The organism is Brevibacillus sp. NSP2.1, assembly GCF_000470975.2.
In the GTDB taxonomy this organism is placed as follows: domain Bacteria; phylum Bacillota; class Bacilli; order Brevibacillales; family Brevibacillaceae; genus Brevibacillus; species Brevibacillus agri.
Map to the genome: position 1 here is coordinate 2,598,668 of NZ_CP048274.1, position 57,365 is coordinate 2,656,032.

Consider the following 57,365-nt stretch of genomic DNA (forward strand, 5'->3'; position numbering starts at 1 on the left):
TCGGCGAAGGCTCCAACCATCCCCGCCTGTATTCGAGTAGCTTGCTGGCGACAGACGTAAGCTGGGTGAGCGCGAACAAGCCGACCGAATCGTTTGCGTGCACCGCGAAATTCCGCTATCGCCAGCCGGACCAGCAAGTGACGGTGCACATCCGCGAGGGCAACACCGTAGAAGTCGTTTTCGCCGAGCCGCAAAAAGCGGTTACTCCTGGCCAAGCCGTCGTCTTTTACGATGGGGAAGTGTGCCTGGGCGGAGGTACGATTGACAAGGTGCGTTTGATCGACAAAGAGAATTGAATAACGGGGGAAGCGCTTGGTGGATGCTACGAAAAAGTCAAAAGTGATTATTGTTTCGTTTTTGGCGGGAGCGCTTTTGCTGGGAATACTCGCTTACGTGGGGATGTCGGCCACGAGCAACGAGCACATGACCGTGATCGAGAGCGTCATCAAGGAAAAGGGTGGCGTGATTGAAGCGGGTGGTGTGACAGTGGTTCCTCCCGAGGAGAGTCCCTTCCCGAAAAGCGGAAAGGGCAACACCATCTATCGCATCGTGTACACGAAAGATGGGCAAAGCCTGACAGCCTGGTATCGCTCCGATAACCATTCCTCGATTATCAAGGAACCGGAAGAGTGGATTCTTCCGCATTAAGGATTAACCTGACTGGGAGAGTGAGGGGATTACATGACCCAATATGCTGGACTTCGTGAATTGGCCCAATTGATTCGCAGACTGGAGCCGCAGCTCACAGGGGCGTCCCTGAGCATTTTGGCCCATGAAAATAAAGAAGAGATCGCTTCGCTTCTGGTGGATGGACTTGGCAGCGGCGTTTCGGTTCAAAACAGCTCCGGCGAGTACGCCAACCATCTGGCGAATTTGCGCGTGGGAGCGAACAAATACACGTTTGCCCAGGACTGGCGCGAAGTGTACATCAGCGAGATCAACTACTGCGCCTGTCGGATCCCTCCGGGCGCTCACGGTCTGTTGGTGCACCATACCGACTATCCGGGCGTCATTTACGACGTGTCCCGCAAGCTGGCTGACCACGAGATCAATATTTCCAAGATGAATGTGTCGCGTGAGCAAAAGGGGAAAAACGCCCTGTTGATTTGCGTCACCGACGAAGAGATTACGCCAACTGTCGTAGCTGCCATCGAGGAGCTGCCGCAGATCAACAAGGTGTTGTCTCTGCAATAGGCGAAAAGAGCAGTAGTGCATGCATGGCCGCTCATCGTTTTCGTATGGGCGGTTTTTTGCGTGTGCCGACTGCCTTGTTTGCTTGCTTGTGTGCATGGAGCGAGGCAAAGAAAAAACTGCCCTGACTAGCGGGCAGTTGGCTTGGAAGCAAAGCGAATGGCGTGACTGATGAGGACGTGCAGGACAGACGTGTGGTTTTCGTCCGGAAATTGGCGGAACGACGCTTCGATCTGCCCGTTGCCCATGGCGGACAACCGTTCAGCCATCGCCTGCGCCTTGACGTTGACGTGGAAGCGGCCGTCGTTTTCCAGCTCCCCGATGGCGAGCAGCGCTCTGACCCGCAAGTCGTCTGTGAGCAGGGACGGCAGGCGGCGCTCCTCTTCCAGCAGGACGCTTTCGTTCCAGTGGATCGACGGGCTGCCGGCGATGTAGCATTGGTACGCGTGTGGCCGGGTCAGCAAGGCATGCAGCACGAGCAAGCCGCCGAGCGAATGTCCGAAAATCGTTTGCCGCGTGCGGTCGACGGGCAAGTCCTTTTCGATCGCGGGCTTCACCGTGTCTTCGATGAAGCTGAGGAAGCCTTCTGCCCCGCCCATTTCCGGCCATTCGCCGCCGCGCGGATGAGCGGGCAGCTCGGATGCGGGAACGACATGGGTGAAGTCGTAGTAGCGCGATGGGTGGAACGGCGCTTCTGTCGGGTAGCCGATGCCGACGACGATGGCCGGATCGACGCCCGTTCTTTCCGGAACCCGGCATTGCAGGCGAATCGCTTCGGTCATGGTGCCAAACACCGAGTTGGCATCCAGCAAGTAAATGACCGGGAAGCCGGACGGCGGCAAAGCCACGTCGGGGATGCTGACGAAGATGTGGAACGTGCGGTCGTTGTATGTCATTTTTCTCGTTTGCGAACGCGGAATGGCTACTGCTTCATAAACCGTGCTTTCCATCAGGGGTCACTCTCCAATCGGCCGGTGGCGTTACCTTTTTTGTGCATGAAACCTATTATATGGACGCAAACCAGAGATTGGCAATAGAGAAATGAGAGAGATTATCAGTCGCCAAAATAGAGCATGCCGAGCTTGACTCCTACGATATATTGAGGTAAAGTAAGTTTTACCAACTACATATTGATGCGGACAGGTGTTTGCCACGCTATATTTGGTAGACTTAATAGGGAAGTCGGTGAAATTCCGACGCGGTCCCGCCACTGTGATGAGAGAGTTCCATTTGGTTTTTGCGCCACTGATTCAGCCAATCGGGAAGGCACGAATGGAGCGATGACCCCGAGCCAGGAGACCTGCCTGACCGTCAGCACTGTGTAACCTACGGGAGATAGGGAAGTGTTCGAGCGCTCCATTCGTTTTTCGGCGGATGGATACGATGGGGATCATCATGCGCATTCGACATTTTGGCGTCGGATGCGCTTTTACTTTGGCTAAAAAAGTATAGAACAGCAGTAAAGGATGAGGGACATGTTAATCGCTTTTGATTCGAAAACAGGAAACGTGAGACGATTCGTCAGCAAGCTCGATCTGCCGCACGTGGAGATTGATCCGGAGATGGTGATCGACGAGCCGTTCATTCTGGTCACGTACACGACAGGCTTTGGCCAGGTGCCGGAGAAGGTGGACCGTTTTCTGAAGCGGAATCATGTCTATTTGCGCGGCGTGTCAGCCAGCGGCAACCGCAACTGGGGAGCCAGCTTTGCCAAAAGCGCAGACACGATCGCCAGCCAATATGGCGTTCCGGTCATTTCCAAATTCGAACTGTCCGGTACCGGCCGTGACGTGGAACAATTTACGAGTGGGGTGGCAGCAATTGCGACACATTGAATTGAACAACCAACTGATGCAGCGAGGAAGCGACGGATTTTACCAACTGGAAAAGGACAGAGAGGCAGTCGCGGTCTTCATGGAAGAAGTACAGGCGAAGACGATGACCTTCAACAGCGTGAAAGAGCGCATGGACTATTTGATCGAAAATGACTTTTATGAAAATGTGTATGAAAGCTACACGGTTGAACAGGTCGATGAAGTGTTCCGCCTGGCGCATGACGCTGGTTTTCAATTCGCTTCGTACATGGCTATCTCCAAGTTTTACAAAGACTACGCCCTGAAAACAGACGACAAATCGATGTATCTGGAGCAGTACCCGGATCGGGTGGCGATTGTGGCGCTCTCGCTCGGGCGCGGAGACTTCGAACTGGCGAAGCGGCTGACCGTGTCGATGATGGACCAGCGACTCCAGCCGGCGACGCCGACGTTCCTCAATGCGGGGAAAAGCCGCCGCGGCGAAATGGTCTCCTGCTTCCTGCTGGAAATGGACGACTCCTTGAACTCGATCAACTACGTTCTCGGCACTTGCATGCAGCTTTCGAAAATCGGCGGCGGCGTGGCCGTCAACCTGTCCAAGCTGCGCGGGCGCGGAGAGCCGATCAAAGGCGTCGAGGGCGCAGCCAAGGGCGTCATGCCTGTACTCAAGCTGCTGGAGGACGCGTTTTCCTACGCCGATCAGATGGGGCAGCGCAAAGGCTCCGGGGCAGCCTACTACAACATCTTCGGCTGGGATATCAACGAGTTTCTCGATTGCAAAAAGATCAATGCCGATGAAAAGTCGCGGATCAAGACGCTGTCGATCGGCCTGATCGTGCCGAATGTGTTTTACAAGCTGGCAGAGGAAAACAAGCCGTTGACAGTGTTCGCTCCTTACTCCGTCTACAAGGAGTACGGCGCCCATCTGGATGATCTGGATCTCGACGAGATGTACGACGAGCTGGTGGCAAACGAGCGCGTCAAGAAAAAGGTAGTCATGAGCGCCCGCGAAATGCTCACCAAGATCGCGATGATCCAGATGGAGTCGGGCTACCCGTACATCATGAACAAGACGAACGCGAACAAAAATCACGCGCTGAAGGACATCGGCTCCGTGAAAATGTCCAACCTGTGCACGGAAATTTTCCAGCTCCAGGAGACGTCCACGATTACCAACTACGGCGAGCCGGACATCATTCGCCGCGACATTAGCTGCAATCTCGCTTCCTTGAACATCGTCAACGTGATGGAGCACAAAAAAGTGCGCGAATCCGTGCGCGAGGGCATCGAGGCGATCACCGCCGTGAGCGATGTGACCCGCGTGGAAAATGCGCCAGGCGTGCAGAAGGCCAACCGCGAGCTGCATTCCGTCGGGCTGGGTGCGATGAACCTGAACGGCTACCTGGCGAAAAACAAGATCGCCTACGAGAGCGAGGAAGCAAAAGACTTCGCCCGCACGTTCTTCATGATGATGAACTTCTACTCGCTGGAAATGAGTATGGAGATCGCCATGGCCAAAGGGGAAACCTTCATGGGCTTCGAGCAGTCGGAGTACGCCAAAGGCACGTATTTTGACAAATACCTCGCAAACGACTACCGTCCGCGCACGGAAAAAGGCAAGCAACTGTTCGCAGGCATGCACATTCCGACGCCGGAGGATTGGGCCGCGCTCAAGCAAAAGGTGCAGAAGAACGGACTGTATCACGCGTACCGTCTGGCGATTGCGCCGACGCAGAGCATTTCCTACATTCAGAATGCGACGTCGAGCGTGATGCCGGTTGTCGAGCACATCGAAACGAGAACGTACGCGAACTCGACGACCTACTACCCGATGCCGTATTTGTCGCAGGAAAACTATTTTTACTACAAATCTGCCTATGTGATCGACCAGTTCAAAGTGATCGATCTGGTCGCCGAAATCCAGGAGCATGTGGACCAAGGCATTTCCACCGTGCTGCACGTCAACAGCAACATCTCGACCAGAGAGCTGGCGCGCTACTATATTTACGCCGCGAAAAAAGGCTTGAAGTCGCTCTACTACACGCGCACCAAGCATTTGACGGTAGAAGAGTGCATTAGCTGTGCCGTTTAAGCCGTTTACTGTGAGGAACCATCCGGCATGGAACAAAGTTTTTTCAGAGAAGAGGAACGCCCTAATGAAAGCTGTCAATTGGAACAGGCCAGACGACGATTTTACGATGACGTTTTGGAACCAGAACATCATGCAGTTCTGGACCGATGACGAGATTCCGCTCTCGGATGACAAAATGTCCTGGATGGAGCTCAGCGCTTCGGAACGGGACACGTACAAAAAAGTGCTCGGCGGACTGACGTTGCTCGACACCGTGCAAGGCGGCGTCGGGATGCCGAAAATCATGGAGCATGTGGACGGGCTGCAGCGCAAAGCCGTCCTGGCTTTCATGGGCATGATGGAGCAAATCCACGCCAAATCGTACAGCAGCATTTTCACGACGCTCGCGGCCACGGAGGAAATTGACGAAATTTTTGCCTGGGTGGAGCAGAGTCCGCATCTGCAAAAGAAAGCGGCGCTGATCGCAAAGCGCTACCAGGAGATCGAGACGCCAAAAGATTTGTACATGGCGATGGTCGCCTCCGTTTTTTTGGAAAGCTACCTGTTTTACAGCGGCTTTTTCTACCCGCTCTTTTTGGCCGGGCAGGGCAAGATGACGAGCAGCGGCGAAATCATCGACCTGATCGTCCGGGACGAGAGCATTCACGGCCTGTACGTCGGCGTGCTCGCGCAGGAAGTGTACCAGCGGCTCAGCGTCGTGGAGCAGGCGACGGTCAAAGAGGAGCTGTACGCGCTATTGCACGAGCTGCACCAAAACGAAGAGGAGTACACTGTCTCCTTGTACACAGAGATTGGCCTGGCGGACGAGGTGTTGGCCTACGTGCGATACAACGCGAACAAAGCGTTGATGAATCTGGGGCTGGAGCCGTTTTTCCCCGAGGAGGAAGTCAACCCGATCGTCCTGAACGGGATTCGCACGCACACGAAGCAGCATGATTTCTTCTCGAAAAAAGGCAATGGCTACGTCCGCACGCTCAACGTCGAGCCGCTGACGGATGACGATTTTCGCTTTGAGTAAAAAAGTTAAACGATCGTTTAAAAGGGTTGCTGTCTACAGACGGCAGCCTTTTTGTCGTGCCCGTTACGCGAAAAGGGGCGAGCGGCGCGCATGCACAGGCGCGCGCGAAGTAGCGGATGAGTTGCCCACATTCCTTCCTGTGAGATTTTCTCAATCAAGAATCTTTTATAGAAAGGAATAAAAGAATTCTTCATTTTAAAATACCTTTTCATTCATATTTATGTTATAAATAAATGATGTGTCGGCTCTTTTGATTGCCACCCGGTCGAGCCGAGTTGGGCTTAGGCTGGAACAGCAATGCGGCAGTGACGAGAGTCGCAGAATCATCGAGTCATGCGTCTGGAGGACTGATTTATCTGACAATGAATCCAGTGTTATCCAGTTTGGCTGGAGGCTGGACGAGCCGCTAGACTTCGTGAATTTTTTCACTAATCTGAGGGTTCCTTACAAGGCCCTTCGTTCTTACTCACAGGAGGTTTTTGTCATGCTTCAAAAAGTTTCATATTCGTTTATCGTCATCATCGGATTTATGCTGTTTGCGCTGTTTTTCGGAGCAGGCAACCTGATTTTTCCACCGATGCTGGGACAGATGGCGGGAACGAACGTCTGGGAAGCCAACGCCGGTTTTCTCGTGACAGGGGTTGGCTTGCCACTTTTGGCAATTACAGCGTTGGTGTATTCAGGTAAAGACGATTTGCGTTCGCTCGCAAGCCGTGTGCACCCGCTGTTCGGTCTTGTTTTCACGATTTTGCTCTATTTGGCGATCGGGCCGTTTTTTGCGATTCCGCGCTCCGGGAATGTTTCGTTTGAGATCGGGATCAAGCCGTTCTTGTCCGAGCAGGCCGGGCCTTTTCCGTTGATTGTGTTTACCGTCTTGTTCTTCACGCTCGCTTGCCTGTTGTCGCTCAATCCTGGAAAAATTATCAATGTAGTCGGAAAAGTCTTGACACCGATGAAGCTGACGTTTATCGGCATCATCGTCCTGACGGCGATTGTGTATCCGATCGGCGAGCTGCAAGCGCCAGTGGGCGATTACCAGTCCAAGGCGTTTTTCAAAGGATTCCAGGACGGCTATTTGACGCTGGACGCGCTCGGGGCGTTTGTATTCGGCATCATCATCGTCAATGCGATCAAGGAAAAAGGGGTTACGTCGAAAAAGCAAATTTTGCTGACGTGCGCCAAAGCAACGCTGATTGCGGGTGCGCTCCTGGCGTTTTTCTACTCGGTGCTTGCCTACATGGGCGCTTCCAGCGTGGAAAAGCTCGGCCATTTGGAAAACGGGGCGCAAATTTTGGCCAAAGTGTCGAATTATTACTTCGGTTCTTACGGCGGCCTGCTGCTCGGCCTGATGATTACTGCGGCGTGCCTGACGACCAGCGTCGGATTGATTACGGCGTGCTCGTCGTATTTCCACGCGATGTTTCCGCGCATTTCATATAAAAAGTTTGCCGTCATTTTGGCTGTGTTCAGCACGCTCGTCGCCAATATCGGGTTGACTGCGCTCATCAAGGTGTCTGTTCCGATTTTGACGACGATGTACCCAATCGCCATCTCGCTGATCTTTTTGACGTTTTTGCATCAAGGGTTTGGCGGTCGGCCAGAGGTGTATCAAGGCAGCTTGTTCGGTACGTTTCTCGTCAGCCTGTTTGACGGGCTGAATGCTGCCGGGGTCGAGCTTGCGGCGATCAACGACGTCTTTTCCCGCTACTTGCCGATGTACACGATCGGCCTGGGCTGGCTGCTGCCTGCATTGATCGGGGGCGTTGGCGGCTACCTCGTTTATTTGATGCGCAAACCATCGCTGCGCGCGCGTGAGCTTCGCCTGACCAAGCAATAGGACAGGCATTATGAGGAAGCAGCCTGAACGTTGACATCAGTTTGCAAAGTGGAAATAGTTTAGCATGACAAAAACTGGTTTACGTGTTACTGTATGAAGAAAGGTGTGTCCCGCCCATTTTTGGGGCACATGCACTCATACCGACAATTTCATATGAGTGGAAACAGGTTCCTTGGCGATGAATATCGGCGCAAGGATGAAAAGGGAAGTCGGTGAGAATCCGACACGGTCCCGCCACTGTATGAGGGGAGTTTGCACAACTTTTGGCCACTGGTCGAGCTGACTGGGAAGGCGTTGTGCAGATCATGATCCTCAAGTCAGGAGACCTGCCTGTTTCGACAACACTGCTTAACCTACGGGAGATAGGGAGGTGTTAGGATGCTGTGATCTCAGTGTTTATTTGGCATTTCTAACGTTCTTTCTGATCGTTGGAGATGCCTTTTTTATTGGGCGAAATCGAAAAAATGATCGCAAAGGATGGAGAGGAAGCAAATGAAAAGCAGCAACTTGGGATATCCGCGGATCGGCAAAGATCGCGAGTGGAAAAAGGCACTGGAAGCTTTTTGGGCGGGGAAACTCGACGAGACGACATTCCTTGCGCAAATGGAGCAAATTCGCAAGCAGCACCTGGTCAAACAACAAAAAAAGGGGATCGACTGGATTCCGGTCAACGACTTTACGTTCTACGACCACATGCTCGACATGGCGGTTATGTTCGGCCTGATTCCGAAGCGGTTCGCGTATGCGGGCGGTCCGGTGCCGCTGGCTACGTATTTTGCGATGGCGCGCGGCAGCAAAGACGCGGTCGCCAGCGAAATGACCAAGTGGTTCAACACGAACTACCACTATATCGTCCCCGAGTTCGGCGAGCGCGCGCCTGTCTTGACGGAAAACAGGCCGCTGCAAGCGTACCTGGAGGCGAGAGATCAGCTAGGGATCGCCGGCAAGCCTGTCATCGTCGGGCCGTACACGTTTGTCAAGCTGTCCAAAGGGTATGCCAAAGACGAATTTGAACGCGTCGTCGATCAGATCGTGCCGCTGTACGTGGACGTCCTTCGCGAGCTGGAACTGCACGGCGTCGAGTGGGTGCAGATCGACGAGCCTGCGTTTGTCCTCGATCTTACCGGGCAAGACAAAGCGCTCATTCGTCGCGTGTACGAGCAGTTCAGCCAGGCGCTGCCGCACCTGAAGCTGATGGTGCAGACGTACTTTGAAGCGGTGCACTGGTACGAGGAGCTGATTGAACTGCCTGTCCACGGCTTGGGTCTTGATTTTGTTCACGGGAAAACAGCGAACCTGGCGAACCTGACGACGCACGGTTTCCCGCAAGACAAAGTGCTCGGCGCCGGGGTCATCGACGGACGCAACATTTGGCGCTCGGCCCTGGAGGAAAAGTGGGAGTTGGTCAAAACGTTGTGCACCGTAGTAGCCCCAGAGCGGGTATGGGTTCAGCCGTCGAGCAGCCTGCTGCACGTTCCGGTTACCGTCGAAGACGAAACCGATTTGCCGGAAGAAGTGCGCGTCGCATTGGCGTTTGCCGATGAGAAATTGGCTGAAGTGCGCTTATTAGTCCAAGGTTTCCAATATGGAAAGTATGTTATCTCGAAGGAAATCGCCCAGAACGAGAAAGACTTGCAGCGCTTGGCCCAATCTCCGGCACGGAACCGCCAGGAAGTGCAGGAGGCGAGAAAAGCGCTGGCGTCGACAGCGGCGAAGCGGGCAGTGCCGTTCCACGAGCGTCGCGAGATTCAGCAGGCGACGTGGAAGCTTCCGCTGCTGCCAACGACGACGATCGGCAGCTTCCCGCAGACGACAGAAGTTCGCCAGGCCAGACAGCAGTTCAAAAAAGGAAACTGGACCGTCGAACAGTACGATGCGTTCATTCAGGAGCAAATCCGCGAGTGGATCGCCATTCAGGAACAGATCGGCCTGGATGTGCTGGTGCACGGCGAGTTCGAGCGGACAGACATGGTGGAATATTTCGGCGAGAAGCTCGACGGCTTCGTTTTCACGAAAAACGGCTGGGTGCAGTCGTACGGCTCCCGTTGCGTCAAACCGCCGGTCATTTACGGCGACGTGCAGTTCGTCTCCCCGATGACGGTCAAGGAGAGCGTATATGCCAAGTCGTTGACGGATAAACCAGTGAAAGGGATGCTGACAGGTCCTGCCACGATTTTGAACTGGTCGTTCGTGCGCGACGACGTCTCCCGTCAGGAAGTGTGCGAGCAGATCGCGCTGGCGCTGCGCAAAGAGGTGGAGGCGCTGGAAGCGGCGGGCATTCGCATGATTCAGGTGGATGAGCCGGCATTGCGGGAAGGCTTGCCGCTCAAGCAGGCAGACAGAGCCGCTTATCTGGACTGGGCGGTCAAGTCGTTCCGGGTCGCTACCTCGACAGTCGAGCCTGGCACGCAAATTCATACGCACATGTGCTATTGCGAATTCCACGATTTCATCGACGCCATCAGCGAGCTGGATGCCGATGTGATCTCGATCGAAACTTCCCGCAGCCACGGCGAGCTCGTCTCGGTGTTCGAGACGTGCACGTACGACAAAGGGATCGGCCTCGGTGTCTACGACATCCACAGCCCGCGCGTTCCGGCTGTGGCCGAGATCGAGGAAATGGTGTCCCGCGGCGTGCAAGTCCTGCCGCCAGGGCAATTCTGGATCAACCCGGATTGCGGGCTGAAGACGCGGGGCAGAGAGGAAACAATCGCGTCTCTGAAAAACATGGTAGCGGCGACACACGCAGTACGAAACCGCCTGGCACAAAAAGCATAAGCATGAGCGAGAGGAGCAGCACAGATGGCAACAGAAGCCCAGATCGCAACAGAAGCACGGCCTGTCGGGCAGTCGAGAACTTTTTTGACAGACCTCGTCTTCCCGCCGGATACGAACCATCACAATACGATCTTCGGCGGCAAAGTAATGGCGTACGTCGACAAGATCGCCTGCATCGCGGCGATGCGCCATTGCCGCAAGCCGGTAGTCACCGCGTCCAGCGATTCGTTCGATTTCCTCGCGCCGATCAAGACAGGGGAAGCGATCAACCTGGAAGCGTACGTCACCTGGACGCACAACACGTCGATGGAAGTGTTCGTGAAGGTGGAGTCGGAAAATCTGTTGACAGGCGAAAAACGCATGACCGCGAGAGCGTACTTGACGATGATCGCCCTCGACGAGCAAGGCAAGCCGACGCTGGTGCCCGCCGTCATCCCGGAAACCGAGGAGGAGCGCCTCCAGCACGAAAAGGCGAAGCATCGCTACGCGCTGAGGAAGCAGCGGAAGGCGGAGTTGTAGTCACCGTTGCAAGAAACAGCATACAGCAACAAAAGCAATGCCAAAAGCCCTCACCGACAGGTTGAGGGCTTTTGCTGTGAGCGGCACGCAGGCACTAAGGGATCAAGGGCAAACACACAATGCGGCACGGGGAAAGCCGCAACGTCAAAACAACTGTTGCCGCACCAACGGCCGCAGCTCCTCTGTAAACTGCTCGACCAGCTCGGGCCGTCCGTGAAACTGTGCAGGCGTATTTTGAAACAGTACGGCTTCCCACTGCTCGCCCTGCTTTTTCGCTACGAGCGTCTGGTGCGCATGGAGCGCTGGATCAAGCTCGTCTTTTCCGGGAGGGATCATGCCGACCATGGCGCGAACCATCCCCACTTCCTCGCTGAGCAGGCATGCGGACTTGATTTTGTACACAAAGGGGGGAGTCAGATGGTGGGAAAAAACGTCGTGCAGGTGCGTAAAAATGGCGGCTCGTCCGATCAGATGGCTGCCGTCAAAGCCGATAAGCTCGCCGTCTGCCGCGAACGGAGCGGACATGCCGGATGCACTGTGTTCGTTCCAGCCGCGAATGACTTGCCGGTAGAGGGTGCGAATCGCATCTTCGTGTGTGGCTGTGCCCATCCTGGCGTACCTCCTTGGGTGGCTGTTTGAACCATAGTGTATCATACGAACCCGAAACGATGTCAAAGGTTTGACAGCACGGACCGAACGCCACTTTTCCGGATCGCGCCGCGAGTGTGCATGGTCTGTGGCTGCGTGCGCTTCGCCGCGACTGTGTGCCCATCCGGCTGGAGTCCGGGCGTACAGCGATGACAGGCAGCAAACTGAAGGATGAACTACATTTTCCAAGGTGTATTGAAGTGAATTAATACAAAAGATATACTATTCTAAAAACTTACACCAAACGAAACGCAAAGGAGTCTTTTCGGTATGGATCAGGATCAGCACCAGCACGTAAAAGAACGCATTCGCAAGCAATACGGCCATTTGACCGCCAGCCAAAAGATCATTTCCAAAATCGCCCTCGAAAAGCCGAGCCTGCTAGCTATCCATACGGCCAAAAAAATCGCGGAGCTGACGAATACGAGTGAGGCGACCGTCATTCGTTTTTGCTACGCGCTGGGCTATTCCGGCTACACAGAGTTGCAGGAGGAGATCAAAAAGTCGCTGTTGATCGGCGACCAGAGAAAGGGGCCGATCCAGAAATACCGCGACACCGAAGCTGCGCTCACCCGAGACAATTACGCGCACCAGGTCATCGAAACCGACATCGCCTACCTCCAGCAAAGCTTGCAGCAGATCGACTACGGCTTGCTGCATCAGGCTGTGCAAAGCATTATGGCGGCGCACCGGATCGTCGTCGTAGGGTTTCGCTGGTGCCACATCCCGGCCAAGTGGCTGTTTTCCGCCTTGAACGCGATCAAGGGCAACACCCACCTGTACACGGGCGCGGTCGACAACGCCGACTACTTTTTGACCGAACGCGAGCAGGAGTGGCTCGTCATTGCGCTTTCTTTTCCGCGCCATCCGAGCGAGACGGTCGCCATGGTGCATTCCGCCAAGGCATTGGGGGCAAAAGTGCTCGCGATTACCGAGGGCGAGCTGTCGCCGATCAGCCAGGCTGCCGATCTGCTGCTGAAAATCACGACGCCGCAGCCTGTTGCGACCAGCGGCATGCCTACGCTGTTTTCGGTGCTGAATGTCCTCGTCAAAGGGGTGATGGTCCACGATGCTGCGCGTGTGCAACAACGGCTGCAGCACTACGATGAGATCAGCTCGAAGCTCTACTCCTTCGTCGGAGAAGAGGAAGAAGACTTTTCGATCTATTAAAATCCAACGCTTATCAAAAAAGTAAGGGAGGATGCAGCCATGTCTTTGCCCGTTTGGTTCGCCGCTACAGGCGACAGCTTTCTCACACGCGACTTGCCTTATCGCGATCACGCTTTTCAGGAAGTAGCCCGTTTGCTGCATCGTGCCGATGTGCGCATCGCCAATCTGGAGTCGACCGTGCACGACAACGAAGGCTATCCGAGCGCGCAAAGCGGCGGCACCTGGGCGATGTCGCCGCCAGCTTCGTTGCAGGTATTGAAGGACTATGGCTTTAACATGATCGGCTGGGCGAACAATCACACGCTCGACTATTTGTACGGCGGGCTGGAAGCGACGGAGCGCCACCTGAATGAATACGGCTTCGTCCATGCCGGCGCTGGCAAAAATCTCGCGGAGGCGTCCGCTCCCCGCTATCTCGAATGCGAGTCGGCGAGAGTGGCCTTGATCGCGGCGACATCGACGTTCCATCCGTGGTGGGCGGCGGGCGAACAGCGTCCAGACAGCATCGGCCGCCCCGGAATCAATCCGCTGCGCTACGTCATGACGCATTATTTGCAGCCGGAAAAGCTCGCCAGGCTGCAAGAGATTGCCGCTGTGACAGACATCAACGCCTTCAACAAGCTATTGATCGAGGAAGGCTTCATGAACGATCCGGGCAAAGACGTTTTTTTGTTCGGAAACGCCCGCTTTATGGCGGGAGAAGAGGAGGGGACGACGACTCAGCCGCATCCGCGCGATCTGGCCCGGATCGTGCAGCGGATCGGGGAGGCGAAGCGGCGCGCCGACTACGTCGTGGTCAGCATTCACGCGCATGAGATGAAAGGCGATGCCAAAGAGGTGCCCGCAGACTTTTTGCCTGTTTTCGCCAAAGCGTGTATCGACGCCGGGGCGCATGCCGTGGTTGGGCACGGTCCGCATCTGCTGCGCGGCATCGAAATTTACAAAAACAGGCCGATCTTTTACAGCCTGGGCGATTTCGTCTTCCAGACCGAGTTGGTGACGACGCAGCCGGCCGATTTTTACGAACATTACGGGCTGGACCATACGCACAACGTCGCAGACGCGCTGGAGGCGATGAGCGCGAACTACACGCGCGGCTTGTGCGTGCACAAAGAGGTGTGGCAGTCGGTCATTCCGCTGTGGAGCATGCAAAATGGCGAGCTGGTCGAGCTGGAGCTGCACCCGATTGAACTTGGCTTCGAGCAGCCTGTCTATCGGATGGGCTGGCCGAGACTGAGCGCGAACCCGGAGATTTTGCTCGGACTGCGGGCGCTTTGCGAACCGTACGGCACGGTTATCGAAATGGACAACGGCATCGGGCGGGTGCGGCTGCAAAAAGGCTGAGCTGGCTGCGCCGAATCTGCTTTCCATCCCATACTTGAATGGAGTGATTCACATGATGGCGAGAATCACCATGGTCATGCTGTTCGTGCTGTACATGATTAACTATGCGGACAAAACGATTGCGGGCTATTCTGCGGTACCGATTATGGCAGAGTTTTCCCTGTCGCAAAAAGAGTGGGGGCTGGTCGGAAGCAGCTTCTTCTGGTTTTTCTCGATCGCCGGAATCCTGGGGGCGGCGCTCTCGGACCGGATCGGGACGAAAAAGATGCTCGCCATCATGGCTTTGTCCTGGACGGTCATCCAGTTTGGCGCTTATGCGATCGCCGGATTGCCGATGCTCGTGGTCGCGAGGGTGCTGCTTGGCATCGGCGAAGGCCCGTTTTGGGCGACGGTGGTCAGCCACCTGAACAAATGGTTTCCCGAAGAAAAGCGCGGGCTCGTCTATTCGACCGTCAACTTCGGCGCTTTTGTGGGCGCTGTGGCCTCGGCTCCGCTGCTGGTTTCGCTCATTGACAGCAACGGCTGGCGGTTTGCCTGGGCGTTCATGGGCGCTCTCAGCCTGATTTGGCTTTTGATCTGGCTGTGGGTCGGCAAGGACAGACTGCCGATCAGCGTCGAGGCGGCAAAGCCTGCGGCAGCTTTGCCCAAAGCCAGGTGGACAGACATCTCCGGCGTCCTGCTCTCGGCGACGTTTTTGCTCTGCTTTCTCATTTATTTCGCGCAAATTTGGGGCACGACGTTTGCCTCTGTATGGGAGCCTGTCTACCTGGTGCAAGTCATCCATTTAACGAATCAGCAAATGGCCTACTCGATTGCCGGGATGGGGCTTTTGGCAGGGCTGATGACCATCCTGATTTCCTGGACAGGGGATCGCCTCTATAAAAAGCATCGCAGCTACCGAAAATCGTACGTGCTGGTAGGGGGAGTCTCGATCATTTTGGGTGGCGTGTGCTTTTATGCGGTCACCTTCGTCCAGTCGACGCCGCTTGTGCTAATCGCGCTCTGCCTGGGAAAAGGGTTTGCTTTTTCCGTGGGCACGGCCGCCTCTGTCATCGTCAGCAGCATGCTGCCAGAACGCACGGGCTTGCTTGTAGGCGTGCTGTCCAGTCTCGTCACGCTGGCCGGGATAATTTCTCCGCTCGTCACGGGCTCGATTGTGCAGGCAGCAGGGAATGTCGGCGTCGGCTTCAGCCATGCGATGATCGTGAATGCGCTCTTGTTTGTCGGCTGCGGCGTCCTCTTTCTGCTCTTTGCCAAACGGGAAGAAAAAAAGACGCCGTTGCTCGCAGAAATCCCTACGGTTTCCTAAAAGAAATGCTTTATCCGGCTCGTTTCAGGTGTTAAAATTTTCTGAAAAGGGGGTAGATGTGATGTATCATTTGAATGAAAACTTGCGGCAAAGCGCACAAAATTTCCCGGACCATCCCGCCTACATATTTTCGGGGGAGACGACCACGTACCGAGAATTGAACCAGCAGGTGGATGAGCTGGCCTCCGGCTTGGCCAAGCTCGGGATCGGAAAAGGAGACGCTGTTGCGCTCATCATGGACAATCGGCCACAGTTTGTAAGCGCTTACTACGCGATTTTGCGGACAGGTGCTGCCGTCGTCCCGATGAATCCGATCTACACGCCGCGGGAGATCAGCTTTATCCTCGCCAACAGCCAGGCTAAAGCCGTGATCGCCCTCGCCGCGCTCGAACCTGTCCTTACCCCCTTGAAGGAACAACTGGAGCATGTGACACATCTCATCTACACGGAGGCGACAGGCGACGAGCTGACGCTGGAGCAGGTCGCACAAGCGGGGGACGGCAGCTTTGTCGAGCTAGAGCGACACGAAGACGATCTCGCTGTGATTTTGTACACGTCCGGCACGACCGGGCAGCCGAAGGGCGCGATGCTCTCTCACCGCAACATGGCTTCCAATGCAGAAGCGATGGGGATTTTGTTCGAGCTGCTCCCCGAAGATCGGGTGGTAGCGGTGCTGCCGATGTTCCACGTCTTTTGCATGACGGTTTGCCTCAACGGTCCGATTCGCTACGGCGCATCCATTATCATCATTCCACGCTTCCATCCGGTAGAAGTGGTCAATACGATCCGCGAGCAAAAAGCGACCTGCTTTGCGGGCGTTCCGACGATGTACAACTACATGCTCCAACTGCCGAATGCGACGAAGGAAGATTTCGCTTCCGTCCGTCTCTGCTGCTCGGGCGGCGCATCCATGCCAGTCGAGCTCTTGCACAAGTTCGAAGCCAAGTACGAGGTAATGATCCTGGAAGGCTACGGGCTGTCCGAGGCGGCTCCGGCCACTGCCTTCAACCCGTTGCGCGGGACGAGAAAGCCTGGCTCGGTCGGAGTGAACATCCCCCATGTCGTGAACAAGGTCGTCGATCCGGAGGGCAACGAGTTGCCGCGCGGCGAAGTCGGCGAGCTGGTGGTGCAAGGCCCGAATGTCATGCTCGGCTATTTGGGACTGCCGGAAGATACGGCCGCTACGCTTCGAAACGGCTGGCTGTACACGGGCGATATGGCGCGGATGGACGAGGAAGGGTATGTGTACATCGTAGACCGCAAAAAAGACATGATTCTCGTCGACGGCTACAACGTCTACCCGCGCGAGGTGGAGGAAGTGCTCTACCAGCACCCGGCGATTATCGAGGCGGCGGTGATCGGCGTGCCGGACGAAGTGCACGGCGAAGCAGTCAAAGCTTTTGTCGCGCTCAAAGAAGTAGCGGTGTCCCAGGAAGACATCGTCGCGTTTTGCCAGGACAAATTGGCGAAGTACAAAGTGCCGCGCCTGGTCGAAATCGTACCGGAGCTGCCGAAAAACAGCACGGGCAAAATTTTGCGCCGCAGCTTGCGCAAGTAATCTGCGCTTGGACGTGTGCGACATAGTTAGCTGATTGTGATTGACAGAAGGAGAAGAGCCAGACCCGCGCGGGATCTGGCTCTTTTTTGCCCAGAGCGGATTCTTATACGGAATAACGGGAGGGCACCTTTCATCAAGGGTATTTCGTTTACGTGATCGTCGTAAGCTGGACTGACTGGCTTTGGGCAAACAGTCGAGGCGCGCGGCGGCAAAATTCAGGCGGAAATGGGCGGCGCAACACCGGCGTCGATCCGTACATGCTGGCATCGGTCATTCAAAAATTTTGTACGGTACTTACCAAAACGCGACCTTTTGCGCCGACCACATGCCCAAAAGACTTGCAGCTCTATGCAGCAGCAGCCCACGAACAGCACGTGCCCGTACTCGTCGGAGGCACGGTATCGCAGATGTACGAAGTAGCAAAGGCACAGGACAAAGGAAGCTGGAATTCGTCCGCGGTCTGCACGACGACAGAGAAGCAGGTTGGGTGAGTATTGGGCGGTAGGGTTTTCTACATTTGCAAAAAGTCGATGCTTCCTGTAGAGGAGCATCGGCATTTTTTGTCGCTTGCTTGCAGATAGCTGTATTTTTTTGTGAATGCGGGAAAAAGAGGATTGCTTACTCCACCGCATCATCGGTCGATAACGGATAGCTGCTCTCATAAGAAAAGGGCTTCTGCTTCACTTGGTGACCGTTAGCATGGCAAACACCGCGTTACAGTTTGAATTCTTAGTAAATAGTTTGAACGAAATTGGGGAAGATAGATTGAAGATCGTGTTAATGTATTGGATCGTATTACACAATGTCTAATTACAAGGTTATTCCTGATGCACATTAAAAATGGTCGGAATCGACAAAACATTATAGACGATTCTGAGTGCAAATGTTGATACGAAATGGTATAATGTGTAATAAAATACATAAGGAGGTAATTTGGTGTTTAAGAAACTAATCTCATTATTTTTTTGCATTATCGCTCATCTTAGTACAAGCAACATTTGTCGCACAAGCAAAGAGCAACGAAGTGACAGAAGAAGTTGTAGATCAAGTAGCAAAAGAATATTTGAAGAGATTGAAGACTACTGTAGAGTTTGAAGACAAAACCAATGTGATTCCATTTTATGACCTTGATGATAACGAGTTAGGTTACTATTATCAGTTTGAGAATGGGGAAGAGAGCTTCTTTATGTTACTATCATCCAATACTGACTACTCACCGCTTTTCTCAGCCGGAAGTGGCGAACCTGATATTAAGATCATAGACGATGATGGTAAATATTATTACGCTGGTAATGTGACTCTCTATAAAGCTGAAAGTGATACAAATGTTGTAGATAGAATTAATGATGCATTGAAAAAAGCTCTTTGATGCAGAAAAGCGTAAGCAAAAGTAATCAGTTAGATAAAAGAGAATTGCGCATTAAGAAAAACTCAAAATCAATAGATAAATGGGAGTTGTTTATCTCTGATAGTAAAACCACATCTCGTAAAGATACATCAGCTGTTTCAACCGCAGCAGTAAAAGAGGATTATATCAAAGGTGTTGAAATAATGAATCAATGGGGGAGCGGTGTGGACTATCCAGCTAGTTCTTGTGGGCCGACTACCCTCGCAACAATAGCTGAATACTGGAGATCTGAAGAAAGCAAAAGTAAAATACGCGGACTTGATTATTACTCGGAAGCGGATATGATTAACCACATGTGGGATACACATGGAGGGACAGTTTTAGGGATGACTACTGGCAAACTAAGAGATGCTATAAAAATTCACACTAATGAACATGGAGGTAAGTATTCTGTTAAAACAAATAGTTTCAATAATTTCACTACCTATAAATCGGAAATTAGAGCAGATAGACCTCTAGCAATTAAATTCGATGATTGGTTTGTGTTTGACGATAGTTGGGGGGATGAATATGTTTATGATTACCATTGGACAACAGGAGTAGGATATATTGAAGGTGATGGCGATGAAATAATGTATATCCATGATAGTGTAGGCGGTGTTGCTTATATCGATTATGTAACTCATGAGGATATTGTTACTATGGTATCAATAGATATTAATTAGTTAATAGTACGTCTAGGGTAAGTAAGAGACTTACTCTAGACGTAAGGAGATATAGAATATGCTGAAACGAATTATAAAAATCGTTGGGGTTCTTTTGATCCTAGCAGTTCTTGTTAGTGGATGCTCTGAATTCTTCGGAACGATCAATGGTAGAATAGCAGCAAACAAACATGCTATTGAGTACATAAGCAAGAAATACAATGTTCCTATCGAACAACTTGGAGCAGATATACCTTCTTATAGATATGGACAGCGATTGTATGTTACAGGTATCAATGATAAACAAGAACAAAAAAAGTATACTGTATATGTCAGAATGTGGGGAGAGGGTGAAGTTATGAATATTTATGAGGAATGATAAATGGACCTCTGTCAATAGATTAAATACACTAAACCGAGAGAATTACGTAAGTGAATCAGAGTTTATGTTCGTATTGGTTTGGAGAGATACCCGATTAATGAGTGGAGAAGCATGTGATGTATCGACTTTCCCAAATTTACTTGACACGAAGGTAAGACCAATATTGGACTTTCATCAATCCTCTTTACACGGAGTTAAGACGAAGGATAACTTTGTGTAAAGAGGTTATTTTTCTATGCGTAAAAGTATGACAACGCCTTAAAGATAACTGCCGTGTTGCAAATCATGCATGAAGGAATGAAAGTCTCCCCTGTTGCGAAAGCTTCAGGCCTTCCTCCTACGACGCGTAGCCGATGGGAGTATGAATATCAAACACACGGTGATGAAGCCTTTGCAGGTAACGGGAAACGTATCAATTGAGATAGTTGGCTGTGCGTTCATTTCCGTTCTTTTCCTTTTCCCTCCGCCCATTGACAAGGCATTCCCGACATGCCTAGCATAAAGAATCAAGAAAAAGGAAGGGAAGGCGCCAGATGCAAGAAATCGACACCACCACGCTCAACCGCCTTTGCCAACAAAACAAGCCCTTCGCCTTGTTCATCTACACTCCCATGTGCGGCACCTGCAAGCTGGCGGAGCGGATGCTGCACGTCACCAGGGAAGCGCTCCCGGGGCCGCTTCCGTTGTACCAGCTCAACATCAACACGGCCGCAGCCCTTGCAGAGCGGCTGCAAATCACGAGCGTCCCGGCCCTGTTCCTGTTTCGCGGGGAACAGGTCACAGGCAGGCATTATGCGCTGCGCTCCGTCGGTTATTTGTACGACGTGCTGAAAACACTCGTCTAGACAAACACCTATCTCCTTCGTCCTGAATAAAAGAAAGAGAGACATATTGCGAAGGGGGAGGCGCATGCAAATCCATGTCGTGGAAGAAGGACAGACGCTGTCCGGAATAGCAGCAGCGTATGGGACGACGGCTGAGGAGATCGCGGAGGCAAACGAGCTACCCGATCCGGGCAGGCTCGTCGCGGGACAGGCGATGGTGATTCCGATTGTCGGGAGCTACTACTGGGTCAGGCAGGGAGACACCTTGTACACGATCGGGCAGCGCTACCAGATCAGCGCAGCCGAGCTGGCCCGCGTCAATAACATATCGCAGTACCGCCCGTTGCAAATCGGGCAACGCTTGTACATCCCGCCCCGTCCACGTCGGGCGGCGGATTTCAACGCGTATGCGGAGCCGCGCAGGACGGTGTCGGCAGCACTGGAAGCGGACGTGCGCACGGCGGCACCGCATTTGACGTACCTGGCGCCGTTCAGCTTTCGGATCAGGCGGGACGGGACGCTGGCCCGGCCGCCATTGAACGATTTTCCTGCCATTGCAAAAGAAAACCAGGTCGTGCTGATGCTCGTCGTCACCAACCTGGAAAGCGACCAGTTCAGCACCGAGCTGGGCGGGCTTATCCTGAACGACCAGGAGCTGCAAAACAAGGTGCTCGACAACATTTTTCAAACGGCGAGAGAGCTTGGGATGGGGGACATCCATTTCGATATGGAGGCGCTCCCGGCTGCGGATCGCGAGGCGTACATCCGCTTTTTGCGCAGGGCTCGCGACCGGGCGCACGCTCAGGGGATGATGATTTCCGTCGCTTTGGCACCGAAGACGAGCGCCGAGCAGCAAGGCAGATGGTACAGCGCCCACGATTACCGGGCGATTGGCGAAATTGCCGACTTTGTCGTCATCATGACGTATGAGTGGGGCTACAGCGGGGGGCCGCCGATGGCCGTGTCACCGATCGGGCCTGTGCGTCGCGTCCTCCAATACGCGCTGACCGAAATGCCGGCCGAAAAAATTTTGATGGGCCAAAACTTGTACGGCTACGACTGGACGCTGCCTTATGAGCAGGGGACGACGGCGAGAGCGTTGAGTCCGCAAGCGGCGATTGCCTTGGCGGCGCGGGAAAACGCCGTGATTCGCTACGATTACCGGGCGCAGGCGCCGTTTTTCCACTATACGGCAGACGACGGCAGGCGGCATGAAGTATGGTTTGAGGACGCCCGCTCGATTCAAGCCAAGTTCGATCTGGTGAAGCAACTGGGCATACGCGGAGTCAGCTACTGGAAGCTCGGTTTGCCGTTTCCGCAAAACTGGCTGTTGATCGAAAGCAACTTCCGCGTCCGCAAACGGGCGTAGCGAGAAGGCGTGCAATCCACTTTCGGCTTGTACGCCTTTTTCGTTTTCCGGCTGGTACTTTTTTCGCCGTGTGCCTGTCAGCCAGTCAGGAGGGCGCACGCTCCTTTTGTCTGCTGGCTGGCGCAGTTCCCGGCAATGGACGACGACTCGTTGCAGAACAGATAGCGGTTCGTCGCCAGAGGCGGGTACAAAACAGCCAGGCTGTCCGACAAAACGAGCCTCTCGCTGTTTCGCGCGTGCTTTTTCAGCAACGCCGGGCCGCTGCAAGTGTTGGCCCGGTCACGTTTTCGATTGGCAGCAATCGTGGTATGATGGAAAAAGAATACGTAGAAAAGGAGAGAAAGTATGGGAGAATGCAAGCTGGATCACAGCAAAGAGGATGTGCAAAAGAAGTTGGCCGAGCAAGCGCCGTTTTTGTCCGAAGAGCGGGTAGGACAGTTCCAGCGCATGCTGGAAGGAGAGCTTAGCCAGGAGCGTTTGAACGAGCTGTTTCACCTGTTGAAAAAATACGATCTGGCAAGCCCGGAAGAGCGCCTCGTGCGCGAACAGCAGATGGATCGGCTGTTTGGCTAAAAAAGCCGTCACCGGATCGGCTTGCGGCCCATGAAGCCCTCGCGCAACCCGTGGTAGTGGGTGATGGATTCCTCGCCCTCGCGCCAGCACAGGAGCACTTCTTCGCCGTCGATGATCGCGGGAAAGTCGAACAGGCCGATGTCGATGTCCTTCACCTGGATGCCTTTGCCGATCAGTTGGGTGACGTGCATCTTCGCTTCCAGTTCGAGAAACTCAAGCTGGCATTCCACCGAAAAGAGCGCCTCTTCGTCAACGGGCTGCTGCTTTTTGATTTGCTCGCGCTTTTGATACATTTCGTAGAAAGAGCGCTTCGATTTTTGCAAAAACGAGAGTTCTTCACGTACATAGGGCAACAAGTCGTTCGCTTCCTGAAGCGTAAAGATTTTTTTGTTCACGGATCATCCCTCCACGATCTCTATTTTATTAGTATAATATCACCCTTGGCGGGAGAAAATGGCCGGAATGGAAAAAGCGCAAATGGCTTTCCGCTCCGGCGGCAAGGAGCAAAGATGGAAGACAGAATCTATTATCAAGATGCGTATGCGACAACGTTTTCGGCGCGCGTACTGCGGCAGGGCACGGAAGAGGATGGAACGCCGTACGCTGTGCTGAGCCAGACGGCGTTTTACCCGACGGGAGGCGGACAGCCCGGGGATGTGGGCACGCTCAGAGAATGTCGGGTCATCGACGTGGAAGAAGTAGCGGGCGAGGTGCGTCATCGGCTGGAAGCTCCGCTGCCGGAGGACTGCGCGGAAGTGGTCGGGCAGATCGATTGGGACCGCCGCTTCGATCACATGCAGCAGCATGCCGGACAGCACATTTTGTCCGCCGCGTTTCTGGAAGTCGCGCGGGCGGAGACGGTCGCGTTTCATTTGGGAAAAGAACGCGTGACGATCGACGTGCGCCTGGATGAGCTGACAGCGGATTTGTGGGAAGCAGTCGAGCAGCGGGCCAACCAGGTCGTGCTGGAAAACCATCCGATCATCGCCCGGTTTGTCGACGACGAGGAGCTGGCTACGTTGCCGCTGAAAAAACAGCCGACGGTCACGGAAAATGTCCGCGTCGTCATCATCCCCGAGTACGACTACAATCCGTGCGGCGGCACACATCCTGCGCGCACGGGCGAAGTGGGCATGATTAAAATTCTCGGCTGGGAGCGCCATCGCGGAAACATCCGGCTGGAGTTCATCTGCGGCTTGCGGGCTTTGCGGGATTACACGCGCAAGCAGGCGGCTGTGCGCGAGCTGGCGAAGCGGTTTGCGACCAGCGAGGCGGAGCTGATCGCGCAGGCAGAGCGCGTACTGGCCGAACGGGACAGCTTGAAAGCAAGGCTCGCCGACGCCGAAAAGCAACTGCTGGAAGGCGAAGTCCGAAAGCAGCTTGGCGTGGCAGAGCAAGTGGGAACTGTGCGTGTCATCGCGCAAGTTTTCCCGGACAAAACGATCCAGCAACTGCAGCAGTTCGCCCAGCTCGCAGTCGCGGAGGCGCCGGACGTCGTATGCTTGCTGGCCGCAGCGACTGACGAGAAGACCCAGCTTGTGTTTGCGCGGGGGCAGGACGTGAACGTCGCCGTCAACCAGCTTATCAAGGAGACGCTGCCGTTGATTGCCGGAAAAGGCGGCGGCAATCCGGCGATGGCGCAGGGCGGCGGTCAACCAGCGCCTGCTGCGGACGAAGTGTTGGCGCACGCCCGCAAGCTGCTTGCCCAGTCGCTGGCCTGACGGACTAGCTGTGGGCAAGGCCGTTCACGCCTGGCCCCTACCATGATGGATGATGCGAGGAGGAAACGACGATGTTTTGGAACCCCGGCGATAAAGTTCGCGTGACGCAGCGGACAGGAGAATATATCGCGGAAGTGCTGGAAATTCACGATACGAAGCTGTTGGTCAAGGTGCTGGCGGTGACGAAATACCCGCAGCAGGGCGACCTGCATACGTCCTACGAGGTGGATGTGCCGCTGTTCCACCAGCGCCCAGCGCTCTCCTACCAGGAAAAATTCATGACCCCGGCCGCATCCGTCATCCGCTACAACGGCGAAGTGCCGGACTACAAGGAGTCCGTGCGCAAAGCGATGGAGCGGGAAATGGAGAAGCTGAAAAAAATGGCGGCCTGGTCCGAGCGCTGCCTGGTTGAACTGGAAGCGATGTACAAGGAAACCTTTACAAACACGAAATAGAATGGTACTGTAATACTCGAACGTACGACAATTTCATAGGTTTACTACCAAACGGGGGCCGAGCATCGTCGGCTGAGATTGTAACGAGCGTGTTACTGACCGTTGAACCTGACCTGGGTCATGCCAGCGGAGGAAGAGGTATATGAATCGATTTCACGGTGCGGCAGTTGCGGCGTATTTGCCGGAATGCTGCTACCAGATGATGAGATCAACTCAACCATCCCACGGCGGATGGTTTTTTTCTTCCATCTGTCCGATGGGATACATATACGGCTTCCACCGTTTGACTGGGGTGACTTCCGGCAAGCGAGGGAGGCCGTTTTTTCGTCCCTCGACAGGTGCCATCAAGAAGGAGGAATACAATGGTTGTTGTGCTGAACGGAAAAACAGCAGAGCTGTCGGCTGAGATCAACACAGTCCGCGCCTTGCTCGCTTCGTATTCCCTGCAAGAGAAGATTGTCGTCGTGGAGCGCAACGGAAAGATCATCGACCGCTCCCAGTATGAACAAACGCCGATTGCAGACGGAGACCGCATCGAAATCGTTCATTTTGTCGGAGGAGGATGACCAGCATGGATACATGGAAAATTGGCCCTTACGAGTTTCGCTCCCGCCTCTTGCTCGGGACCGGAAAATTCGCAGATTTGGAAACGCAAGGAAAAGCAGTCGAGGTGTCGGAAGCAGAAATTTTGACGTTTGCGATTCGCCGGCTCAATTTGGAAAATCCGCAAGAGCCGAACTTTTTGGAACAGCTCGACCTGAAAAAATTCACCCTGCTGCCGAACACAGCGGGAGCCTATACGGCAGAGGAAGCGGTGCGTATCGCCCGTCTGGCGAAAGCATCCGGCTTGTGCGATATGATTAAGGTGGAGGTCATCGGCGACCCGAAAACGCTGCTGCCTGACCCGATCGGCACGCTGGAAGCGTCGAAAATACTGGTCGAAGAAGGCTTCATCGTGCTGACCTACACCAACGACGATCCGATTCTCGCCAAGCGTTTGCAGGAAGTGGGCGTGCATGCCGTCATGCCGGGCGCGTCCCCGATTGGCTCCGGACAAGGCATCGTGAACGAAAACAACCTCCGCTTCATCATCGAGGACGCCAAAGTGCCGATTATCGTGGACGCGGGCATCGGTTCGCCAGCCGATTGCGCGAAAGCGATGGAGCTGGGCGCTGACGGCGTGCTGCTGAATACGGCAGTCGCGCTCGCGGACAATCCGGTGCTGATGGCCGAAGCGATGAAGCTCGGCGTGGAAGCGGGGCGCAAAGGCTTCCTCGCAGGACGGATCGCGAAAAAGCGCTACGCGTCGGCGAGCAGCCCGACAGAAGGGATGATTGAGTAGCGTGGACCGACTGACAGAAGCGGTAGAATCGATTTCCAGGCGCAAAGAAGAGTTGTTTGCCCTCCTGGCAGAGCTCGTTTCCCATCCGACTGTAAGTCCGCCAGCGCGAAACAGCGACGCGGCGCAAACGGTACTCGCCCATCGGCTCGCGGCCATCGGCTTTGAGGTCGACCGCTGGACTGTCTACCCCGGCGATGACAACGTCGTCGGCCGACTGCCGGGCAGCGCTTCCGCCCAGGCGAACAGCCTGATTATCAACGGGCACATCGACGTCGCGGAAGTCGGCGACGATGCGAGTTGGACGTATCCGCCGTTTTCCTTGACGTGCGGCGCAGACGGGCGGCTGTACGGACGCGGTGTAGCAGACATGAAAGGTGGACTGGCTGCGAGCCTGTTCGCCATCCAGATGCTGCGCGAGCACGGCGTCGAGCTGGCAGGCGATTTGCTGTTCCAATCGGTAATCGGCGAGGAAGCGGGCGAAGCCGGGACGCTGGTGGCGCTCGAACGCGGCTACCAGGCGGACTACGCCGTCGTCGTCGACACGAGCAACCTGCACATGCAAGGGCAGGGCGGCGTGATTACCGGCTGGATCACGATTGAGAGTCCGACGACCTTGCACGACGGGATGCGGGCGAAAACGATCCATGCCGGAGGCGGCGTGCGCGGCGCGTCTGCGATTGAAAAAATGGCGAAAATCATTACGGCGCTGCAGGAGCTGGAACGCGACTGGGCTGTGATGAAGGCGTACCCCGGCTTTGCGGCTGGCAGCAATACGATCAACCCTGCCGTGATCGAGGGAGGACGCCATGCTGCGTTTATTGCGGATCGCTGCGCGCTCTGGATTACGGTTCACTTTTATCCGAACGAATCATACGAACAGATCATTCGCGAGATCGAGGACCATGTCGGACGCGCAGCGGCGGCCGATTTGTGGCTGCGCGACCATCCCCCTGTGTTTCGCTGGGGCGGTCGCTCCATGATTGAGGAGCGCGGAGAAATTTTCCCGTCCCTGGAGCTGGACACGGAGCATCCGGCTTTGGCGCAGTTGCAAGCCGCCTATGAGAGCGAGCTGGGCGAGGCCCCTGTGGTGAACATGTCTCCTACCGTCACAGATGCGGGCTGGTTCGCGCACGCAGGCATTCCCGCCGTACTGTTCGGCCCGGGCGAGCTGAAGCACGCCCATGCCGTCGATGAGTCGATTGATCCTGACCAGCTTGTCCGGTTTGCCCAGATTATGGCCCGTTTTATCGCGAACTGGTGCAACACGCCAAAGGAAGCGAAGGAGTGAAAAAAAGCATGGCAACCTTTACAGACCGTTTGTTACGCAGCGTCGCCCCGATCTGGGAGCGCGTTCACCAGCATCCATTTGTAACCGGCCTTGGTGACGGCACGTTGCCTGTAGAGTCGTTCAAATTTTACATGAAGCAAGACTACATCTATCTGATCGATTACGCCAAAATGTTCGCGCTCGCCAGCGTGAAGGCCTACGATCTGGAGACGAGCGCCCGGTTCGCCGCCCTGCAGGAATCGACGCTCAACATGGAGATGGAGCTGCACCGCCAGTATGCGGCGCGCTTCGGCATTTCCCGCGAGGAGCTGGAAGCGACCGAGCCGTCCTTTGTCATGCTGGGCTACACCAGCTACATGCTGCGAGTCGCGCACCAAGGCTCGCTGGCAGAGCTGGTCAGCGCGCTTTTACCGTGCACGTGGAGCTACTGGGAGATCGGCAAGCGGCTGGCGCAGGTAGAAGGGGCGCTGGACCACGAGCTGTACGGCGAGTGGGTGCGGATGTACAGCTCGGACGAGTTCGGACAGCTTGCGATCTGGCTGATCGACATCATGAACGAGCTGGCAGACGGGAAAAACGAGCAGGAGCTGGCGAGACTGGAAGAGTATTTCGTCAACACCTCCAAAATGGAGTACATGTTCTGGGATATGGCCTATAGAGAGGAAATGTGGCCGTGCGCGATCAACTAGCTTTCTCCAACGTCCGCTTTTCCTACACAGGCACGCCGATTCTCGAAGACTTTGATCTGCGAGTGAAAAAAGGCGAGTTCGTCAGCATGATCGGGCCAAGCGGGATCGGAAAAAGCACGTTGTTTCAGCTTATCGCGGGACTTTTGCAGCCCGAACAGGGAGAAATCCGGCTGGGCGAGGAACGGATGGAACAGCGGCTGGGGCAGGTAGGCTACATGCCCCAGCGCGATCTGCTCATGCCGTGGCGCACGATTGTGGAAAATGCCGCCTTGCCGCTGGAGATCAAAGGCGTGCCGAAAAAGGAAGCGCATGCGCGCGTCCGGCAAGAGCTGCCCCGGTACGGACTGCACGAGTGGGCAGACGCCTATCCTGCCCAGCTTTCCGGCGGCATGCGGCAGCGCGTCTCTTTTTTGCGGGCGCTCTTGTCCGGGACAGACCTGATGCTGCTCGACGAGCCGTTCAGCGCGCTCGATGGCATTACGCGGCTCGACATGCAGGAATGGCTGATGGAAAAATGGCAAGAGACAGGCAGTACGATGCTGATGATTACGCACGACATCGACGAGGCGATCTTGCTTGCTGACCGCGTGATCGTCCTGCTGGGCAAGCCGATTCGCCAGCCTGTGGAGCTGCACGTGTCGATTCCGCGGCCGCGAGCAGTGGGCAGCCGGAATCAGCCCGGCTTTCTGGCCTTGCGCGAACAAATCTGGGCCTTGCTGCGCACAGAGCAGTCCAGGTTGCAATCGCTGGGGAGGGAAGCGTGATGGGCAGAGGGATCTGGTTCGGCATTTCCATCGCGCTGTTTTTCGTCGCCTGGGAGGCTGTTTGCCGCCTGCTGGCTGTGCCGCCGTTCATCTTGCCGCCGCCGAGCGCAGTCGTGCTGGCGCTGTGGGAGCTGCGTGGCTCGCTTCTCGGGCTGCATTTGTGGGCGACCTTGAAGGAAGTGCTGCTCGGCCTGTCTGTCTCGATCGTGTTTGGCGTTTTGCTCGCTTTTGCGATGAATATGAGCCGAGTCGTCGAGCGACTGGTCTATCCGTATATCGTCATATCCCAAACGATTCCAATTATAGCATTATCCCCTGTTTTTATTTTGTGGTTCGGATACGATTTGTCCGGAAAAATCGCGGTGACGATCCTGTTTACCTTTTTCCCGATTGTCGTCAATACGTATGACGGACTGCGCTCTACCGACAAAGAAATGCTGCAGCTATTGAAAACGATGGGCGCTACCCGCTGGCAAATGTTCGCGAAGCTGCAACTGCCGTCGAGCTTGCCGCATTTTTTCAGCGGCTTGAAGGTGGCTGCGACATACAGTGTCGCGGGTGCAACGATCGGGGAATGGCTCGGCGCGAGCGAGGGACTTGGCTACTTCGGCAGACGGGCATCGGGCAATTTTCAGGCGCCTGCGCTGTTTGCCTCGGTCCTGCTGCTCTCCGTCCTCGGCATGCTGCTTTTCTGGCTCGTCGGGCGGATCGAGCGCCATCTGTCCCCGCACACAAAAGCGAAACACCCAACATCCAAGTAAGAAAAGTAGGGAGATCAAACTATGAAACCGATGAGTAATAAATGGACAAAAGCCATCCTGGCCCTGACGCTGGCTACCGGACTTGCTGCGTGCGGCAATCAGTCTGGCGCTGGCACGACCGCGCCGCAGACACCAGCTCCGGCTGAAAAAGCGGCGGAGCCTGCCGAGCTGACGATCGCGCTCGACTGGTATCCGAATGCGGTGCACTCTTTCCTGTACGCCGCAGAGGAGCAAGGCTTTTTCAAGGAAGAAAACCTCAAGGTCAACCTGCAAATGCCATCGGACAGCAACGATCCGCTGAAAATGGCGGCGGCAGGCAAAGTCGACCTGGCTATCAGCTACCAGCCGCAGCTCGTCCAGGCGCGCGCCGAAGGGATTCCGGTCGTGGCTGTCGCGGCACTCGTGCGCCATCCGCTCAACGTCATCATGACGCGCAAAGACGGCGACATCGACAGCCCGCAAAAGCTGGCAGGCAAAAATATCGGCTACCCGTCCATTCCGCTCGACGAATCGATCGTTCGCCAGGTGGTGAAGCATGCGGGCGCAGACGACTCCGGCCTGTCCTTTACCGACATCGGCTTTGACATCGTTCCGGCCTTGACTGCGAAAAAAGTAGACGCGGTAGTAGGCGGCTATATCAACCACGAACAGCTCATTCTGGAGAAAAACGGCATCCCGGTTCACGTCATCAAGCCGTCTGATTCTGGCGTGCCGGATTACTACGAGCTTGTGCTCGCGACCAGCGACGAGACGCTTGGCAAAAAGCATCAGGCGGTCGAAGGCTTCCTGCGCGCGATTGCCAAAGGCCAAGACTACGTGAAAAACAACAAGGAAAAGGCGCTCGACTTGCTGCTCGCCAAGCAAGCCGCTGAGTTCCCGCTGGAAAAAGACATCGAAACAAAAAGTCTGGACATCCTGATTCCGTTGATGGATGCGGGCGACAAGCCGTTTGGCTCCATGACAGCCGAGTCGTGGCAAACGTTGATCGACTGGATGAAACAAGAGAAGCTGATTACGACCGATGTGAAAGTGGAAGACATCATGCGCGATCTGGTGAAATAAGCACAAGCGCAGAAGCAAATAGCAACCCCCGTTAGCCAAACAGCCCGGAACGATTTCTCGTTTCCGCAGGGCGAGGCTATCGGGGGGTTTTGCATAAGGGCAATAGGTGAGTTGACTGGAAGGTTTTTACATGGTATCTTTGAGTTAGTTATTTTGATAAATTTCTAAATATCTAATAAAGATATTCTGAAAGTAGGATCGATCACTATGTCCATGAATCATGCCTTTAAGGCGCTGTCTGATCCCACAAGGCGAAAAATTCTTGATCTGCTGCGGGAAAAAGACAGGACGGCCGGGGAAATTGCCGAGCATTTTCAAATGACAAAACCGAGCATCTCGCATCACCTCAATCTGTTAAAGCAGGCGGAAATGGTTTTCGATGAGCGAAAAGGGCAAAACATTTACTACTCGTTAAATACGACCGTTTTTCAGGACCTGTTGAAATGGTTTATTCAATTCCATTCGAAAGAGGAGTCATGAAATGAAAATATCCCGCTTGACTATTTTGTGTTTCCTTGCCAGCGTCGTGATGGCGGTGATTTGTTATCCCTCCATGCCTGACACCATGGCCGTTCACTGGGGAATAAACGGCGAGCCGGACGGTTTTGCGCCCAAGCTCGTGGGCGTAGCTTTTGTTCCGATCATGATGGTGGTACTATTTCTGGCTTCCCGCTATCGCGAGCAGAGCTACCAAAAGTTTGCGAGCAGCAAGGACGCGATCATGCATACGCTGATGGTTGCGCTCCTCGTCATCCACGGCCTTATCATCGGATATGGTTACGGATATATGGTGAACATGGCGACCGCAGCGACGCTCATTCTCGGGGTTTTGTTCATCACGATGGGCAATTTTATGCCGCGTTTTCGCCATAACTATATGATCGGGATTCGCACGCCGTGGACGCTGGCTAGCGAAGAGGTCTGGAAAAAGACCCACCAACTGGGGTCCCGTGTATTTTTTATCGGCGGGCTGCTCATCGTCCTCACCTCATTTTTGCCAGCACCGCTTCACTTTATCGTGCTGTTGTTTCTGATCGTGGCAACGATTCTTGTCACGATGGGGAGCAGTTACTACTATGCCAAAAGGAGGGAATAAAATGAAGAACTTGAAAATAGCGTTATTTTTGTCGGGGCTGAGTGCGATCGGGTTTGTCGCGGCCACGCCTTACTTGCTAACCATGATAGGGGATGCGGTAGCTATGGTGCCGCTTCCGTTGCCTGCTGTGATCGCCTTGTTCGTCTTGCAGGGCAGCATCACGGCGTTTCTGCTTTCGTGGGCGGGCTTGACTTTGGCGGGCAAGGTCGGGCTGGATGCTCCGATCTTGCGGAAATGGTTGTATAAAACGGGCGGTGCATCGTTTAACCGACAAGGAATCGTGCAGGCGGTCATCTTCGGGCTGCTCGGAACGCTGATGATCTATTTGCTGGAACGGCTGATTTTTCAACCGCTCATGCCGATACTCGCGGAAAAGGCGCAAGAGTTGAATGCGCCGGTCTGGGCAGGCGTCCTGACCGCCATTCAGGGCGGAGTGTACGAGGAAGTCATGGTACGGCTGTTCATGATGACACTCGTGGTCTGGATTTTGAGCAAGCTGTTCGGGCGTCAGTCCTCTCCAAAGCCGTGGATGTACTGGATCGGAATTTTCGGCGCAGCCTTTTTGTTCGGGCTCGGCCATCTTCCGGCAGCGTCCGTCTATTTTGGAGAGATTACTCCGCTCTTGTTTGTCCGGACCATCGCCTTGAACGGGGTGGCAGGCATTTTGTTTGGCTACCTCTACTGGAAGCGCGGGCTGGAGTACGCGATGATTGCCCACGCGATCGGCGATATCCTGCTTCACGGCTTTTTGAGCTAAGGGAAGCAGGTTTGTTTTTGCAACTTACTGGGAAATAACGGAATGTCTCCCGTAAACTTACAAGGTTGTGGTGAGCTAAACTTTAAAAAAATTAGAAAAAATTGGAAGTATCGCTCGATGCCGGATATGCAGCTTCTCGCCCCGCTTATTGCCATTCAATTGCTTCTGATGATTATCGCCTTGATCGACCTCGTTCGCCGCGACCCAGCTAGAGTCGCAGGCGGGAAAAAATGGCCGTGGGCGCTCGGTATCGTCTTTATTAACACCCTGGGTCCCATCGTTATTTCTTCGTAGGCAGAAAAGACTAGCCCAAGACACGAAGAAAGGGTTGACATGGTTTGCGCGTAATCGAATGCGAAAGTCTCACAAAGGAATACAAAGACCATAAAGCGCTGAAGGATGTATCTTTTACCATCGACAGCATCGGCTGCGTCGGTTTTTTCGGCGGAAACGGTGCCGGGAAAACGACGACGATCCGCATCCTCACAGGCTTGGCTGCCCCGACAGCGGGCAAGGTGAAAGTGGTCGGCTACGATGTCGTAACCGAGCGCAACAAGGTCACCAGCGAAGTCGGCTATTGCCCGCAAATTCCCGCCTTTTACAACTACATGACAGCGACTGAGTGGATGCACTGGGTAGGCAAACTGTACGGGCTGGACAAGCGTACGGTGAAAGAGCGAACCAATGAACTGTTGGAGCTGTGCGGAATCAGCGAGGCGCGGAACCGCCCGATCACCGGCTACAGCGGAGGGATGAAACAGCGTCTGGGAATTGCCCAGGCGCTCATCCACAACCCGAAGCTGCTCGTTTTGGACGAGCCAGTCTCCGCCCTCGACCCGATGGGCAGACACGACGTTTTGCTGTTGATCGAAAAGCTGAAGCGGCACATGACCGTCTTCATGTCGACCCACATTCTCGATGACATCGAGAGAATCGCCGACCACATCATCATCATCAAAGACGGCACCGTGCTTTTGTCGTCCAGCCTGGAAGAGTTGCGGGCCAACCACGTGGAGCCGCTAATCGAGTTCAAGCTCGATCAGGAGGACCTTGATTTGACCGACGTGTTGGACGGGCTTGCGTGGGTCAGGGAGTGGAGCCAGGATGGGGGCACGTACAAGGTGATGGCCAGTGACATGGAAAAAGCCAAGGAAAGCTTGCCGCACATTCTTCTGGAGTCGGGCGGAACGCTTGCGTACTACCGTCTGTCAGCATTGACACTTCAGGATATTTTCCTAAAGGTTGTGAATGGATGACTTCCTACCCAATGATTCGAATAGAATTTCAGGAACTGATGAAAACGTACAAAATTCTCATCGTTCCGATTGTGTTTATCGCCTTGATGATTACACAGCCGATTACGATGAAGATGCTGCCGGATATTTTGGCCAATTCCACCGGACTGCCGAAGGGAACGGTCATCAATATTCCCACCCCGTCTGCTCCGGAAGTGCTGTCGACGGCGATCAGCAAGTTCAGCTCGCTCGGCACTTTTGTGCTGATTCTCGTCGTCATGGGCACGATTGCCGGGGAAAAAGCGTCAGGGGTTGCCTCCATGGTATTCGTCAAGCCGGTCAGCCGGGCCAAGTACTATCTCGCCAAAGCCATTACCTATTACACGTTGACAATCGGAAGCATGCTGATCGGGATGGGGATAACCGCTTACTACACGGAGCTGCTTTTCGGCAAACTCGATTGGGCGCACGTGTGGCTCGGGACGTTCATGTACATACCGAATCTGTTGCTTGTCGTCACCACGACCCTTTGCGCCTCCAGCTTTTTTGCCAACGCCGTCGGGGCGGGGGGAGCGTCGCTGGTCTTCAATATCGTGGTCTTCACCGTCCCGCAATTTCTCGGCAAATTTTTGGACATGGTCTCCCCGGGCGGATTGCCCAATGCCGCGATGATGATGATTCAGGAAAATTCGACGCTGGCTGAAGCGGCGATCACCGGGTTGCCGGGGCTGGCGGGCGTCTTTGCGCTCAACATCGTGTTTTTCTTCATGGGCTGGTACTTCCTGGAGCGATCTGAAATCTAGGCAGGGGGCGTCGCTGAGGAACACTTTTGGCTAATCTGGACGGTCAGCGTGCTGTGCGCTTTCTGCATCATCCCGGTGCAGTCCAGGACGATTCGCAGGCAAGTGCAGCTACAAGCAGAAGTCCATCCCACTGGCAGAGTCCCGCCAGTCCCAGTCCTGGTTGCGGTGATGATGCTTCAGACCTCTGTATTGCTCGCTCTGGCGACTGCGGCAGGTTTGTGGCTTTTGCCTGCAACCGGACTGCGGCTGTGGGTGGTAGAGCACTCGTCGCAAGGAGTGGCGCTACCTTTTTCGCTCCAGGCTTTTTGGGTTGTCTCCGTCGTCTCGGGGGTTGTGGCAGGGATCGTGGTCAACTTCGTGGACCGCTGCTGGTTTCAGCCGCACATGACCGCGAAAAGGGGACAAGCAGCGATCTCATCACGATTCCTCGGTTTGCTCTCGTCTTTTTACGGTGGGGTTTGCGAGGAAGTGCTCATGCGGCTCGGGGTGATGACCGTTGTCGTGTTTTTCGCCCAGAAGCTCGGGCTTGGCGGCAGTTCCTACTGGCTCGGCATCGCTGTCGCCGCCATCGTGTTCGCTTGCGCCCACCTCCCGGGGAATTACATGACGTATGGAAAAGGCAGCATCGTCACATGCTGGACGCCCGTAATCCCCCTTTTCTATTCTGGAGAGGGGGATTCTGTTGTCGCGCACAGAAAAAAAGCGAGTGTTTTTATAGATTAAACGCAGCTTCAGTGTGTGGCTGCGGTGTCAAAAAACTGCTTGTGTGAAGACAAAGGGGAGTACAGCTTTGAAATATTTCACAAAAGATTGGTATGCCCTTTTTCAGAAATGAAAATCGTCGCTGAAAACGTCTTGATCGAGGAACAACCGGCGTAACGAAAAGAAAACCCCCTCCGGGCAGAGGCGGCCAGCCACGGTGGCGTGGCTGGCAGATCCATGTCTGCTTGGAGGGGAGCCTGTTACGAGCGGCGTTTTCTTTTGCTTCCTGAACGTATTTGCTACGTTCCATTTCATCAGCGCTTCGCTTCCTGTCATGTGGGAAACGGGAAGAAAGGGGACGATGCAACGGTGATGCGAGCTGGTGCTTTCACTGCGAGAGCGGTTACGAAATCTGTTTTTCCGAGACGACAGTTTCGCCGTCCTTGCCGAAAGCCGTGATGGAAAACATCTCGCCCTGTTTGACCGGGAGCTGGGCGTACCACAGACGGAAGGGGAACAGCTCGTTGTCGATAATTTCCGCCTGGAGCGCCTTTCCGGTCTTTTCGCTTACGACCATCAGGCTGTCAACTTCCGGGTCGAGAATGACGCCAAACAGCATCGGGAACGGGGAGTCGAACGGGTTTTCTTTTCCATTGGCAATGTATTGCGTGGAAAAGGCAGAATCAGGCAGCGGAACTTCGGAAACAGCGGGGATGGTGTGACTGCCGCCATTTCCCCATTTCCAGCCAAGGATCGTTTTCTTGGCAAATTCGGCGTCAATTATCTGGCTATCCTCGCGAACGAGGAAGAATAATGTGCCTTTATCTGTACTTGCTTCATGAAAAACGGTGCCGATTTCTTCTCGCATGCTTTCGATCGCCTCAAGCGCAGTGGGAGAAGAATCGTCGGTCAGAACATAACTGAAGGTGAAGAGGGTGAGCAAACATAAAAAAAGGGCAATTCGTGTCATAGTGAACTCTCCTGTAAGTGTTTTTCCATGACAGAAAGCTTTTGCTACAGTCTTATTTTACCAACAAATCATCATATAATCCATAGCTTATATGTGTGAATTTGCTGTGAACGGAATTACGGTTTTCTTTTCAGGCAAAACCCCCCTATAATAGAGAGGAATGCTTGTACGAGGGGAAGTTTTCATGAGCGACAAACACGATCAAAAAACGAACAACAAATGGGTCATCCTGGGCTTTGTCGGCTGTGTGCTGGCTTGTGCCGTCTCTATGGTGATTTTCATTTACGTCATGAGAAGCTGACTTGAGGTGCACGCCAAAAAACCGCTCCCCGACGGGAGTGGTTTTTTGGCGACTTTGCTTACGGCTGCAGGCTTTTCAGCTTTTGCTCGATCTCTTCCAACGACAGTTGATTGAAGTCGGCAAAGCCGACACCTTGCAAGGCGATGGTTTTGCCTTGGTACAGCGGGTACACGCCTTGCCATAGTCCGGTGAGGCTGTGCAGCGACGAACCTTTCACCTTGCGCAAAAACACGAGGTAGTTTCCTTCGCCAAGCGGGCCCGTGTACGTGAGGTTCAGCGAGCTGGAAGTGTCGGGGAGCGGCTCGACGCCTATGCTGAGCACGGTCAGCAAGCGGGGCGATGCGCCCTTGAACACTTTTTTGACGTGCAAGGTTTGGGTGTAATTGACGATTTTGCCCTGGGGGATGCTGCGCCCCGTCGGGTATGATTTATGCGCGCTGTCCATCCAGCCGATGACGATGAAGTCGCTTTGCTGGACAAGCTCTTTGGCGTTTTGGACAGAAGTGATCGGCACATGGAGATGGCCGATGTTCGTTTCGGCGGAAACGGGCAGCATGACGGCGCACAGCAGGATGATGAGGATCAGCAGGCGGTATCGCATGGATAAATATCCCCTCGCTCTTCGTTGTCATGCCGATAGTATGGTCGATAGAGCCAAGGTTCATCCTCTGTTTCCTTTTAGTAGGATAGTAATATTCCGAAAAGTCTAAATAGATGCTATCATTGGGGCGTACTGTGGAATTTGCGTAAAACGTCAAGACTAGGACAAGGAGGGTAACATGAATCAGTTGGTTGTCTTTCGACGCGTCTGTACGTGCTTTCTGCTTTTTGCGCTTGTGTTGCAGCTCGCGGCGTCTCCTGCTTTTGCGAGGGAAGACACCGCCACCAGGGGCGCGCTCGCCGATCACATCGAGAAATACTTGACGGACCTGAAGCGCGACGAGAACAGCGTGGGGCTGTATGCGGGGATTGTCGTCTACGACCTGACGGACAAAACGTATTTGTATCGGCACAACGCCGAGCGCAACTACATTCCCGCCTCGAACATGAAGCTGTTTACCACGGTTGCCGGACTGGATAAGCTCGGGCCGGACTACCAGTGGAAGACGGAGCTTTTCCTGCAAGGAAAGGTCAGTGCGGACGGCGTTTTGCAGGGCGATCTGGTGTTGAAAGGCTACGGCGACCCGACCTTGACGCCAGCGGACTTGCAGCAGATGGCAAGCGTATTGAAGCAGGCCGGGATCAAGCGGATCAACGGCCATTTGCTGCTGGACGAAAGCTACTTCGACGATACGCGCCTTGGCGTCAGTTGGATGTGGGATGATGAGCCGTATGGCTACAGCGCCCAACTGAGCGCTCTTTCTGTGCATAAAAATGTCACGACGTTGACCGTTACACCGGGGAAGGCCGTGAATGCGCCACCGACATTGGCGGTGGAACCGGCTACTACATACGTAAAAGTCATCAACAAGCTGCAGACGGTGGAAGGCAGCGAGTCCAACATCACACTTGAGCGGCCGCGTGGAAAAAACGAGGTTGTGCTGACAGGAACGATTGGGCTTGCCGCCAAACCGTATGAGGAGGATGTCACGCTGGAGGACCCGGCGCTGTTCGTCGGGGATGTCTGGAAAGAGCAACTGCTCGCACAAGGCATCGGGCTGAATCCGGGCGCAGCCGTGAAAAAGACAGTGGTGCAATCCGGCGTGCCTTTTTCTACCCATCTCTCCAAGCCGCTCGGCGAAGTGATCGTGGAGTTGAACAAGGAGAGCGACAATTTTTACGCCGAAATGCTGCTCAAGACGCTCGGCGCGACGCAAAAAGGGGCGGGCACATTCGCAGCCGGAAGTGAAGCGGTAGCGGACGTCATGAAGCGTGCCGGCATCGACAGCGGCTATCGCCAGGTTGACGGCTCGGGCCTGTCGCGTTTTGACCTGGTTTCAGCCGAGCAGATCGTGCGGCTTTTGGCGTTTGTGCAGCAGCAGAGCTACAGCGTGGAGTTGGAAAAATCGTTGCCAGTCGCGGGCGTCGACGGCACGTTGAAGACCAGAATGCTCGGTACGGCGGCAGCGAAAAACCTCATCGCCAAAACAGGCTCGATGGGCGGCGTCAACAGCCTGTCCGGCTACGTCACGGCGCAAAACGGCCATAAGCTGGCCTTTTCCATCCTGATTAACGGCATTTACAAGTCGAAGTATGCGCGCGACCTGCAAGACTTCGTGGGCACGCTGCTCGCGTCTTATCCGCAGCTCGCCGCCGTGCAAGGGGATCCGCCGGAAGCAAAAAAAACCTACGCGCTCTCGGCCTTGCTCGATCCGCTGTTCGAGCAGCCGCAGGCAGTCGGCATGACCGCAGGCGTCCTCGTCAAGTCGCTAGACAAAACGGGGGACGCAGCCATTTTGTACGAAAAAGAGGCCGATGCACTGCTCACGCCCGCGTCCAACCTCAAGCTGCTGACGACGGCTGCGGCGCTTTCCCAGCTCGGAGAGGACTACACGTTCAAGACGGAGCTGTACGGGGATGCGCCCGTCGCCAAAAACGGCGTGCAGCGAGGCAATCTGTACGTCAAAGGCTACGGCGATCCATCTCTGCACACCGAAAACGCCCTGAAGGTGCAGGAAGGCGTCTCGATTGAAAAAATCGCCGCCTGGATCAAAGAGCAAGGAGTCAAAGAGATTCAGGGGAACCTGGTGCTCGACGAAAGCTACTTCGACGCGCAACGGCTCGGTCTGGGCTGGGCCTGGGATGACGAGAGCTACTACTACAACCCGACGCTCGGCGCATTGGCCGTAAACCGCGGCACAGTCATGGTCGAGTACGAGCCTGCCGCAAAAGCCGGAGACGCCGTTTCGTTCAATCTGCTGCCGAGAACGTCCTACGCAGAGGTCATCAACGAAGCGAAAACGGTAGAGCCAGGCCAGGAAAACACGTTTGCCATCGTGCGCGACCGGGGAACGAATACGATTCGCCTGACCGGAAACCTCCCGCTCGACCATCCCGGCGACTACGAGCGCGTGCCTGTGGAGGAGCCTGCGAAATACGTCGGGACGCTGCTCAAGGAAGCGCTGGAGAGCGAGGGCGTCCGCTTCGCTCCGGGCAGCGAGTTGCTCGTTTCGCCTGTGCCTCATACAGCGGTCAAGTGGAACGAATTTGCCTCGCAGCCGTTAAAAGAAATCGTTTCGTACCTGAACAAGAAAAGCGACAACTTTTACGCGGAAATGCTGTTGAAAACGTTAGGCGCCGTGAAAAAAGGCGAAGGCAGCGCGGCAGCAGGCGCACAAGTCGTCCAGGAAGCTGTGCAGGCAATGGGCGGCAAGGCGAATTTTGACATGGTGGACGGCTCCGGGCTGACGCGCTACAACCTCATCTCGGCCCGCCACATCGCCACTGTGCTGGAAGGCATGGCGAAGCAGCCGGCTTTTTCCACTTACGAGGCGTCACTGCCTGTCGCGGGCGTAGACGGTACGTTGAAAAACCGGCTGGTGGAAACGGCCGCCGCCCATAGCCTGCATGCCAAAACCGGGTCGATGACCGGAGTAAACAGCCTGTCCGGCTATCTCACGACGAAAAGCGGCGAGAGGCTGATCGTCTCGATCATCTTCAACGGCTTCGTAGAGGACGAGGACTTTTTCGTCGAGCTGCAGGACCGGATCGTTTCGACTGTCGCCACATACGAATAAACTGTCCGTAAAAGTAGAGAAGCTCCTTTTGCCGCGAAAAGCGCAAGGGGCTTCTCTTTTTCGCGTGCCGCCGTGTCGGCAAGCCGCTCTCTCCGCTACCGGGTCAATGCCTGTGACGGTCGCTGCGGCGCCGACATATTTATATTCAGATGCAGATCGAAAAAACGAAGATCGGGGAGGGAAAGCGAAGGTGAACCCTACACGCTTTCATTGGAAGGGGTTGGAGCAGGTCGCTGCACAGGTCCTTTCTCGCGCGGGCGTCAGGGGAGAAGACGCGCAGCTTGTGGCCCGGTCGCTCGTCCATGCGGATTTGCGCGGAGTCGAATCCCATGGCTTGTCGCGGCTGCCGATCTACGTGCAGCGGATCGAGGCGGGACTGATCGAGCTGACGCAGCCGCCAGCGCTCGTCGTCCGGCAAGGCGCGACCGCCCTCATCGACGGCAAAAATCAGCTCGGCGTTGTCGTCGGAGTAGCGGCGCTGGACGAAGCGAAGCAGCTTGCCCGCCAACACGGCATCGGATTGGCCGGGGTGCGGCATTCCAACCACTTTGGCTCCTGTTCGTACTACGCGGAGCAGGCAGTGGACGAGGGATTGATTTTGCTCGTCTTGTCAAATGCGCCCGCATCCATGGCACCAACCGGAGGGATTGTGCCGTTTTTCGGAACGAATCCGATTGCGATTGGCATTCCGGCTGGCGAGCAGCCGCCTTTTTTGCTCGACATGGCGACGAGTGTGGCTGCGCGCGGCAAAATCGCTCTGGCTGCGAAAAAAGGGAGCGCCATCCCCGAAGACTGGGCGATCGACGCCGACGGCTTGCCCACTCACGATCCGACGAAAGCCTTGCTCGGCTCGCTTTTGCCGATCGGGGGAGCAAAAGGCTACGGACTTGCCATGTTCATTGACATTGTCTGCGGGCTGCTCACGGGCGCGGCGGTCGGCCCCGGCGTGAAAAGCTTGTACGACAACTGGCAAGACCCGCAAGACATCGGACACGTCTTCCTGTGCATCGACGTACAGCGCTTCCTGCCGCTCGATGCATTCAGGCAAAGCATGGACGCATACATTCGCCAAGTCAAAAACGTCCCGACTGCTCCCGGTGTCGCGGAAATTTTGATTCCCGGCGAGATCGAGCAGCGAATCATGACGGCCCGCAAGCAGGACGGCATTCCTTTTCCGCAAACCGTGGTGGAGGAGCTCGCCAAGCTGTGCTCCGCCTATGGAATTGATCTGGCACAGGCAGTCTGTACGGCGTGAGCAATCCTTTTGGCTGTCCATGGTTTCCCGGACATTCTCTCGCACATAGACTGATGTCAGCGGTTTGAAAAGGAGTGAACATCCGATGCAACGCCACATGTGCAAAGGTAAAATCCACCGGGCGACGGTGACGCAGGCCGAGCTGGACTACGTCGGAAGCATTACGATTGACGTGGCCCTGATGAAAGCGGCCGATATCAAGCCCTACGAGATTGTGCAAATTACCAGCCTGCGCAATGCGACGCGCTGGAAAACATACGTTCTGCCGGCAGCAGAAGGAAGCGGGAAAATTTGTCTGAACGGCCCGCCTGCCCACCTGTTTTCCCCAGGCGACATCGTCATTATTTTAAGCATGGGCATGTACGACGAGAGCGAATGCGATCAACTGGTGCCCAAGGTCGTGTTTGTGGATGAACACAATCGCATCACCAAAATCGAAGAGCATCATCTCATTACGAATGGAGAGACTTTGCCATAAAAGCGCCAAACGTAGGAAAATGGGGCAAGCATCAGCACATGGTCCAAGATGAGCTGTTGCGGGAGCACCTGCCCAAGACCCGGCTGTTTTCTCCGGAGGCGTTATGGGAGTACGCGGAAAGCTACAAGCGCGTGATGCTCAAGCCGTCCGGCGGCGGAGGCGGAGCAGGGATCATCCAGTTGACCGACCTGGGCGAAGAGCGCTACCTCGTCCATAGCGGCAATGTGCGGCGGACTATCGAAGGCAAGGAAAAAACCGTGCAGTACGTCCGCTCGCTGTTCCGTCCGAAAAAGTATTTGCTGCAGCCGCGCATTCCGCTCGGCCGGATCAACGGCAAGCCTTTTGACGTGCGCGTGATGCTGCAGCGCACTGGCAAAGCTTCGCCCTGGATCATCACGGGCTGGGTGGCAAAGCTCGCTGGACCAGGCTTCGTCGTCACGAACGTGGCGCGCAGCAGGGGAAAGGTGCTGCCGCTTCGCACCGCGATTCGCCAGTCCAACGTCGCGGCCGGACCGGATTTGCTCAGGGAGATCAGAAGCGTGTCGCTTGCGGTCGGACATTGCTTGGGCAAAGCGTACCCGACCTTGAGGGAAATCGGCTTGGATATGGGTATCGACATTCACGGGAAGCCGTGGATTATCGAAGCGAATTTTCGCCCGTCGCTGTCCTTGTTTCAACAGCTTTTGGACCAGACTTTTTACAGACGCATTTTGGCCATGCGAAAACGATGAGCGGATAACCACCTAGTCGGGTGCAGCCAGAAAAGCGACAGGTGGTTATCCCATCGCTTTTCTGGCGTGGACAAGCCGATTTCCGGGATTGGCTGGCCGGGCCTTGCGCAAGCTGTCGCAATGCACTTGCTATTGCGAAAAAAGGAGAAGCACTGGCGTATTATATCAAAAGTTGATAGAATGCCTCTCATTATGGAGGGAGGTAGTATGTTCGACAATGACAACAATGTCTAAAAAAGAATGGATGCTCATCAGCTTTATGCTCTTCTCCATGTTTTTCGGGGCAGGCAATCTGATTTTTCCGCCTTATCTCGGTCAGGAAGCAGGCTCGCTTGTCTGGTCTTCGCTGCTCGGCTTTGTTTTATCGGCCGTCGGCTTGCCGATTCTCGGCGTGGTGGCGGTGGCAAAAGCTGGCAGCTTCCACAGCCTGGCGAGCCGGGTTCATCCCGTTTTTGCTCTTATTTTTCCGTTTTTGATTTACGTTTCGATTGGGCCTGCGCTCGCGATTCCGCGTGCGGGAAGCCTTGCCTTCGAGATGGGGATGGCTCCGTTTTTGCCTGAACCGCTGGTTGCCTCCAAACTCAGCCTGTTCGTGTACACGGTCGTCTTTTTTCTGATCGTCTTCTGGCTGAGCCTGTCTCCTTCCAAGCTCGTCGATCGCTTTGGAAAGCTGCTGACACCGGCTTTGCTGGCCTTGATCGCGCTGATTTACGTGAAAAGTCTGGTGACGCCGCTCGGAGCGATGGGGACGCCGACAGGGAAGTACGGCACCAATCCGATTGTCCAAGGGTTTCTGGACGGGTATTTGACGATGGATGCGCTGGCCGCACTCGTGTTTGGCATCGTCATCGCCAACACGCTGCGCGCCAAAGGGATTACCGACACGAAGAAGCTGTCGGCGAGCATGATCCGCGCGGGGATCGGGGCAGGGCTATTGCTCACAGTCATCTACGTGATTTTGGGGATCATGGGCGCTTCCGCCGCTTCGCTGGGCAAGGCGGAAAATGGCGCACAGCTTTTGGCGAACATGATGAATCAGTTGTTCGGGTCGAGCGGAACGTTGATTCTCGGCGTGATCTTCACCGTCGCGTGCCTCTGTGTGTCGATTGGCCTTGTGACCTCGTGCAGCCAATATTTTCATGGGCTGTTCGGCGGCTTGCCGTACAAAGGATGGGTGACGGTGCTCAGCGTCTTGAGCATGATCGTGGCGAACATGGGGCTGACGCAAATTTTGACCGTATCCGTACCCGTGCTCGGCGCGATTTATCCGGTTGCGATCGTTCTTATTTTGCTCGCGCTGGTGGAGCGGTTCATTCCGGCGACTTCGCTCGTCTACATCACGACAGTTGGGGTCGTCGCGCTGTTCGGGCTGGCCGATTTGGTCAATGTCTTGTTCCTCGCTCGCGGGTGGGATGGCGTGCTGGCGGCTTTGCCGTTTTACAAGGAGGGCGCTGGCTGGCTGCTGCCTGCCTTGATCGCTGTTGCGGTCGGCATGGTTTTGGATATGTGGAAAAGAGCTTTGCGTCCACACGGGAAAACGACTTCCCAACCCGATTAATAGAGGCATGGCTGGCAAAAGAGCTTCGCACAAGCGGGGCTCTTTGTTTTTGCCTGATGCTACACCGTTACTTTTTCCCGGGCTTGCTCGTAGTAAAAGAGTACGGAAAGAGAAGGAGGCTATCATGCGCTTTGACACTCTCATGACGATCGCTGTCGTGCTTGTGCTGACATCCTGTTACTGTTATTTGTGGAAATGGCTGCGTTCCAAAACGTCCGGTTGATCCGGGCGTTTTTTCTTTTGCCAACAGGCCGTTTCGTCCAATTCCATGCGGACAGACAGGATAAAAGTGGCATGAATGGGGCAAAATTTCCCTAACTCATTTCACAGCTTGCCTCATTCCGGGGGGAAGCGTGACTGTTTGGGAATCAGGGGGTGGGGGTGTGAGCCGGAACGCGCGAAAATGGTGGAGATCGCACAAGCAAAGGCTCCAGCAACAGCAGGCAGTGCCTTCGCATACGCCTTTGCACAGGGAGCTTGCCGAGAACGAGCAGCAACTGCGCGCTCTTTATGCCAATTGCGCCGATGTGGTTTTCCGCTCTTTTCGCATCGGAGGATCGACCCGGGCGCTTGCGATCTACATCCAAGGCTTGACGAACAACGAGGAGCTGGAGCGCACCGTCTTGTCCGTGCTGATGAAGACGAAGCTGCCGAAGGATTCGGCGATCAGCAAGCTGCTGGACAATGTTGTGTCCGTATCGAAAACGCATGAGCTGGCGACCTTCGAGGACTGTCTGGAATCTGTCGCAAACGGCTATCCGATCCTGTTGATCGATCAGCAGCAGCGCGCTCTTTCCTTTGGCCTGGCACGATGGGAAAAAAGGCAAATCGAGGAGCCGATGGCCGAAGTAGTCGTCCGCGGCCCGCGCGAGGGCTTCACCGAATCGCTTCAGGTCAATACGGCGCTGCTGCGGCGGCTCATCAAGACGCCGGCATTGAAAATGGAGCAAATGCAGATTGGCGGCTACACGAAGACGCAAGTCGTGCTCGCGTACGTGGACGGGCTTGTGGACGCGGATTTGGTCACGGAAGTACGGGCGAGGCTGAACCGGATCGACATCGACGGCGTGCTGGAGAGCGGGTATATCGAGGAGATGATCGAAGACTATCCCGCTTCGCCCTTCCCGCAAATTTTGACGACGGAGCGCCCGGATGTGACGTGCGGCAACTTGCTGGAGGGCCGGATCGCCATTCTCGTAGACGGCACGCCGTTTGTGATGATTGCGCCGACGACGCTGTTCTCCCTGCTGCAATCGAGCGAGGACTACTACCAACGGTCGATTGCGAGTACTGCGATTCGCTGGCTCCGCTACTTGTTCACGGTGATTTCCTTTGTGCTGCCTTCGCTGTACGTGGCGCTGATTACGTACCACCACGAAATGGTGCCAACCTCTCTGTTAATCAGCATGGCGGCGTCCCGCGAGCCCGTGCCTTTTCCCGCCCTGGTCGAAGCGCTCCTGATGGAGATTACATTCGAGGCGCTGCGGGAAGCTGGCGTCCGGCTGCCCAAACAGGTAGGTGCCGCTGTCAGTATCGTGGGCGCGCTCGTCATCGGTCAGGCTGCCGTACAGGCGGGGCTGGTTTCCGCTCCGATGGTCATTGTCGTCGCCATTACCGGGATCGCTTCCTTTATGATTCCGCACTACATCGCAGGCATCTCGATTCGACTGCTGCGCTTTCCCATGATGTTTCTCGCGGGCACGCTCGGGCTGTTGGGGATTATGCTCGGCATCATCGTCACCGTCATTCATTTGAGTACGATTCGCTCTTTAGGGGTTCCTTATTTGACGCCAGTCGGGCCGATGAAGTTTTCGGAGTGGAAAGACACCATCGTCCGCGCGCCGTGGTGGATGATGAACGAGCGACCGCACCTGACTGGCGATTATCAAAAAATAAGGCAGGGGGCCGACCAGAAGCCAGGTCCGGAAAAAGGGGGAGATCCTGCTTGAAATGGGGCCAGATTGTCACGATGAGCGCCTTTGCCTGTATCCTGTTCACGTTCGAATGGCCGCGTCTTTCGCGCTTGCCGGGGCGGGACAAGGTGTCCTTCATCACCCTGCTGTTCACAGGCTGGGTTTTGTCGTTGCTGGATTTGCCGAACTTGCCGGGGCCGACTACGCTCATCAATGCGATTTTCAAGCCGCTAGGTCAATTTCTGGAGTAAAAAAGGGTGGGGCGTTTGCTAGAACAGGGAAAAATCTCTTCCGCTCAGATGGGCAAAATGGTCTTTTTAGCCATCGTGGCCTCGGCTGTGACTGTGGTGCCGAGCTACACGGGCAAATACGCGGAAAACGACTTGTGGTTGTCGCCTTTCTTGGCATCGCTAATCGGATTTTTTACGGTGTACATCGCGTTTGCATTGAACAGGCTGTATCCGCAGCAAACGGTGATCCAGTACAGCACAGATATCATCGGCAAAGTCCCGGGAAAAATTTTCGGACTGCTTCTTTTGTTTTTTTACGTTCACATGACGGGCCTGATCGCCAGAGGCTATGCCGAGTTCATCATCGGGAACTTTTTGCCGCAAACGCCGATCAGCGTCGTCATTCTCACGATGATAGCCGTGTGCGCGTATGCCGTAAGGGCAGGGTTAGAGGTGATCGGCAGGACAGCGCAAGGCTTTTTCTTGCTCTTCCTGTTTCCGTTGCTCCTGATGCCGTTTTTGCTCCAGGACATGCACTTCGAGTTTCTGTTCCCGATGTTTGAACGCGGCTTGCTGCCGTCGGTGAAAGGGGCGCTGATTCCCCAAGGCTACTTCAGCGAAGTTTTCCTGATGTCGTTTTTGCTTCCTTATGTGACGAACCGGGACAAAAGCATGCGCGCAGGAATGCTCGTCATCCTCGGGATCGCCTTGCTATTGACCTGTATCAATTTTTTCATCCTGCTCGTCTTCGGGCGGCAGGCGGCGGATTACATGTACCCGGTCATGGTCGCCTTTCGCTACATCAGCATTGCGGACTTCTTTGAAAATCTGGACTCGGTGGTCATGACCGTCTGGATTTTGGGGATGTACGTCAAAATCAGCGTGTTTTACTACGCCACTGTGCTGGGGACGAGCCAGTGGCTGGAGCTATCAGATTATCGCCCGATTGTCATTCCGATCGGGATGCTCATTGCGGCGCTCAGCTTCTGGTCGATGCCGAATCTGAACGAGGCAGGCCGCTTCGACATTGTCGCGTTCCCTTTTTACGGCCCGCTCATGCAGACAATTTGCCCGTTGCTGCTGCTCGGCTTCGCCTATTGGCGAAAAAAAGGCAAGCAGCAAAGCCAAGCCCAAATAGCCGCGGTGTCCGGCAGTGCCCATTCCGAAAAGCAAGAAGGATGAGGAACCATGCTCGAAACGGGAAAAATATCAGCCTTGCAGATGGGGATGATGATGTATCCAGTCCTCGTGTCCACAGCGATGCTTGTCGGACCAAGCATCATGGCACAGCACGCGCAAAACGACTTGTGGCTCACTCCGCTATGGGCTTCGCTTATCGGTTTTTTCAGCGTGTGGATTGCGATCCATCTCAACAAGCGCTTCCCCGGCATGTCGGTCATCGAACATGCGCGGGAAATTACCGGAAAAGTTCCTGCGGCAGTCCTCGGTTTCTTGTACTTGTACTTTTTGCTGCAAGTAAACGGCATCATCGTGCGGGAGTATGCGGATTTTATCGCCTTGTTCCTGCAGGAAACCCCGCTTGGCGTCATCTCGTCCGCCCTGATCTTCGTCTGTTCGCTCGCGGTAAAAGGCGGCATCGAGGTGCTGGGGCGGACGGCGCAAGTGTTTTTCCCGGTGTTCATCCTCCCGCTGCTGATAATGATCGGCCTGGTTTTTCCCGCTCTGGACCCTGGCAACCTGTTTCCGATTTTGGACAACGGGGTGTTGCCGTCGATGAAAGGAGCGGTCACGCCGCTTGGCTGGTTCACCGAGGTGTTTCTGATTTCCTACCTGCTGCCCTTCCTGTCCAACCGCAGGCAAGGTGCGCGGTCGGCCTTTTTCGTAGTGGCCGGCGCCATGCTGACGATGACGATCGCGAATTTGGTCACGCTGTTTTTGATGGGGGACGCGCTCGGCAACATCTTGTTTCCGATTATGGATACGGCCAAGTATGTAAACGTCGCCGATTTTTTTGAGAATATGGAATCGGCCGTCATGGCGATCTGGGTTATCGGCGCTTTCGTCAAAGTCTCGATGTTTTACTACGCGACCGTGCTCGGCACCGCGCAATGGCTGAACCTGACTACTTACCAGCCGCTCATTTTGCCGAGCGGAGTGTTGACGGTGATATTCAGCTTTTGGGGCATTCCGAGCTTCTCCATGCTCGGAGATGTCACCACGTTTGCGATTCCGGCCTTGCTGACGCTGTTCTTTTGCTTCATTCCGGCGGGGCTGCTCGTCTGGGCGATCATGCGCGGGAAGCGCAGCAAGACAGAGGAGGCAGAATCCGGGTGAGGGCGCGAGGGAGCGTGTTAATTTTGTTGGCCTGTTGTGTGTTGCTTGGCGGCTGCTGGGATCGGACGGAGATCAACGACCTTGCGATTATTACTGCGGCTGCTGTGGACAAGGGGGGAGCGGGCGAGATTGTGTTGAGCATCCAGGTGCTTATCCCGCGAGCGGTGGGGGAAGGCGGGCTCGGCGGACCGACCATGAGCGCGGATCGCGAGCTGACGACCGTGCTGAGCGGAAAAGGGATCAATATTGCCGATGCGATGTCCAAGGTTCAGGCCAAGCTTTCCCGCAAAGTTTTTTGGGGGCATTGCAAAATTTACTTGTTTGGAGAAGCGGTTGCCAAAGAAGGGATTGCCGATCATATCGATTTTCTCGTGCGCCATCCGGAGCCGCGCAACCGGGCCTATCTGTACATCTCCAAAGGAAAAGCAATGGAAATTCTCGGGATTAAAACCTTGCTGGAGCGTTCCACGGCGGAAGCGCTGCGGGAATACGCGACTCTGCACATCGGCATGGCCGTGACCTTGGTTGATTTTCGAAACATGCTCAATGGAGAAGCCCGGGCTGTGGCCCTTCCCTATATTCAAAAAGGGAGCAAGCTGGACGAGCAGGCGCAAATCCAGGAAAACTCGCTCTTGATGGGAACGGCCATCTTCCGCAACGATAAAATGATTGGCGCGCTGACGACAAAGGCCACAAGAGGTTTGCTCTGGCTGCGAAACGAGATCATCCGCGCATCCGTCAGCGTCAACATTCCGGGGGGACAAGGGCTTATATCGGTCATCCCGCTTCGGGCTACGACGAAGCTGGTTCCGAAGATCGAGAATGGGAAGTGGTCCATCCTGGTCAAAATTGATACGGAGGGCGACGTCGTCGAAAACGGAACGCGGCTGAACATGATGGATTTGAGCAGCATCGCGCTCGTGGAAAAAGCGGTCGAAAACGAAATACGCTCCCGCGTCAGCCTGGCGTTGTTTTATTTGCAAAAGGAGCTGCACGCGGATGTGACCAACTTTGCCGCCGCTTTTCATCGGAAGTACCCGCAACAATGGGACGAAGTCAAACAAAGCTGGGACGAAATCTACCCGCAGGTCGAGGTGAGCACGAAGATTCACGCTGCGATCCGCCGCCCGGGACTGACCTCGGAATCGGTGGGCTATCCGGCAAGCCAAGAAAAACGGTAGTCGCGCACGTCAAGCGACGGTTGCAAGCAGCAAAAGAGGCTGGAACCAGCATGCTCGCAGGAGGTGGATGAAATGAACGGGAGATGGATGGATTTTTTAATAGGCTCGTTTGTAGGAACGCTCGTTGCAGGCATCCTGTTTGCGCTGCTGGCGTTTTTCACGTTTCGTCCTGCGGTGCAGTGGCTGCTCGGGCGCTTTATGAAGCGATTGATGTCGGACCGCTATCCGGAAAATATTTTCGAGATGGTGTCGGCATTGACCAAGGTCAGTCCGCGCTACGTCGTGGAAAACAGCTTGCGTGCGACGACAGGGCAGGCGATTGAACGGCCATTCGGCAGTCCGCGCAAATTTCTGAACTTCGACGGGCTGATCTTTTCCCCGGCCCAGCTTGCGGTGCTGCCGGCTGACGAGGACGCCGAGGTCGACATGAAAATCACGATCGGACCGAAGGCAAAACGGCCGCTGACCCTCGATATCCCGCTCCTGTCTGGGGCCATGGGCTTTGGCATCGGCATCAGCGAGAGCGTGAAGATTGCGATCGCCAAAGGAACGGCGGCTGTCGGCAGCGTGAGCAATACGGGAGAAGGGCCGCTTTTGCCAGAGGAAAGAAAATACGCCAAGTATCTCATCATTCAATACAATTCCGGCACGTGGTCCAAGGAGCCGGAGACGCTGCGGCAGGCAGACGCCATTGAAATTCACTTCGGGCAAGGCGCGACGGCGGCAGCGGCCAGCTTTATCCCCGGTGAATACATAACGGGCAAGGCAAGCCAACTGATGGGGGTGGAGGGCGAGGAAATGGTCGTCATTCCTTCGCGCCAGCCGGAGGTCAACAGCCCGGAAGACTTGCGCAAGCTGGTCGACAAGCTGCGCGCGATCACAGACGGAGTTCCGATTGGCGTGAAAATATGCGCCAGCGCTGTGTTGGAGCAGGATTTGGAAATTGCCATCCAGGCTGGCGTCGATTTCATCAGCATTGACGGGGGGCAGGCAGGGACGAAGGGCGGCCCGCCGATTTTGGAGGATGACTTCGGCTTGCCGACGATTTACGCCTTGTGCCGGGCCGTCCAATACTTGAAGGAGAGAGGGGTCAAAGACCGCATCTCGCTTTTGTCAGGTGGCGGCTACACGACCCCTGGCGAGTGTCTGAAGGCGATTGCGCTGGGGGCGGATGGCATTTTTATGGGAACGGCCATGCTGTGGGCGATGACCCACGATCAGGTGACAAAGGCGATCCCTTGGGAGCCGCCGACAGAGCTGACGAATTACCCGGGAAAGCTGAAGGACAAATTCAACGCCGAGCAAGCAAGCAAATACTTGGCGAATTTTTTCCTTTCTTTTGTAGACGAAATGGAAATTGCCATACTCGCCCTGGGAAAAACTTCGTTACGTGATGTGACAGCAGACGACCTCGTAGCGCTTGATGAGTTGACGAGCAAAGTGACGAAAGTACCGCTCGCCTTCCATTCTTCTGCGGAAAGTTGAACAAACATGACGATGGCTGGCGACGTTGGGGAGGGATTCGTATGAACCAGGGAATCATTCCAATCAGGGAAAAGCGACAACAGAAAGGCTGGAGGATGACGCAGACGTGGGAGCATTTGCTGTTTGCGCACTGGGCCGTTTCGCCCGAGGCGATCCGCAGCCTGATTCCGGCAGGCCTGGAACTGGATACGTATGACGGGCACGCCTGGATCAGCGTCATTCCGTTTCTGCTCACCAGAGTCCGTCTCCGCCGCCTGTTTCCAGTCCCGTATGTCACGACCTTCCCCGAGATCAATGTGCGAACATATGTGAGGGCAGGCTCCACACGAGGCGTTTACTTTTTGTCGCTGGATACTTCTCATTTGCTCGTGACGAAAATCGCCGAGTACTGGTATCGGCTGCCCTATTATCATACGAAGATGGATCTTCTGGTTCACGCTGACCGCATTGATTTTCAGTCGGAGCGGTTTTCGGCAGGAGCGGATGCGGCTGCATTTCGCGGCAGCTACTGGCCTGTATCCGAGCCGGCCCTCGCCCGCGCCGGTACGCTGGAGCACTGGCTGACCGAACGCTATACGCTGTTTTGCCAGTGCAAGAAAACAAACGGACTTTATTGTGCCAACGTGTTCCATGAGCCGTGGATGTTGCAGCGGGCCGACGCGCATATCCGCGAAAACTCCATGCTCGCCCCGTTCGCGCTGCCGATCAGCGAGAAGCCTGATCTGCTCGTGTACGCGCGCGGGGTAGAGAGCTTCATCTGGCCGCTAGCGAAACTCTCGCCCTTCGAAGGGGAAGGGAGCCGATGAAGCGGCTTGCTTTCCTTTTTTGCCTGTGCGCAGGTCTGCTTGGCGGGTGCTGGGACCGCGTGGAGATAAACGATGTCGCACTCGTGACCGCTGCCGCCATCGACTGGTCATCGCCAAACGATATCGAACTGTCGATTCAGGTGTTCATCCCGCGCTCGCTCAGCGAGGGAAGCGGAGCAGGGAACGCGATGACGCTCATTCGCACGGCAAAAGGGGTCAATATTGCCGATGCGATGTCCAAAGTGCAGTTGAAAATACCGCGGAAAGTGTTCTGGGGCCATTGCAAGGTGTATATTTACGGGCAAGCGCTCGCCCGGCACGGCTTGAAGGAGTACGTCGACTATTACGCCCGTCACCCCGAGCCGCGCAACCGGGCTTTCGTGTACGTGAGCAGGGGACAAGCCCGCGAAGTTCTGGAGATGCTGCCGCCGCTCGAACGATACTCCGCCGAAGTAGTCCGCAAGCTGTCTGACATGAATGTCGGGCTATCGGTCACTCTGCTCGATTTGCAAAAAATGTTTGCCGCAAGAACAGAGGCGGCCGCCTTGCCGATGATCGACATCATGAAGCCGCCGAAGAAAGGACAGCCGAAGAAGACAAGCCCGTATTTGTCGGGTACGGCTGTCTTTCAAAATGGCAAGATGATCGGTCTTTTGTCTGACCGGACGACGAGAGGGGTACTCTGGCTGAGGAATGAAGTCCCCAACACGACGGTGACGGTCAAGCTCAAACAGGAACACGGATTCGTCTCGTTAAACCCGATTCGCGAGGTGACCAAGCTGACGCCGCGGATCGAAAACGGGAAATGGAAGATGCTCGTGGATATCGACACGGAGAGAGACATCGTGCAAAACGGCACCAGGCTGACCTTGAACAATCCCCAGCAGATCGCGATGGTCGAGGAAGCGCTGCGCGAAGATATCAAAACGAGAGTCCGGCTCGCGCTCAAACAGGTGCAAAAGGAATTAAAGGCAGATATATTGAACTTCGCCCAGCAGTTTCATCGCAACTATCCAAAAGAGTTTGCGGCAGTGCGAGCGGACTGGAATCAGGTGTTTTCCGATATCGAGGTAGATATAAACGTGAAGGCTTTTGTCAGGCGGCCTGGGCTGATCGCCGTTCCTGGCGGCCTCCCGCATTCCGAGGTGCAGCACTAAGAAATGACCGAAAGCCAGGCTGGGCAAACGCCCCCTTCTGGATGCGCCAATAAAATAAAGAAAGCAGGCGGATGCCGCGGCGCCATCGGCCTTTTTGTACAGATAAGAATTTAGAAGATTCTTACCCAGTAAAAGGGCAACTAAGACTGCGCCAAGTTTTCTAACATGCAGGGTTGCCTGTTGCTGTACGGATCTGTAAGATAAGGATGACACTTGTCCAATAAAACAGGGAGGATCTGGTAGTTTCTATGGGCCGAAAAGAACGAATAGCAGAGCTTGACCTCATTCGCGCCTTTGCCTTTCTCGCGGTCGTCTATCAGCATGTGATCGGCGTCTTTATCAGGGAAAAAGGGTTGAGCGAGCAAGCGGCTATCGTATATGGAATGTTGTTTCATCTGCTAAAATTCGCCGTTCCGGCATTTATTTTTATTACCGGACTGGTCTTGTTTTACAACTATTACGAAAAAGTCAACTACTTTTCTTTCATGCGCAAGCGGGTAACGGAAATTTTGGTGCCGTACGGGATTTGGTCGGCCATCTACCTGGCTGTGCAGACGAAGCCGCTGGGCGAGGGCAGCGCCTTTTTGTGGACAATCGCCAAAAAGCTCGTGACGGGAACTGCGTCCTATCACTTGTGGTTTGTCGTGATGATCTTCCAGTTTTATTTGCTCTATCCGCTGTGGCAAAAGCTGTTTCGATTTTTGCATCGCCTGGTCACGGGCCGCCTCCGCCTTCTTGCGGTCGGAGCGGTTGCCGGGGGCGTGTATGCGGGCTTGATGTGGTTTTCCGCCCGCTATATTCCGGCGCACCCTGGCGAATTTACCGGGGGCTGGCTGGAAGCGTACTTTATCAAGTACCGCGATCGTAACAGCTTCTACTACTTCTTTTACTTTTTGCTCGGCGGTGTGGCTGCCGTGGCCCTGCCGGCTTTCAGGGACAGTCTGCGCAAGCGCTGGCCGCTGACCGCGACGGCGTTTTGCCTGTTGTACGTCTGGATTGGCTACGAGCTGTTCCGCGACTCTAACAGCGGCACTATCAATTTGAATGTCGCGACCTCCTTGAAGCCGTCCATGTTTTTGTACACCGTCGCTTCGCTCTTGGGCGTGTACGGCCTGGCGCTCTGGCTCGGGAAAAAGAAAGCGGCTTGGACGCACTGGCTCGGGCTTGTCGGAAAGTATTCGTACGGCGCGTATTTGATGCACGCATTGATCCTCACCTACTTGATGAAGGGGCTGCGCGCGATTGGCCTGTTTCACACCGGGATCATCGGCAGCCTGGTCGTTTTTGCCATCTGTGCGGCCGGCTCGTTTTTGCTGTCGTACGGGTTGGGCAAACTGCCATTTGGCGCCTTGCTCGTGGGCGCAGCCGAGAAAAAACGGGCGAGCGAGCCTGTGCAAAAGCAACTGCAAAACGCCGGGTAGCCGAAAGAGAGAAAACGTTTGGCGGATCGCAGGCAGCAGTTGCAGCCATTAGCCTGAAAAAAGCGCGACATTTTTTCACAGTAAAAGGAATTGGGGCAGGGCGAATGGAAAAGAGTAGGAGCACGAAGGGAGGAAAAGATAACGCTTGCTGTTCGCCTACATTCAGTTGGCCCTATCAATGGCATTGGTAGGCATGAACATTTCCATCGGAAAGGAAATCGTTTCGCACGTCCCTGTCTTTTTGTTTTCCGAGCTGCGCTTTTTGCTCGCGATGGTCATTTTGCTGCCGCTGCTGGCTTTGCGCGGCGAGTGGAAGACATCGTGGAAAAAGGAAGAGGGAAGCGTCCTGTTCTGGCAGTCGTTTTTCGGCGTGTTTCTGTTCAGTATTTGCATGCTGTACGGCGTCCAATGGACTACCGCGACGGCAGCAGGGATCATTACCAGCACCGTCCCTGCCTGTATCGCTCTTTTTTCCTTCTGGCTTTTGAAGGAAAAGCTTCAGGTGAACAATGTCGTGGCGATCATTCTCTCGGTATGCGGCATCGCCCTGATTACGTTTACGGGCGGAGCAGGGGCACAGACGCTGGCGAGCATGCTCGGCAACCTGCTCGTCTTTTTGGCAGTCGTGAGCGAAGCGCTGTTCACCATTTTCGCCAAGCGGCTGTCGGGCAAAATCACGCCGTTTCAAATGACGGCTGCGATCAATGTCATCAGCTTCGCCATGTTTTTGCCGTTTGCCGTCTGGGAGGGCATCCGCTTTGACTGGGGACTGGTTCCCGCCCATATTTGGTGGCTGCTCGTCTACTATGCCGTGACGGCCAGCGTCCTGTCGTTCTTTTTCTGGTACAACGGAGTCGCCAAGGTCGAGGCGTCCAAGGCCGGCTTGTTTACCGGGATGATGCCGATCAGCGCGGCACTCGTCGCTGTGCTGTTTTTAAACGAAGCGTTCACCTGGCTGCATGGCATCGGCATGCTGCTCGTGCTTGCCTCCATTTTCGTCGGCACGCAGCAGACAAGGCAAAAAGGCACAACGCTGGAACGGTAATCGCATCGCCATGAACCTGCCGGGCTGGTCGTCCTCTTTGGAAACAAGAAGCGGCAGCTTGCCCATAGCAAAAAAAGCGCTTTGGCTTCCGGGCCAAAACGCTTTTTTATTACTCCAACCTCTTTATTTAGCCAAGGCTTTTTCCAAATCCTTGACGCCGTTGTAGATCAAATCGAACAAGTCGTCGATGTTGCCTTCCTCGATGCAAGAGAAGGCGATGCGCATATCGGTTTGGCCGAGGGCGATTGTGCCTACGCCGTATTGATCCAGGAGATGCTGGCGGAGTATTTCCGCATCGACGGTTTTCAGCTTGAGGCACATGAAGTAGCCGGAGTTGAACGGATAGTAGCTCCACGCGTCGTCGTATTTTCCGCTGTCGAGCAACTGCTTCACGCGGTTGGCGCGGCCTTTCATGATTTCGTACTTCTCCTGCTTCTGCGCCTTGAACTCCGGAGAGGTGAGGGCGTGCAGGACGAACGTTTGCGATGGGTGCGCTCCGCTGGAGATCGTGGCGCGGATGATGCCCAACGTCTTTTGTTCCAGGGCGGCCAAAAGGTCGCTGGAAGGAGCGGCGTATGTGATGAAGCCCACGCGGAAGCCCCACACGTACTCTTCCTTGGTCGCTCCGTCGACTTTTACAGGAAGAATGCGCGGATGCACGTTGTAGAGGCTTGGGAAAAGCGACTCGTGCAGGGAGTCTTCAAAGAACAGGCCAAAGTACGCATCGTCTGTCACCGCTACGATGTTGATGCCAGCTTCTGCGCCTTCCTTGAGAGCTGCGACGATTTGACGGCCTTCCTCTGCGCCGGGCGTATAGCCTGTCGGGTTGTTCGGGAAGTTCAGGACGACAATCGCCTTTCCTTTATCTTTTTGCGCCAGGATCGCATCGCGCAATCCGGTGGCATTAAATTTCATTTCGTCGTTATACAATGGATAGTAGACCATTTCGGCACCACGGCGGATGGAGAAGGTCAGCTCGTAGTTTTCCCAGTTCTTGTCCGGGATAATCACGCTGTCTCCGCTGTCTGCGAACAGGTCGGCCACGATGCTGAGCCCGTGCGTCAGAGCGTTGGTGACGATCGGGTTGCTGAAGGAATAGTTTGCCAGAGCAGGTTGTTCCTCGATCATTTTTTGCCGCCATGCTGCGCGCAACTCAGGCTTTCCGGCAGGAGGAGCGTACTCATACAAATCTTTTGGCTGGAAGGCAGACAGGTTGTCTTGAATCACCTTCAGATGCATAGGTTGTCCGTTTTCCAGCGCGATGCCGATGGTGGCGTTGTATTTTTTCGCTTTTGCTTTCGCTTCAGCCGATTGGCTCAGGATGCCCTCTTTTGGAAAGTAAATCAGCTTGCCGATGTTGGACAGCATGTCAAAAACGTGTGGATTTTCCCGCTGAATCGTGTCATTCAGCTGTGATGCCAGTGAATGCATGGTAGCCTCCCTCTTCCTTTGGAACATCTGTTTATCATCATCAATAAAGATAGCGCATCTACATGCATTTGTCATCTAGCAGGCGGGGATTTTTCAGATTTTTGCACGGATTCCTTTGACAAGGAACGAAAAGCTTTGCTACGGTGTAAGCACATATAGGGGCAGGGGGGATTGTACGATGGCAGAACGGACGATCGTACGACTTGGCGATCCGGTTTTGCGCGAAAGGTCACGACGAATTTCATCCATGACTCCTCATACAGAAATGATCGCGGAAG

General features: G+C 55.0%; 60 protein-coding genes and 3 riboswitches (2 of these 63 running past the window's edge). Of the genes, 53 read left to right on the forward strand and 7 right to left on the reverse strand.

Going from position 1 to position 57,365, the window contains the following annotated elements:
- The 3 genes in view from mnmA to M655_RS13165 are tightly spaced (at most 33 nt apart) and all read left to right on the forward strand, a layout consistent with a single transcriptional unit that may run on beyond the window.
- Positions 1–296, forward strand: partial view of a tRNA 2-thiouridine(34) synthase MnmA gene (mnmA, locus tag M655_RS13155; protein ID WP_005834859.1) — the 3' end only. 817 nt of this gene lie to the left of the window's left edge; the window shows 296 of its 1,113 coding nt (coding positions 818–1,113); its start codon lies off the left edge, out of view; its stop codon occupies positions 294–296.
- Positions 297–315: 19 nt separating this feature from the next.
- Positions 316–648, forward strand: a complete 333-nt coding sequence (locus M655_RS13160; protein WP_005834861.1) for a hypothetical protein — start codon at positions 316–318, stop codon at positions 646–648.
- 33 nt (positions 649–681) lie between these two features.
- Positions 682–1,194: an ACT domain-containing protein gene (locus M655_RS13165; protein ID WP_007781993.1), complete on the forward strand. Its 513-nt coding sequence runs from the start codon at positions 682–684 to the stop codon at positions 1,192–1,194.
- Between the two features lie 125 nt (positions 1,195–1,319).
- Here M655_RS13165 and M655_RS13170 read toward each other — a convergent pair whose 3' ends face one another.
- Positions 1,320–2,141 (reverse strand): alpha/beta hydrolase, encoded by an 822-nt coding sequence (locus tag M655_RS13170; protein WP_005834865.1) that lies wholly within the window; start codon positions 2,139–2,141, stop codon positions 1,320–1,322.
- Positions 2,142–2,315: 174 nt separating this feature from the next.
- Positions 2,316–2,513: riboswitch (cobalamin riboswitch) on the forward strand.
- A 153-nt stretch (positions 2,514–2,666) separates the two neighbouring features.
- On the opposite strand from M655_RS13170, the gene nrdI reads away from it, so the two are divergent.
- The 6 genes from nrdI (at position 2,667) to M655_RS13200 (ending at position 11,249) form a co-directional block, all read left to right on the forward strand.
- Entirely contained in the window at positions 2,667–3,026 is a 360-nt protein-coding gene (gene nrdI, locus M655_RS13175) for a class Ib ribonucleoside-diphosphate reductase assembly flavoprotein NrdI (protein ID WP_005834868.1), read from the forward strand.
- Positions 3,013–5,097 carry a class 1b ribonucleoside-diphosphate reductase subunit alpha gene (gene nrdE, locus M655_RS13180; RefSeq protein ID WP_005834869.1) on the forward strand — a complete coding sequence of 695 codons (2,085 nt, stop codon included), beginning with the start codon at positions 3,013–3,015 and terminating at the stop codon, positions 5,095–5,097. Before nrdI ends, nrdE begins: the two co-directional genes overlap by 14 nt.
- Before the next feature lie 64 nt (positions 5,098–5,161).
- Positions 5,162–6,115: a class 1b ribonucleoside-diphosphate reductase subunit beta gene (gene nrdF, locus M655_RS13185; RefSeq protein WP_005834871.1), complete on the forward strand. Its 954-nt coding sequence runs from the start codon at positions 5,162–5,164 to the stop codon at positions 6,113–6,115.
- A gap of 484 nt (positions 6,116–6,599) precedes the next feature.
- Positions 6,600–7,952: a branched-chain amino acid transport system II carrier protein gene (gene brnQ, locus M655_RS13190; protein ID WP_005834873.1), complete on the forward strand. Its 1,353-nt coding sequence runs from the start codon at positions 6,600–6,602 to the stop codon at positions 7,950–7,952.
- Positions 7,953–8,100: 148 nt separating this feature from the next.
- Positions 8,101–8,300: riboswitch (cobalamin riboswitch) on the forward strand.
- Between the two features lie 144 nt (positions 8,301–8,444).
- Positions 8,445–10,730 carry a 5-methyltetrahydropteroyltriglutamate--homocysteine S-methyltransferase gene (metE, locus tag M655_RS13195; protein ID WP_026557254.1) on the forward strand — a complete coding sequence of 762 codons (2,286 nt, stop codon included), beginning with the start codon at positions 8,445–8,447 and terminating at the stop codon, positions 10,728–10,730.
- Positions 10,731–10,754: 24 nt separating this feature from the next.
- A complete protein-coding gene (locus M655_RS13200) occupies positions 10,755–11,249 on the forward strand; it encodes an acyl-CoA thioesterase (protein WP_005834877.1) in 495 nt (164 codons plus the stop codon).
- Between the two features lie 144 nt (positions 11,250–11,393).
- Here the strand turns inward: M655_RS13200 and M655_RS13205 are convergent, their stop codons facing one another.
- Positions 11,394–11,858: an SgcJ/EcaC family oxidoreductase gene (locus tag M655_RS13205; RefSeq protein WP_005834879.1), complete on the reverse strand. Its 465-nt coding sequence runs from the start codon at positions 11,856–11,858 to the stop codon at positions 11,394–11,396.
- Between the two features lie 309 nt (positions 11,859–12,167).
- Here M655_RS13205 and M655_RS13210 point away from each other — a divergent pair, with 309 nt between their 5' ends.
- The 11 genes from M655_RS13210 to M655_RS13255 all read left to right on the forward strand — a co-directional run bounded on the left by M655_RS13210 (position 12,168) and on the right by M655_RS13255 (position 21,905).
- The gene (locus tag M655_RS13210) at positions 12,168–13,067 is read left to right on the forward strand and encodes a MurR/RpiR family transcriptional regulator (protein ID WP_005834882.1); all 900 of its coding nucleotides are present in this window, start codon (positions 12,168–12,170) and stop codon (positions 13,065–13,067) included.
- 39 nt (positions 13,068–13,106) lie between these two features.
- On the forward strand, positions 13,107–14,411 hold the full coding sequence (locus M655_RS13215; protein ID WP_026557252.1) for a CapA family protein: 1,305 nt from the start codon (positions 13,107–13,109) through the stop codon (positions 14,409–14,411).
- Between the two features lie 52 nt (positions 14,412–14,463).
- The gene (locus M655_RS13220) at positions 14,464–15,720 is read left to right on the forward strand and encodes an MFS transporter (RefSeq protein ID WP_026557251.1); all 1,257 of its coding nucleotides are present in this window, start codon (positions 14,464–14,466) and stop codon (positions 15,718–15,720) included.
- A gap of 61 nt (positions 15,721–15,781) precedes the next feature.
- On the forward strand, positions 15,782–17,278 hold the full coding sequence (locus tag M655_RS13225) for a long-chain-fatty-acid--CoA ligase (protein ID WP_005834887.1): 1,497 nt from the start codon (positions 15,782–15,784) through the stop codon (positions 17,276–17,278).
- 152 nt (positions 17,279–17,430) lie between these two features.
- Positions 17,431–17,769: a hypothetical protein gene (locus M655_RS13230; protein ID WP_025847773.1), complete on the forward strand. Its 339-nt coding sequence runs from the start codon at positions 17,431–17,433 to the stop codon at positions 17,767–17,769.
- 533 nt (positions 17,770–18,302) lie between these two features.
- The gene (locus tag M655_RS13235) at positions 18,303–18,647 is read left to right on the forward strand and encodes a hypothetical protein (RefSeq protein WP_238503773.1); all 345 of its coding nucleotides are present in this window, start codon (positions 18,303–18,305) and stop codon (positions 18,645–18,647) included.
- The gene (locus M655_RS13240; protein WP_238503774.1) at positions 18,647–19,351 is read left to right on the forward strand and encodes a C39 family peptidase; all 705 of its coding nucleotides are present in this window, start codon (positions 18,647–18,649) and stop codon (positions 19,349–19,351) included. Before M655_RS13235 ends, M655_RS13240 begins: the two co-directional genes overlap by 1 nt.
- A 58-nt stretch (positions 19,352–19,409) precedes the next feature.
- Positions 19,410–19,709, forward strand: coding sequence for a hypothetical protein (locus M655_RS13245; protein ID WP_005828764.1), 300 nt, complete (start codon positions 19,410–19,412; stop codon positions 19,707–19,709).
- 300 nt (positions 19,710–20,009) lie between these two features.
- Complete coding sequence (locus M655_RS28080; protein WP_353505639.1) at positions 20,010–20,132, forward strand: hypothetical protein; 123 nt, start codon at positions 20,010–20,012, stop codon at positions 20,130–20,132.
- 113 nt (positions 20,133–20,245) lie between these two features.
- Entirely contained in the window at positions 20,246–20,557 is a 312-nt protein-coding gene (locus M655_RS13250; RefSeq protein ID WP_025847777.1) for a thioredoxin family protein, read from the forward strand.
- A 64-nt stretch (positions 20,558–20,621) separates the two neighbouring features.
- Positions 20,622–21,905: a glycoside hydrolase family 18 protein gene (locus tag M655_RS13255; RefSeq protein ID WP_005828761.1), complete on the forward strand. Its 1,284-nt coding sequence runs from the start codon at positions 20,622–20,624 to the stop codon at positions 21,903–21,905.
- Positions 21,906–21,982: 77 nt separating this feature from the next.
- Here M655_RS13255 and M655_RS13260 read toward each other — a convergent pair whose 3' ends face one another.
- Positions 21,983–22,156 (reverse strand): hypothetical protein, encoded by a 174-nt coding sequence (locus M655_RS13260; protein WP_155808648.1) that lies wholly within the window; start codon positions 22,154–22,156, stop codon positions 21,983–21,985.
- A 94-nt stretch (positions 22,157–22,250) separates the two neighbouring features.
- Between M655_RS13260 and M655_RS13265 the strand changes: the two genes are divergently transcribed.
- Positions 22,251–22,478, forward strand: coding sequence for a hypothetical protein (locus M655_RS13265; RefSeq protein ID WP_007782024.1), 228 nt, complete (start codon positions 22,251–22,253; stop codon positions 22,476–22,478).
- Between the two features lie 8 nt (positions 22,479–22,486).
- Here the strand turns inward: M655_RS13265 and M655_RS13270 are convergent, their stop codons facing one another.
- Positions 22,487–22,873, reverse strand: a complete 387-nt coding sequence (locus tag M655_RS13270; protein WP_005828758.1) for a DUF2203 domain-containing protein — start codon at positions 22,871–22,873, stop codon at positions 22,487–22,489.
- Positions 22,874–22,987: 114 nt separating this feature from the next.
- On the opposite strand from M655_RS13270, the gene M655_RS13275 reads away from it, so the two are divergent.
- The 16 genes from M655_RS13275 (at position 22,988) to M655_RS13350 (ending at position 35,174) form a co-directional block, all read left to right on the forward strand.
- Positions 22,988–24,199 carry a serine-tRNA(Ala) deacylase AlaX gene (locus tag M655_RS13275; protein WP_025847784.1) on the forward strand — a complete coding sequence of 404 codons (1,212 nt, stop codon included), beginning with the start codon at positions 22,988–22,990 and terminating at the stop codon, positions 24,197–24,199.
- A 71-nt stretch (positions 24,200–24,270) separates the two neighbouring features.
- On the forward strand, positions 24,271–24,654 hold the full coding sequence (gene kapB / locus M655_RS13280; protein WP_005828754.1) for a kinase-associated lipoprotein KapB: 384 nt from the start codon (positions 24,271–24,273) through the stop codon (positions 24,652–24,654).
- Positions 24,655–24,695: 41 nt separating this feature from the next.
- Positions 24,696–24,806, forward strand: a riboswitch (TPP riboswitch).
- A gap of 210 nt (positions 24,807–25,016) precedes the next feature.
- On the forward strand, positions 25,017–25,220 hold the full coding sequence (gene thiS / locus M655_RS13285; protein WP_025847789.1) for a sulfur carrier protein ThiS: 204 nt from the start codon (positions 25,017–25,019) through the stop codon (positions 25,218–25,220).
- Positions 25,221–25,225: 5 nt separating this feature from the next.
- Positions 25,226–25,996: a thiazole synthase gene (locus M655_RS13290; RefSeq protein ID WP_005828751.1), complete on the forward strand. Its 771-nt coding sequence runs from the start codon at positions 25,226–25,228 to the stop codon at positions 25,994–25,996.
- Complete coding sequence (locus M655_RS13295; RefSeq protein WP_035422720.1) at positions 25,989–27,284, forward strand: acetylornithine deacetylase; 1,296 nt, start codon at positions 25,989–25,991, stop codon at positions 27,282–27,284. The genes M655_RS13290 and M655_RS13295 overlap by 8 nt, the downstream gene beginning before the upstream one ends.
- Positions 27,285–27,292: 8 nt before the next feature.
- The gene (gene tenA / locus M655_RS13300) at positions 27,293–27,973 is read left to right on the forward strand and encodes a thiaminase II (protein ID WP_007782039.1); all 681 of its coding nucleotides are present in this window, start codon (positions 27,293–27,295) and stop codon (positions 27,971–27,973) included.
- Positions 27,958–28,737, forward strand: coding sequence for an ABC transporter ATP-binding protein (locus M655_RS13305; RefSeq protein ID WP_005828746.1), 780 nt, complete (start codon positions 27,958–27,960; stop codon positions 28,735–28,737). Before tenA ends, M655_RS13305 begins: the two co-directional genes overlap by 16 nt.
- Positions 28,737–29,498: an ABC transporter permease gene (locus tag M655_RS13310; RefSeq protein ID WP_005828744.1), complete on the forward strand. Its 762-nt coding sequence runs from the start codon at positions 28,737–28,739 to the stop codon at positions 29,496–29,498. Before M655_RS13305 ends, M655_RS13310 begins: the two co-directional genes overlap by 1 nt.
- Before the next feature lie 21 nt (positions 29,499–29,519).
- Positions 29,520–30,560 (forward strand): ABC transporter substrate-binding protein, encoded by a 1,041-nt coding sequence (locus tag M655_RS13315; protein ID WP_026557249.1) that lies wholly within the window; start codon positions 29,520–29,522, stop codon positions 30,558–30,560.
- Positions 30,561–30,767: 207 nt separating this feature from the next.
- Positions 30,768–31,040, forward strand: coding sequence for an autorepressor SdpR family transcription factor (locus M655_RS13320; protein ID WP_007782051.1), 273 nt, complete (start codon positions 30,768–30,770; stop codon positions 31,038–31,040).
- 1 nt (position 31,041) lies between these two features.
- Positions 31,042–31,656: an SdpI family protein gene (locus tag M655_RS13325; RefSeq protein WP_005828738.1), complete on the forward strand. Its 615-nt coding sequence runs from the start codon at positions 31,042–31,044 to the stop codon at positions 31,654–31,656.
- A gap of 1 nt (position 31,657) precedes the next feature.
- A complete protein-coding gene (locus M655_RS13330) occupies positions 31,658–32,413 on the forward strand; it encodes a CPBP family intramembrane glutamic endopeptidase (protein WP_005828736.1) in 756 nt (251 codons plus the stop codon).
- 117 nt (positions 32,414–32,530) lie between these two features.
- Positions 32,531–32,707, forward strand: coding sequence for a PLDc N-terminal domain-containing protein (locus M655_RS13335; protein WP_005828734.1), 177 nt, complete (start codon positions 32,531–32,533; stop codon positions 32,705–32,707).
- A 44-nt stretch (positions 32,708–32,751) separates the two neighbouring features.
- Positions 32,752–33,669 (forward strand): ABC transporter ATP-binding protein, encoded by a 918-nt coding sequence (locus tag M655_RS13340; protein WP_026557248.1) that lies wholly within the window; start codon positions 32,752–32,754, stop codon positions 33,667–33,669.
- 11 nt (positions 33,670–33,680) lie between these two features.
- Entirely contained in the window at positions 33,681–34,451 is a 771-nt protein-coding gene (locus M655_RS13345) for an ABC transporter permease (protein ID WP_286086015.1), read from the forward strand.
- A 48-nt stretch (positions 34,452–34,499) separates the two neighbouring features.
- Positions 34,500–35,174 carry a CPBP family glutamic-type intramembrane protease gene (locus M655_RS13350; RefSeq protein WP_286086016.1) on the forward strand — a complete coding sequence of 225 codons (675 nt, stop codon included), beginning with the start codon at positions 34,500–34,502 and terminating at the stop codon, positions 35,172–35,174.
- 382 nt (positions 35,175–35,556) lie between these two features.
- Here the strand turns inward: M655_RS13350 and M655_RS13355 are convergent, their stop codons facing one another.
- Together M655_RS13355 and M655_RS13360 are read right to left on the reverse strand one after the other, a co-directional pair.
- The gene (locus M655_RS13355) at positions 35,557–36,123 is read right to left on the reverse strand and encodes a hypothetical protein (RefSeq protein ID WP_005828728.1); all 567 of its coding nucleotides are present in this window, start codon (positions 36,121–36,123) and stop codon (positions 35,557–35,559) included.
- 359 nt (positions 36,124–36,482) lie between these two features.
- Complete coding sequence (locus tag M655_RS13360) at positions 36,483–37,025, reverse strand: hypothetical protein (RefSeq protein ID WP_026557244.1); 543 nt, start codon at positions 37,023–37,025, stop codon at positions 36,483–36,485.
- Positions 37,026–37,203: 178 nt separating this feature from the next.
- On the opposite strand from M655_RS13360, the gene dacB reads away from it, so the two are divergent.
- The 15 genes from dacB (at position 37,204) to M655_RS13435 (ending at position 55,656) form a co-directional block, all read left to right on the forward strand.
- Positions 37,204–40,101: a D-alanyl-D-alanine carboxypeptidase/D-alanyl-D-alanine endopeptidase gene (gene dacB, locus M655_RS13365; RefSeq protein ID WP_026557243.1), complete on the forward strand. Its 2,898-nt coding sequence runs from the start codon at positions 37,204–37,206 to the stop codon at positions 40,099–40,101.
- 190 nt (positions 40,102–40,291) lie between these two features.
- Complete coding sequence (locus M655_RS13370; protein WP_005828720.1) at positions 40,292–41,356, forward strand: Ldh family oxidoreductase; 1,065 nt, start codon at positions 40,292–40,294, stop codon at positions 41,354–41,356.
- Between the two features lie 85 nt (positions 41,357–41,441).
- Positions 41,442–41,834, forward strand: a complete 393-nt coding sequence (panD, locus tag M655_RS13375) for an aspartate 1-decarboxylase (protein WP_005828718.1) — start codon at positions 41,442–41,444, stop codon at positions 41,832–41,834.
- A gap of 38 nt (positions 41,835–41,872) precedes the next feature.
- A complete protein-coding gene (locus tag M655_RS13380) occupies positions 41,873–42,565 on the forward strand; it encodes a YheC/YheD family protein (protein ID WP_007782076.1) in 693 nt (230 codons plus the stop codon).
- A 217-nt stretch (positions 42,566–42,782) separates the two neighbouring features.
- Positions 42,783–44,123, forward strand: a complete 1,341-nt coding sequence (brnQ, locus tag M655_RS13385) for a branched-chain amino acid transport system II carrier protein (RefSeq protein ID WP_026557242.1) — start codon at positions 42,783–42,785, stop codon at positions 44,121–44,123.
- Positions 44,124–44,506: 383 nt separating this feature from the next.
- Entirely contained in the window at positions 44,507–46,072 is a 1,566-nt protein-coding gene (locus M655_RS13390) for a spore germination protein (RefSeq protein WP_026557241.1), read from the forward strand.
- Positions 46,069–46,287 carry a hypothetical protein gene (locus tag M655_RS13395; RefSeq protein WP_026557240.1) on the forward strand — a complete coding sequence of 73 codons (219 nt, stop codon included), beginning with the start codon at positions 46,069–46,071 and terminating at the stop codon, positions 46,285–46,287. The genes M655_RS13390 and M655_RS13395 overlap by 4 nt, the downstream gene beginning before the upstream one ends.
- Positions 46,288–46,293: 6 nt before the next feature.
- The gene (locus M655_RS13400) at positions 46,294–47,448 is read left to right on the forward strand and encodes a GerAB/ArcD/ProY family transporter (protein ID WP_005828709.1); all 1,155 of its coding nucleotides are present in this window, start codon (positions 46,294–46,296) and stop codon (positions 47,446–47,448) included.
- A gap of 6 nt (positions 47,449–47,454) precedes the next feature.
- A complete protein-coding gene (locus tag M655_RS13405; RefSeq protein WP_026557239.1) occupies positions 47,455–48,561 on the forward strand; it encodes a GerAB/ArcD/ProY family transporter in 1,107 nt (368 codons plus the stop codon).
- A 14-nt stretch (positions 48,562–48,575) separates the two neighbouring features.
- Entirely contained in the window at positions 48,576–49,742 is a 1,167-nt protein-coding gene (locus tag M655_RS13410) for a Ger(x)C family spore germination protein (protein WP_035317149.1), read from the forward strand.
- A 72-nt stretch (positions 49,743–49,814) separates the two neighbouring features.
- Positions 49,815–51,227 (forward strand): FMN-binding glutamate synthase family protein, encoded by a 1,413-nt coding sequence (locus M655_RS13415; protein ID WP_007782090.1) that lies wholly within the window; start codon positions 49,815–49,817, stop codon positions 51,225–51,227.
- 41 nt (positions 51,228–51,268) lie between these two features.
- Positions 51,269–52,033: a YqjF family protein gene (locus tag M655_RS13420; protein ID WP_035422717.1), complete on the forward strand. Its 765-nt coding sequence runs from the start codon at positions 51,269–51,271 to the stop codon at positions 52,031–52,033.
- Positions 52,030–53,190, forward strand: coding sequence for a Ger(x)C family spore germination protein (locus tag M655_RS13425; RefSeq protein WP_026557236.1), 1,161 nt, complete (start codon positions 52,030–52,032; stop codon positions 53,188–53,190). The genes M655_RS13420 and M655_RS13425 overlap by 4 nt, the downstream gene beginning before the upstream one ends.
- 248 nt (positions 53,191–53,438) lie before the next feature.
- On the forward strand, positions 53,439–54,611 hold the full coding sequence (locus M655_RS13430; RefSeq protein WP_026557235.1) for an acyltransferase: 1,173 nt from the start codon (positions 53,439–53,441) through the stop codon (positions 54,609–54,611).
- A 145-nt stretch (positions 54,612–54,756) separates the two neighbouring features.
- A complete protein-coding gene (locus M655_RS13435; RefSeq protein ID WP_005828700.1) occupies positions 54,757–55,656 on the forward strand; it encodes a DMT family transporter in 900 nt (299 codons plus the stop codon).
- Between the two features lie 123 nt (positions 55,657–55,779).
- Here M655_RS13435 and M655_RS13440 read toward each other — a convergent pair whose 3' ends face one another.
- Positions 55,780–57,087, reverse strand: a complete 1,308-nt coding sequence (locus M655_RS13440) for an aminotransferase class I/II-fold pyridoxal phosphate-dependent enzyme (protein WP_026557234.1) — start codon at positions 57,085–57,087, stop codon at positions 55,780–55,782.
- Between the two features lie 178 nt (positions 57,088–57,265).
- Here M655_RS13440 and def point away from each other — a divergent pair, with 178 nt between their 5' ends.
- A protein-coding gene (def, locus tag M655_RS13445) for a peptide deformylase (RefSeq protein WP_005828697.1) crosses the window boundary here: on the forward strand, positions 57,266–57,365 show its 5' end (the start). Its footprint extends 431 nt past the window's final position; the window shows 100 of its 531 coding nt (coding positions 1–100); the start codon lies at positions 57,266–57,268; the stop codon falls past the right edge of the window.

Coding starts and splice junctions, on each gene's coding strand:
- M655_RS13165 (WP_007781993.1), top strand. CDS start 682: ATGACCCAATATGCTGGACTTCGTGAATTGGCCCAATTGATTCGCAGA.
- M655_RS13170 (WP_005834865.1), bottom strand. CDS start 2,141: ATGGAAAGCACGGTTTATGAAGCAGTAGCCATTCCGCGTTCGCAAACG.
- nrdI (WP_005834868.1), top strand. CDS start 2,667: ATGTTAATCGCTTTTGATTCGAAAACAGGAAACGTGAGACGATTCGTC.
- nrdF (WP_005834871.1), top strand. CDS start 5,162: ATGAAAGCTGTCAATTGGAACAGGCCAGACGACGATTTTACGATGACG.
- brnQ (WP_005834873.1), top strand. CDS start 6,600: ATGCTTCAAAAAGTTTCATATTCGTTTATCGTCATCATCGGATTTATG.
- metE (WP_026557254.1), top strand. CDS start 8,445: ATGAAAAGCAGCAACTTGGGATATCCGCGGATCGGCAAAGATCGCGAG.
- M655_RS13200 (WP_005834877.1), top strand. CDS start 10,755: ATGGCAACAGAAGCCCAGATCGCAACAGAAGCACGGCCTGTCGGGCAG.
- M655_RS13205 (WP_005834879.1), bottom strand. CDS start 11,858: ATGGGCACAGCCACACACGAAGATGCGATTCGCACCCTCTACCGGCAA.
- M655_RS13210 (WP_005834882.1), top strand. CDS start 12,168: ATGGATCAGGATCAGCACCAGCACGTAAAAGAACGCATTCGCAAGCAA.
- M655_RS13215 (WP_026557252.1), top strand. CDS start 13,107: ATGTCTTTGCCCGTTTGGTTCGCCGCTACAGGCGACAGCTTTCTCACA.
- M655_RS13220 (WP_026557251.1), top strand. CDS start 14,464: ATGATGGCGAGAATCACCATGGTCATGCTGTTCGTGCTGTACATGATT.
- M655_RS13225 (WP_005834887.1), top strand. CDS start 15,782: ATGTATCATTTGAATGAAAACTTGCGGCAAAGCGCACAAAATTTCCCG.
- M655_RS13240 (WP_238503774.1), top strand. CDS start 18,647: ATGCAGAAAAGCGTAAGCAAAAGTAATCAGTTAGATAAAAGAGAATTG.
- M655_RS13245 (WP_005828764.1), top strand. CDS start 19,410: ATGCTGAAACGAATTATAAAAATCGTTGGGGTTCTTTTGATCCTAGCA.
- M655_RS28080 (WP_353505639.1), top strand. CDS start 20,010: ATGAAAGTCTCCCCTGTTGCGAAAGCTTCAGGCCTTCCTCCTACGACG.
- M655_RS13250 (WP_025847777.1), top strand. CDS start 20,246: ATGCAAGAAATCGACACCACCACGCTCAACCGCCTTTGCCAACAAAAC.
- M655_RS13255 (WP_005828761.1), top strand. CDS start 20,622: ATGCAAATCCATGTCGTGGAAGAAGGACAGACGCTGTCCGGAATAGCA.
- M655_RS13265 (WP_007782024.1), top strand. CDS start 22,251: ATGGGAGAATGCAAGCTGGATCACAGCAAAGAGGATGTGCAAAAGAAG.
- M655_RS13275 (WP_025847784.1), top strand. CDS start 22,988: ATGGAAGACAGAATCTATTATCAAGATGCGTATGCGACAACGTTTTCG.
- kapB (WP_005828754.1), top strand. CDS start 24,271: ATGTTTTGGAACCCCGGCGATAAAGTTCGCGTGACGCAGCGGACAGGA.
- thiS (WP_025847789.1), top strand. CDS start 25,017: ATGGTTGTTGTGCTGAACGGAAAAACAGCAGAGCTGTCGGCTGAGATC.
- M655_RS13290 (WP_005828751.1), top strand. CDS start 25,226: ATGGATACATGGAAAATTGGCCCTTACGAGTTTCGCTCCCGCCTCTTG.
- tenA (WP_007782039.1), top strand. CDS start 27,293: ATGGCAACCTTTACAGACCGTTTGTTACGCAGCGTCGCCCCGATCTGG.
- M655_RS13310 (WP_005828744.1), top strand. CDS start 28,737: ATGGGCAGAGGGATCTGGTTCGGCATTTCCATCGCGCTGTTTTTCGTC.
- M655_RS13315 (WP_026557249.1), top strand. CDS start 29,520: ATGAAACCGATGAGTAATAAATGGACAAAAGCCATCCTGGCCCTGACG.
- M655_RS13320 (WP_007782051.1), top strand. CDS start 30,768: ATGTCCATGAATCATGCCTTTAAGGCGCTGTCTGATCCCACAAGGCGA.
- M655_RS13325 (WP_005828738.1), top strand. CDS start 31,042: ATGAAAATATCCCGCTTGACTATTTTGTGTTTCCTTGCCAGCGTCGTG.
- M655_RS13330 (WP_005828736.1), top strand. CDS start 31,658: ATGAAGAACTTGAAAATAGCGTTATTTTTGTCGGGGCTGAGTGCGATC.
- M655_RS13335 (WP_005828734.1), top strand. CDS start 32,531: ATGCCGGATATGCAGCTTCTCGCCCCGCTTATTGCCATTCAATTGCTT.
- M655_RS13345 (WP_286086015.1), top strand. CDS start 33,681: ATGATTCGAATAGAATTTCAGGAACTGATGAAAACGTACAAAATTCTC.
- M655_RS13355 (WP_005828728.1), bottom strand. CDS start 36,123: ATGACACGAATTGCCCTTTTTTTATGTTTGCTCACCCTCTTCACCTTC.
- M655_RS13360 (WP_026557244.1), bottom strand. CDS start 37,025: ATGCGATACCGCCTGCTGATCCTCATCATCCTGCTGTGCGCCGTCATG.
- dacB (WP_026557243.1), top strand. CDS start 37,204: ATGAATCAGTTGGTTGTCTTTCGACGCGTCTGTACGTGCTTTCTGCTT.
- panD (WP_005828718.1), top strand. CDS start 41,442: ATGCAACGCCACATGTGCAAAGGTAAAATCCACCGGGCGACGGTGACG.
- M655_RS13380 (WP_007782076.1), top strand. CDS start 41,873: ATGGTCCAAGATGAGCTGTTGCGGGAGCACCTGCCCAAGACCCGGCTG.
- brnQ (WP_026557242.1), top strand. CDS start 42,783: ATGACAACAATGTCTAAAAAAGAATGGATGCTCATCAGCTTTATGCTC.
- M655_RS13405 (WP_026557239.1), top strand. CDS start 47,455: ATGCTCGAAACGGGAAAAATATCAGCCTTGCAGATGGGGATGATGATG.
- M655_RS13415 (WP_007782090.1), top strand. CDS start 49,815: ATGAACGGGAGATGGATGGATTTTTTAATAGGCTCGTTTGTAGGAACG.
- M655_RS13420 (WP_035422717.1), top strand. CDS start 51,269: ATGAACCAGGGAATCATTCCAATCAGGGAAAAGCGACAACAGAAAGGC.
- M655_RS13425 (WP_026557236.1), top strand. CDS start 52,030: ATGAAGCGGCTTGCTTTCCTTTTTTGCCTGTGCGCAGGTCTGCTTGGC.
- M655_RS13430 (WP_026557235.1), top strand. CDS start 53,439: ATGGGCCGAAAAGAACGAATAGCAGAGCTTGACCTCATTCGCGCCTTT.
- M655_RS13440 (WP_026557234.1), bottom strand. CDS start 57,087: ATGCATTCACTGGCATCACAGCTGAATGACACGATTCAGCGGGAAAAT.